Source organism: Leptolyngbya sp. UWPOB_LEPTO1, assembly GCF_017302695.1.
Taxonomy (GTDB): domain Bacteria; phylum Cyanobacteriota; class Cyanobacteriia; order Leptolyngbyales; family Leptolyngbyaceae; genus Leptolyngbya; species Leptolyngbya boryana.
Genome location: NZ_JAFLCJ010000017.1, coordinates 57,672 through 115,342 on the forward strand (window position 1 = coordinate 57,672; position 57,671 = coordinate 115,342).

Below are 57,671 nucleotides of genomic sequence, written 5' to 3' on the forward strand. Positions count from 1 at the left end.
GCAGTCCTAATTTCTCTACAATCATGAAATTCTCTGTATTCCACACGCCCGAACTGACCCCAACCCAAAACGCTGCGGATTGTGCGATCGCGATTGATGTTCTTCGAGCCACAAGTACGATCGCAACGGCGCTATCCTCAGGTGCGGATGCTGTGCATGTCTTCAGCGATATGGACAAACTCATGCACCAAAGTGAAGCCCTTCCGCCCGAAAAACGGCTTCGGGCAGGAGAACGGGGCGGCAGTAAAGTCGAGGGCTGTGATTTAGGAAATTCTCCACTTGACTGTACTCCTGAATTAATGACGGGTCGTCATCTGTTCATCAGTACGACGAATGGCACTCGTGCTCTGCAAAAGATTCAAGCTTCGCCAACAGTACTGGCGGCAGCATTAATTAACCGCAAAGCCGTTGTTGATTATTTGGTTGAACATCAGCCGGAAACTGTTTGGATTGTCGGTGCAGGATGGGAAGGGTCTTTTGCGCTAGAAGATACGGTGTGTGCTGGCGCGATCGTCCAAAGTGTGGCTGAGCGACTGGGTTGTTCTCTAGAAGAATTGATTGGCAATGACGAAATGGTTGGTGCAATTTCGCTGTATCAACAGTGGAAAAGTAATCTGCTCGGTTTGATGTACCATGCCAGCCACGGCAAGCGGTTGCTCCGATTGGATTGCCTCGAAGATCTGAAATATTGCGCTTCGTTGGATACGCTCAATGTTCTGCCGATTCAGCGTGAGATTGGCACATTGGTCAAACATGCCGTGGTCGCTCATGCTGCGTAGTATCTCATGAAGATTAGAAAAGATTAAAAATTCTGCTAACCTCCGGTTTGTCGCGCTGGAGGCTTTTTTTTGGAAGCGGGTAGCGAGAATCGAACTCGCAACTAAACCTTGGGAAGGTCTCGTTTTGCCACTAAACTATACCCGCGCTGAATTTCTAAATCATAGCAAAATCAGCACTATCTCAATCTTACAAGAATTGGAAAAATTGAATCGATTGCAATTAAGGACTGATATCGGACTCAATTCCTTGTTTTCAAAAATTCTTAAGATTTGAATCGATTAAGAAGAACGATCGCGAACTCTAAACTCAAGGATTGATGATTCTTAGCACATCGATCGCGAACTCTGGAAATGCCAAAGGATTGAGAGTGCCGCCTTTTGCTCGGAATTCAGTTTCATATTCTCCACCTTCAGGATTTCTCATGACGATCAACTCGTGGGTTTGAATACTGACAATCCAGTACTCCTGAATTCCTGCTTCAGCATAAATCTTTGACTTGATCTCTAAATCTTTCTTTAACGTGGAGTCTGAGTATTCGATTAGCCAGAAGATGTTCTCAGGATAAGGATAATGAGATCTATATTCTCGACGCTCACAGACTGAAATATCTGGCTCAGGCTCACTTCCATTGGGTAAGGTGATCGGCTTGGCATTTCTGACTTTCGCCCGATCGCCCAAAAGCAGGAGGAGATATTCATGTGCCTCGCTGTTAGAATCCGCATGATCAGGGCTTTCTGGAGCCATCTCGATAATCTCTCCACGTAAAAGCTCAACCTTTTTATCGGCTAGGAATCCTTGCTCGATTAACCTGTGGTATTCCTCGATCGTCCATTTCAAGTGGGGGAGAACTATCATAAGGTTCTTTATCAGAGAGACGATGAACTCAGTTACCTAAAATTTTGACACACTCGCAAAGCTTGGATTCGATAGTCTCTTTCATCAACTTTCTTTTCAGTCTCTTTGCCTAATTACGAAATGGCTCAATGCCCAACCGCTAAAGGCTCAGGAAAGCTTGATGCCATATGCTTTTCTAAGGTGCTTTGCGGTAATGCTCCTTGTAAATGGCTCCAAGGCAGAACCCGATCGACTGTCCAACGATCGAAGACATAATCATTCAAATCCGGCAATTGCCCTTTCAATTCCTTAAACGCTCGCCGATAGCTGCCCAAGCTATCCCCGTAATGGCGCGTCAATTCTAAAAGCTTCGACAATCGACGATCGCCGCGCGACAATAGCGCCTGAATCACAGACCAGTTATAGCTTTCAGGTCGAAAATCAATTCCATTCGATCGCAGTTGTTTCTGCAAACTTTGCAAGCGTTTCTCAGCTTGCGGATTCACGCCAAACCACTGAAATGGAGTATGAGACTTGGGCACGAACGTACTGCATCCCAAGGTTAATCGCAATCCAGGCGCAGCTTTTTTCAGCGATCGCATCATTGCGACTGTCTGTTCCACATCCGCAGATTCTTCTCCTGGAATTCCTACCATTCCGTAGAGTTTCAGCGAATTTAGCCCGCCTGCTTTCGCATTCACAGCCGCTTGGACAATCTCATCGGTTTCGAGTTTTTTATTGACAATTTTCCGAACGCGATCGCTCCCACTTTCGACTGCGATCGTGATCGATTTCGCATCATGTTTTACTAACGTTCGTGTTAGCTTTTCTGTCACCGTATTGGTGCGAACAGAAGACAGACTAATTCTCACATCATCAAATTGAGGTTGATTTAGATGATCTAATAAGCTTTCAAATTCGGGATGCTGAGTCACAGATGCGCCGAGTAACCCTAGGCGATTTGTAACTGTTAGCCCTTGCTCGATCGCGGGAATCAATGAATCCTCAACATCTGCAACTCGAAACGGCAAGGTTAAATAACTGGCTAAACAGAAGCGGCACATTTCTGGACAACTGCGCACTACTTCCACCATGAAAATATTTTCCCAAGCGGCTTTCTCAGTCACAACACTCGACGCAGAAAGAGTATTGCCTCGATAAGTCTGTTTCTGAACTTGCGCCGGAATTGTGGCATCGATCGGGGTAATTGATGCGATCGCACCATCAGGACTCTGATAGGTCACTTGGTACATACTCGGCACATAGATGCCTGGAACCCTTGCCAAGTGCTTTAACTGCGTGTCTCGATCGGCATGTCTGACTTCTTGATAAGCATGGACAAATGCATCGAGAAGAATTTCTCCATCGCCTAGCAAAAAGACATCAAAAAATTCTGCATAAGGTTCGGGGTTCGCCGTCAGCACGGGGCCGCCTCCGAATACGATCGGATGAGAATGACTCCGCTCTCGGCTCCAGATCGGAATCTCCAATGATTCCAAAACGCCCAGAATATTTACATAATCTAATTCCCAGGACATTGAGAATCCAAGCAATTCCGGATTCGCAGGCAAAGGCTCATGAATATCCGTAAACAGACGCGCAACATCGAGATCCGATCGCGCTGCAAGGGTTGCCCAAACAACTTGATATCCGAGTGAGGTAATGCCAACACTGTATTCGTTAGGAAAAGCAAAAATAAGCGGAATTGCGTCTGCTTGAGGAGTTGCAGGCGTGAATAAAAGGCGTTCGGATGAGAAAGGAGAAGTCACAGGCTGGGAGCTACGCGAAGAAAATTAGAATGATTACTGACTTCAGCCTAGCACCCAGTCTTTGAATATCGGGTCTAGGATTTATTGATGCGGATGGCAACAACAGTCGTACCAAAGGTATAGGTCGGACCATCTAGCTCGATCGTCGTTCCAACCTTGACCTTTTCACCTCCTAATACAGGAGTGCCATCTACGATTGGGACTTCATTCGTCAACGTCATCAGCATGTCATTCGTTAATGCCAATTCTGGACGCGGATCGGGAAATACCTTCAACGTTCCATCAGGCTGAGGCGTTGCCACTGTCCGAGGCAAAAATCTCAGTTCTTTGAGCTTGACACTGCCAGACGGCTGCTTTCGCACCAGAATGTTCGTCGTATCGCCAACTTTAATAAAGCTTTTAGGATTTGACGCGCTCAGTCCACGTACCACAACATCGACTTCTACAGGCTGTCTTGCGCCTTGTGCTCCTGCCCCTGTGGGTCCGGGATAGACAAAGATTCCAACCACCACCAGTAAAATTACTAGTGCTGCACCCACATCTAGGATGCTGATTTTCCCGAATAATCGACCTTGAGAATCCACAATAGCCATAGTTAAGATGTCTAGATGTCGTGTACGTTGTGTGTTTGCCATGCAACGCCTGTCAAGATTAGCATGACTCGACTCAGCCGTATCAGCAAATTTGTCGAAAATTTGCCTAAACGATGCAACTAAATCGAGTCGCGTTGCGTCCTACTGTTTAGCGCCTCACGCATTTTTCACGCTCTCCTATGATTACAAAAATACTGCGTCGCCGTTGGCTATATCCCGTTTTATCGATCGCGATCGCGGCTGGCATCTGTTTCGGTCAGCCCATGCTCGCACAAGCTATTTCTTGGACTGATCTGCTTCGAGGTGGGATTCAAATCATCCAAGCGAATCAACTGTCTCGATTGTCGGATAGTCAAGAAGTCGATTATGGTCGGCAAATTAATAATCAGTTAACGACTCAAGAAGTCCGACTGGTTAATGATCCGAAACTCACCGCTTATGTCAATGAAATTGGTCAAAGACTCGCAGCCAATAGCGATCGACCGAATATTCCCTATACGTTCCAAGTCGTCGATCAAAAGAGTATTAACGCATTTGCAACGATGGGCGGTTTTGTCTATGTGCATCGCGGTTTGTTGGATGCAGCGGATAATGAAGCTCAAGTCGCCAGCGTCATTGGACACGAAATCGGACATATTGCTGGAAAACATGCGCTCAACCAAATGCGCCAAACAGCAGTGCAGCGAGGGTTATTGGCAGCAGGGGGACTTGATCGTAGTACGATCGCAAATCTAGGGGTACAAGTCGCGCTGCGCTTGCCGAATAGTCGCCGCGATGAGTACGATGCGGATGCGCGAGGAGTTCGCATGATGGGACGGGCAGGATATGCTCAATCTGAAGCAGTCACCTTTATGCGCAAGCTGTTGAATTCTGCTTCACCTCCAACGTTCTTGGCAAATCATCCAGCCACGTCTGATCGCATCACTCGAATGCAACAACTGATTCGCCAAAATCCCGGTTCGGGAACGGCAGGACTTGATCCCGCAAGTTATCGGGCGCGGCTTCGATAGAAGTTTGAAAGTCTGAAAACGCGAGAGTAGCCGTTATACAGTCAATCTGATAAGGGGATAGAGATAGGAGGAAGATCCGAAATAGGATTGCTACTCCCCTCTCTCCATCTCCCTACTTCCCCATTTCCCAGCTTCGCAAAACAAATCCGCTGAACGATTACCGTTTTAAAACCTGCCGCCCTCTAGGCTGAGGTTCGATCTTGGTTGTGACCTCATCAAGCCCCAGTGTCCGCACCTGATTGGTATACATATTTGCCTGATGCACGATCGCATTATCGATATCTAAGGCAGTCAGCCAGCCGCTTTTAGGATGATATGCGCCTGTGTCAATGCCAAGCCATCCTTGCCCCTGAGCGATCGCTCCCGGTACAACGCCTTGAAAAGTAAAAGTGATCGTATGTCCAGTAATAATCACCTTGTCTGAGAAATAAGGTTGAGTCGAGCGATGAAACTCATCGCGAATCCAACAGAATTCAGCATATCCTTGCTGTTCGAGCGGCATTTCAGGATGGACTCCAGCATGAACTAGCCAGACATCCCCCAAATCTAAATAAGTCGGTAATGTGCGAATCCACTGCACATGCTCGACAAGCACGTCCATATCGGTATAACTTGCAACTGTTGCTCGTCCGCCACTTTGAAGCCAAGCCTGCAAAGCAGGTGCATACACTTGCCCATTGGGAAACGCTTCGAGGAGTAAATGCTCGTGATTTCCAAGTAAAGATTGGTAAGGACTGTTTTTAACAAACTCAATGACTTGATAACTTTGTGGACCTCGATCGATTAAATCCCCTAGAAAATAGACCTGATCCGACGCTTCCGGCGCGATGGTATCCAGCAAATTCATCAAGCCATCGTAGTGACCATGAACATCACCGATCACGATTCGACGGGTGGGTTGCTGACTCATGCGATCGTCCTTAGGAAACAGTAAGACTAGAAATTACACAGCAGAAACTGAGCATACGGATCTGAGCGTATGCCACAATTATGCCCTGTCCACTTCTAAAGTTGACTGAAATTTGACTGAAACGCGGATTTTCTATGGGAACTTTATCTTCCTAACGCCTTGATGAATTGTTGCAATCCGGCGAATAAACTTGGTTTTGCCGATTGACCTAATGCTTTGGCAAAAATTTCATCGAGTTTCTCAGAGTCAGGGCGATCGCGCTCCTCAGCAATCAGTTCATAAGTGCCATCAGGCGCATACCAGACTTGCCAAGGGGACGGATAGCAGCGAAAAATTGCGGATTGATCATCCAGCGGACGCAAATAATAACAAGGCTCGATCGTGTCTAAAAATCGCTGTCTCAGTTGCCGTCCTGCATAGCCAATGCCGATTGTTGCGACGTCTTCTAATCTTGGATTGAGCAGAATCACTGGGCGTTCTCCGGCGGCATTGCAAATTTGCTCGACTGGGGGAACTTCCACGGCACTCGGAGAAACAAAGACGTAAAGTTCGTCTTCGGGATCAACTTGTTCTGTAACGGGGGTCGTCTGCCGGGAGCCTGCAACATCTAAGCTGCGGATTTGGTGGGGTAAGTCGCCCCAATCTCGTTTTGCGAGTGCAGCAATCCCGGAGTCTGTGAAAAAGAGTTTCAGCCCTGCACCGCGATCGCGAAACATCGTAATGAATTGCTCTGCGATCGGCATTGGTTTCAACTCTGGAAACACGAGTTCGACTTGTAACCGGGTATAACCCGCTTCTAGAGCCGCTTGGGTAGCAATTTGGGCTTGCGCGATCGCATCTTCTAAGGTATCTGGCAATTCAGGCATAACGATTTTTTTAAACTGCAAAGTCTTATCGTACAATTCGGTCTAGTCTTAATTCTATCGGGAGCCGCAACGGATGCTGACTTCGACACGGGAACTCTTGGAAACGGCTCGCCGAAATATTTTTGCGATCGGAGCGTTCAATGTTTACAATCTCGAAGGCGTAAAAGCAGTGATCAACGCCGCAGAGATCAGCCGCAGTCCTGCCATGCTGCAATTACATCCAAGCGCTTTGAAATACGGCAGTTCTCCTCTAGTTGCTCTGTGCTTAGAAGCCGCAGAAGCTGCAACTGTGCCCATTTCAGTACATCTCGATCACAGTACTTCCGTGAAAGATATCGATCGGGTTTTGCAAGACGGTGTGCGCTCAATTATGGCGGATGGCTCGCCGCTTCCCTATGAGCAAAATCTAGAATTTACGCGCCATATGACGCGATTGGCTCATTCTTATCATGCGATCGTCGAAGCGGAGATTGGACGAATCAGCGGCACAGAAGACGGATTAACGATCGCTGAAAAAGAAGCAAAAATGACGGATCCTCAGCAAGCTGTCGAATTTGTCAAAGCGACGAATGTCGATGCTTTGGCAGTGACGATCGGGAATGTTCACGGGGAATATAAAAGTCCTCCCCGTTTAGATTTTCCGCGCTTAGAACAGATTCGGATGTTACTCGACATTCCTCTTGTTTTGCATGGTGCATCTGGGTTGCCTGCCGAGATGATCGCGCGCTCGATTCAGCTTGGGGTGTGTAAGTTTAATGTCAATACCGAAGTCCGGCAGGCGTATATGCAGGCACTCAAAGATGAGATTTGTGGGCAGCAGGAGAAGGACTTACTAGAAGTGACCGGGGAAGCGATCGCAGCTATGCAAGATGTGATTCTTGAGAAACTAGAATTATTTGGCTCTGTCGGTAAAGCTCATCTCCACGAGACTCCCTATGCTACGGTTTTGGCAGCAGCAGCCCACAGAAATTAATATTAATTGCCGTACAGACCGGATAAAGATTGACGCAATGGAGTCATCGAATCGACCGATCTCGCTTGCGAGTCAAAATTTGGTAGAGGCAAAAGAGCGGCAATGGTTCCCGTGATTGAGAGGAGCGCGAATAGCCGGATCAGCATCCGCCGATCAAAACGATGATGCATCATGAGCTTGCTGCGTAAACAACTTACAGGTTTTGCCTGTAAGTGTACCGTGCGATCTCGATCGTGAAAATTCGCTAAAAAAGGACAAATTATCAGCTTCGATCAACATTTGGAGCTAATGTGGTAGTCCTAAATCAGGTGGGGAGTGGGGAGTAGTTCTTTTGGTAGTTCCCTACTCCCTACCCCCTACTCCCCACTCTCTTGAGCAGTTACAACTCAACAAGATCGACATCGTTTGTCGTCGAAACCAGATCGCGATTACTAAGCAACCAATGATTGGCAAATTTGCCCTTCGAGTTCTTTTTCTCGCAGTTGCATCGCTTGAATCGATTGCACCAGGATTTCTCGATTGTTCAAGCCTTGTTCGCTCAGTTTGATCCAGCGTTGTGCCTCATTGCCTTCGCGGAGAATCTTCTTCACAGGCAGCAAGAAACAACTAAAGCCTGCTTTTTTCGCGATCGCAAACGTCTCAGCATACAGTTGCTCAATCCATTCACGCGCCAAAATCGGCTGTCCGTCTTGCCAATGTCTCAACTCTGCATCCAAACTGGATTTAGCTGCTGCTGCCTCATTCTCATTGGCAATTTCAACTAAATCTTCTGCATTCAACTTGCTCTGCTGCAACGGATCAAGACTGGGATCTGCAATCAATTGCTGCAGCCGAGCTTCTAACAATGCAGTCACTGCCAGCAACGCGATCGGATCAGAGACTAAATCACAAATTCTCAATTCTAAGCGATTCAAATTGTAAGGACGGCGATCACCGTTCGGACGCACCGCAGACCAGAGATGACGCACATTTTGCATCGTGCCGATCGCAATTTGCTCCTCTGTCCACCGAATAAAGTGAGCATGGCTTTCAAAGATTGGCACATGAGCAGGCGTTTTCGGAAACAGTCCCCAGCGCGTGGAATGATACCCCGTCATTTCGCCATTAAACCAAGGCGATGCAGCACTCAAGGCTAAATACAACGGCGCTTCCATTCTCACTAAGCGACACGCTCGCATCAATACTTCAGGATCACTGATGCCAATATTAATATGTACACTTGCAGTAACAACTTTTGTACCGTAAGTCTTCTCAATATAATCATGATAAGGATTGGCTGGATCAGATCGCCAAAACCGATCGCCCTGTCCTGCTAAGGGCAATGTACTTCCTGGAATTAAGGTGTAATCACCTTTTGACTTTAAAAATTGACGTAACCGCAGCCGAGGCGTGACCAAATCACACAGCGATCGCTCATATCGAAAACAAGGCGGGGTCGTGTATTCAACATTGCGGCTATCGGGTTCTCGGACAAACCCATCTAACGCCGCAACAATCTCATCAGACATCCCGACGACATCTCCTTGAGGTGTGCCGGTATAGACCTCAATTTCAAACCCTTTTGATAACATCACTGACTCCCAACTGGCTGTCGTCTCTTCTAGTATCCGAGAAAACCGATCATCTGCCACCGTCTGAAGAAATGCGATCGCACTCTTCTTACAAAAATCGATCAATCCTTCATATTTCTGGTGCATCGCTTTCCGAAATCTTGCGGTATATTTCAGTAGCCAATCCTGGGGAACTTGCATCTATCCAGGCTGGTCATTTTCGATTAGATACAAGGTCAATCCTGGCATTCACCCCCTTCCCTGTATAGAGAACATATGACACGTCTAGGCACTTCTAAAATTCTTGCGATCGCGCCCTTGGGCTTGATTTCCTTACTCTGGCTCGGTGGACAAACGGCGCTGAAAGCCCAAGTTACCCCACCTCCAGAAACGCTAACCGTTCCGCTCAACACTGTGGGGACGACAATCTTATACGTTAACCCTGCCAGAGGAACGGATCAAACCACTGCCGGGCGGACAGAGGCAGTTCCCTTCAAAACGCTGAAATTTGCCCTCGATCAAGCGACCGCAGGCACGATCGTTCAATTGGCTCCTGGAACTTACAATCTTCAATCTGGCGAAGTCTTTCCCTTGATTGTTAAAGCAGGGGTAACGGTTCGAGGAGATGAAGCAACCAAAGGTCAATCCACGATCATTCAAGGAGGGGGCGATATTATCAGTCGCTCTTTCGCAAAACAAAATGTATCGATGTGGTTGGCACAAGGGAGCCAGGTTCGCGGGGTGACGGTAACAAATGAAAACTCGCGTGGAACCGGAATTTGGGTAGAGGAAGGTAGCCCCACGATCTCAAACAACACGTTTGCCAATAGCGTTCGTGAAGGGGTCTTTATTACTGGGAATGCCAGCCCAACTGTAACGGACAATGTTTTTGTTAAAAACCAAGGCAATGGAATCTCGATTACGAGAGCTGCGAGCGGTCAAGTGAAGAACAATTCCTTTACTGAAACGGGATTTGGGCTTGCGATTAATGGAACAGCAACGGCGCTGATTGAAGGCAATCAGATCGTCAAAAACCGGGGTGGATTTGTGATTGGTGATTCTGCAAAACCCGTGCTCCGAGGCAATATGATTGCGGATAGTAGCGAAGATGGCATTGTAGTTCTTAGTAGTGCTCAGCCTGATTTAGGTACACCGGAAAGCCTTGGCAATAATACGATCCGCAATAGTAAAGGGCGCGATATTAACAATACGACTCAGAATGTTCTCACTGCGATCGGGAATCAGCTGGATCAGAAAAAGATTGCAGGTCTGATTAATTTTGCTCCTGGTGGCGCAATCGCTTTTTCTGATGTACAAGGACATTGGGCGCAGCAGTATGTCCAAGCTTTAGCATCAAGGGGGATTATTACGGGCTTTCCAGATGGCACATTCAAACCGAATGATCCGGTCACGCGTGCTCAGTTTGCCGCGATCGTGCTGAAAGCGTTTGCCCCTGCTCCCAAGAATGCCGCAGTCAACTTCTCAGATGTTTCTAGCAGATATTGGGGCTTTGCTGCGATTCAGTCGGCTGCGCGCGGTGGGTTTATGGCAGGATTTCCGGGTGGGACGTTCCGACCTGAACAACGGATTCCGAAGGTTCAGTCCTTAGTGGCTTTGTCGAATGGATTAGAGTTTGGAGCGGGTGATCCGTCGCTCCTGTCTCGCTTCCAAGATGCAGCTTCGATTCCAACTTGGGCAAGAAGTCCGATCGCGGCGGCAACTCAACGTCAAATCGTGGTGAACTATCCGACGGTCGGACAATTTAATCCCAATCGGGATGCAACTCGCGCAGAAGTTGCTGCATTTATCTATCAGGCGTTAGTGAGCGCAGGTAAGGCTGAAGCGATTTCTTCTCCCTACGTGGTGGGTGTTGCCCGTTAGATTTGAGTTCTGGCTATTTTGATGAACGATTCTCGAATCGAAAGAGCCAGACCATCAATGCAATTACGCCCAGTTGCAGGGCAAGATTTGGAAGTGCCGTTTCCAGATCTCGTCCTGCCAGCGTTTGGGCGAGAAAGACGAAAGCTCCAATCGCGCCTGAGCCACCAAATGCAATGTAGATAAATTTCCGCAATCCTCGATAAGGTGCAGCGGCTTCGGCTTTGAGCCGCGCATATTTTTCGGGATCGGATTGTCTCAGACGTTCGGATTGCTGGCTCATACAATAAGGGAGGATTTTTGTCGATCGTGACATGAGATGGAATTTTCTGCAATTTCTGTTTCAGAAACGAACGATTATCTGTTATACTGCATGAGGCCTTTTGCCGATGTAGCACAGTGGTAGTGCATTCGATTCGTAATCGAAAGGTCATGGGTTCAAATCCCATCATCGGCTTCCTAAGTAGATTGTTGAGCGACACATTATTTGACTGTGGCGACACATTATTTGTCAAAATAAAGATTGGACATTTAATTTGTCGTCTCAGTCCAGCACTTTATTCAGTTATTCAGCATTGCGCGATGTATTACGAATCGAATGCACCTTTCAACCCTCTCTGAAAGTTAGTTATTGAATAAGTTCAATAATTTCTGGAAGTCTTGGCGGAAACTCTGCAACCTACCCACATCTAAAATTTAAGAGGGCGATTGCGACGCAGACGAGCTAGTGATATTCAGTTGGATGCGGTTCTTCAACCCACCCATGTCTGGAGGGCGATTGCGACCACGAGCATGGATGCGACCGATTGCTGGAGCGGAACTTTCAACCCACCCATGTCTAGGAGGGCGATTGCGACGAGTTGGGCACGCTGAAATATCAGAAATTGATTGATCTTTCAACCCACCCATGTTCTAGGAGGGCGATTGCGACCTTCCTCAAGCGGAATTTGCTGATTAGGTTCAAGAATCCTTTCAACCCACCCATGTTCTAGGAGGGCGATTGCGACTCATCATGAGACTCATGAGACACAAAGCCCCCCTTGAATTTCAACCCACCCATGTTCTAGGAGGGCGATTGCGACTCCAGTGATTTGCACTAACCCGCGCCCTTTGTAGCGAACTTGAATTTCAACCCACCCATGTTCTAGGAGGGCGATTGCGACTCCCGCCGCCAAGAATTTCATTCGCGGCGATAAGTGGCAATTTCAACCCACCCATGTTCTAGGAGGGCGATTGCGACTCCTAGCGCCTAGAATCCTTTTGTTTAACAGCTTCTAAACTCTACTTTGGCGAACCTCTTATCCAAGTTCGATAAAGTAGTTCCTTGAAGCGTTGTCTAAATAGCACAGATTCGTACAACTCAATCGGGAAGAGGATTCAGCAATTTGGCGAACCTCCTAGGGATTTTGTCCTCGCTTTGGTTTGCCAAAAAATTGGAGAGGGTTCCTCCTTGCTCGGAGGCGATTCGGTAGCCGCCACAAGTGCATATCTGTACCACACTGTTGCCAGGGGTAGAGCGTTGCCTATCGTAATCGGGAGCGCACCTATGCTATACCTGAAGAACAGATATTCGTCAGATATGACTTCCCACCTACATACAGCTTTAACTGTGAGATGGCGACTCGAAGGCAGACAGCTACCAGGGTCGGAAAGCACGATCGTTTGACAACGATCAAACTGACCCACATTGTTCACAGTTCAGCGACTCAAAGAGCTTGAACTGCGGCGCTGTTAGTTTACATATTAACTTGTCTAGGTTCGGACGTACTAAAAACTTGGGTTAAGTTTTGGTGAGAGCACGGGAGTGATAAAGCCTAAAAATCTCATCTTATAAGAGCTTTAGCGAATCGATAGTTGTGACAAATAATGTGTCGAAGTAGTCAATTAATTTGCCGCTCAACAGATCACCTCAGCCAAAAGTATCGTGTCGAAATCGAGAAACGGACTTATTTCAGTGATGACGATGAAAGTTTGCTGGTCGGCATTCCTGATGTGGCAGTCGTGACAAGCAAAGTGGAGCCTATTTCCTCAACGGTTCAGTCTTCGCTATCTGTCTTGCCCGAAAGAGTGACCGTTCCCATTCTTGAAGAAGTGAACGAGCGGTATCTAGAGATTCGTGAGGTAGCAACGGGAACCGTCGTCACCGTTTTGGAGATTCTATCTCCAAAAAACAAGCGGATTGGGGAGGGAAGAATTGCCTATGAACGCAAACGAAATCAGGTGTTGGCGAGTGCGACGAATCTCGTTGAGATTGATTTACTCCGAGGAGGCAAAGCGTTTCCGATCGCGAGTCAACATCTTGGAGACTATCGAATTCTGATCTGTCGAGGTCATGAGCGTCCAAGAGGTGATTTGTACGCTTTCGGATTGCGTCAACCGATTCCAATCATTCCGATTCCGATCGTACCAGGTGAAGCGGAGCCAATGCTCAACCTACAAGCTTTACTGCATCGGGTGTATGACAAGGGACGGTATCAGTTAGCTATCGACTATACTCGTCAACTTCAGCCCAAACTGTCTGAATCAGACTGTCAGTGGGTAGAGACATTACTAAGATGCTAATGTGCTCACGATCGCATGAACTCTGTATGGACGAGTGAACTAAGAACAGTGCCAGAGGAGCAATTTGTTGTTTTACGAATATCAGCGAATCGGCAGGATTGGTTTCAGATTGGCAATCTACTGCAACTGACATTTGGTAAACTTTTACTTCTTGAAGTCAGTTGTTTAGTCTTTCAGGTTCGCATCATGAAGTTGTACGATCGCTTGATTCAAACCCAACGTCAACGCATTAGCGATGGTGCGATCGTGCCCATTTTAGACGGCTGTAACGCGCCTCGGCAACTGGTTTTGATTTGGTCGCAGTTGGGCGATTTCGATAACCTCGAATATGCTTGGTGGTTGAAGCGAGAGGCGGAAGTGCTGAGATCGACAGAAGTTGCAGTTCGAGCAGTGGGCATTGGAGATCGTGCTTCCGGCGAGAAATTCTGCGAATACACAGGTTTTCCTCCCGATTGTCTGTTTGTAGACCCTACTGCTGAACTCCACCAACAGCTTGAATTGTATTCGGGACTCTCGCTCAAGTTGCCATTGCTTTCGACAGAACAGAATGCCTGGTTCAATCTCCTGCTTATGTGTGCAGGCATTGGGAGTCCTGGAACTTTAACAGAAGTATTTCGGGGATATCGCGGAGATCGTACTGCACCACAGTTGATTGGCGATGATGAGACTGTAAAAGCTGCACCACTTCCGCCACTCAAAGGTTCTACTTTCCGGTGGGCAGGGGGTAGCGGTTTTCAACGTCCGTTTGAACTAGCAACCTTGCGACTTCGTAATATGACGGAAGTGCTGAGTCATTGGAAGACCTATGTGCCAAATTCTGCTTATCTGACTCAACGCGGGGCAACGTTCTTGTTTAATGCTCAAGGTGAGTTGTTGTATGAGCACCGCGATCGCGCAATTCTGGGTTTTGCGGCTCAGATGAATCAACCGCTCGCTTTTTTGGAGGAACTCAGTGAGTAAAGAAGAGGCACTTGCCAGGGTAGAAGCTGTATTTAATGCTGCATCAGATTACTTTGATGCGCCAGCGTTGTCGTTTTGGAATCGTTTTGGACAACAGACGATTAATCACCTTGCATTGCGACCAGGCGATCGTGTTTTGGATGTATGTTGTGGGTCTGGTGCTTCTGCGATTCCTGCGGCAGTTCGTGTGGGTTCGACAGGGCAAGTTTTGGGCATTGATATTGCAGAATCGCTCTTGCAATTAGCGCGTGACAAAGCCCAACAACAAGGATTGGAAAATATCAAATTTCAGGCTGGAGATTTTGAGACGTTGGGATTCCCGGATGAAAGTTTTGATGCGATCGTGTGTGTATTCGGAATCTTCTTTGTTCCAGATATGCAGGCGGCTGTTCGAGAGCTTTGGCGGATGCTGCGTCCAGGTGGAAAACTTGCGATTACTTCTTGGGGAGAGCGAGTGTTTGAGCCTGCGAATCGAGTGTTTTGGGATGCGATTGCAGTGGAACGCCCGGAATTAGTCAAGTCCTTCACGCCGTGGGATCGAATTCGTTGCCCTGATTTGCTCAGAGGTCTACTAGAAGAAAGTGGTGTAACTCAGATTGAGGTGTTCACTGAAATGGGAACCCACAATTTAACGACACTTGAAGATTGGTGGACGATGTGTTTGGGTGGGGGCTACCGAGGGACGATCGATCAACTCGATCCAGCTGCTAAGGAACGAGTGCGACAAGCCAATCTGAATTTTTTACAAACTTATCAGGTTCATGCATTAGAAGTTGATGTTCTGTATGCGATCGCGCAGAAATAAGAAGTTTAATTGATTCGACTCATTTCGGAACTGGTTCATTTCCATTGATTGCATACATCACGCATTGCATCGATCATGCCTCGGACGGCTTCTTTTCCGCCGAGATGTACGATCACTGGGTACAGTGTGGCGAGGTCTTGCATGAGGTCAGCGCGGGTTCGATGGGCGAGGGGATGGAGATGAGATTGCCAGTTGCTGAGTGAGAGGATGGCAAGGGGAAGACGGGGAAGATAGATACTAAGAAGTTCAGCACAGGAAGGCTTGTGAGCAATGCTATAGATAATAGTGTAAGTTTGGGGCAGGAATGATTCAGGTAGTTGTTGAGCTAACTCAGTCAATATCTTCACTTGATCGGATTCATCTTCCATCAACTGTATGAGCAAAAGTATCTCTAAAAAGTATGTAGAGTCGATCTGGGCGAGATTCATCAATGCGAGTATCTGCTCATACAAACTCCAAACATCTGAGCAAAACGATGCCATCAGCGGATTTTGTGCTAGTAGATCTGGTTCAGAGGTTTCCTGAATCATCCGCAACGCTGACAAAGCTTCTGAAAAGTAAGAAGAGTCAATTTTCGCTAACTCGATCAATAGCTTTGTTCGACTAGATTTATCCTGAATTGACCGTGCAACTGACAAAGCTTCTGAAAAGTAAGAAGAGTCAATTTTGGCTAATGTAACTAATACTGCTGCCCATTCAGGCGTATTTGTAATGAGTAATTTCTCTACTTGACTGGATTTATTTTGAATCGACTGCAAGAATGACAACAGGTGAGCACGGAACGCTGAATTAATTTTAGCTAAATGAAACCACATCCCCGGACGACTGTACTCATACTGGATTAACTCTATTGATTCTACGGCTGCCAATAATTTAGGAGAATCTACAGCCTCATTTTCTGCTAACGCAATTAACACCCTTGCCCGACTAATCTCGTCCTGAAACGACCCTGTGACTGCCAGCAACTGAGCAAAATTCACAGCGTCATTTGTCGCTAACTTTATTAGTACTCTTGCTCGATCAGATTCATCGTGAATCAACTCTGCGGCTGACAATGCTTCTGAAGAATACGTAGAGTCGAGTTGTGCCAAGTCACAAAGCATCGCAGCACGTCTGTAATCATCCTGAATTAAGCGTGCAGCATTTAATGCCTCTAAAAAGTACGCACTATTATTTTTTACTAATTCTAAAAAAACTCTGCCTTTCTCTCAACATTACGAATAGTCCTAGCAACCCTGCTCCTTACAGTGAAGACTTGCGCCGCAAAGCCGTTGCTGCGGTCAAGCGCGGAGAACAGAAAACCGATGTCAGTAAGATGTTCCATATCAGTCGCAATACGCTCGACCTCTGGGTCAAACGCGAACAGGAGACCGGAGACTGCCAAGCGATTACGAACTTCCAGCAAGGCTGTCGGCATAACATCACGGATTGGGAACGCTTTGAAGCCTTTGTTGTCCAGCATAACGGCAAGACACAAGCAGAAATGGCAAAGTTATGGGGCGACGGGGTGACGCAGCAAAATATGAGTGCAGCGATCAACAAGCTGGGCATGAGTCGAAAAAAAAGACGTACGGCTATCGCGAACGGGATGAACTCAAGCGGGTTGAGTTCGAGGAACGATTAAAGACCAAAATGGATACTGAACTTGTTTACGTTGATGAAGCAGGCATCGACAATCGGGACGAGTATCCCTATGGCTAAAGCAAGCTTGGGCAACGCTGTGATGCCCTCAAGTCTGGTAAGCGCACTGAGCACATCAGTTGGATTGCCGCGCTCAAGCAAGGCAAGTTATTTGCGCCAATGACGTTTTCTGGCTCATGCAACCGAGACTTGTTTGAGGTGTGGCTAGAGACCTGTCTACTACCAAAACTGCAACCGGGCAGTGTGATTATCATTGACAATGCCAGTTTCCATCGCTCCCAAGCCATGGATGAAATTGTGGCGCAAGCTGAGTGTGAACTCTGGTATCTACCGCCCTATTCACCAGACTTGAACAAAATCGAGCGATGGTGGTTTGTGCTGAAGAATTGGATGCGGCAACGCTGGGATGAATTTGAGACCTTTCGCGACTGTGTCGATGTCGCTTTTAGAGATAGTCCTAACGTACTTAGGTCGGGCTATACTGTCCAACCTCAGCGGAACTTGCGGGGAGACATCCCAGGATCTTAATCTACACACCAGACTGATTCGTCTTCGCCGCGAACAGATTCTCTGGGATGTTTGAACTGTATTCGACTTCTCTCTCAACATACAAGCCGATAATTCCATTCGCCCGGGCAAAACAATGATTCACCTGAGTATGCCGTAATGATTCGGGACGCAATGCAACGATTTGCCTAGGCAACATGCAACACAACGATTGACACACATCCGATCGCAAATCAATGTTTATTTTGATCGCTAAACATTCCCCCGCTTCCACTCACTAAAGCCTTTTCCTAAAATCACAAACAGTACTAGAGTTCCTTGAATCACTCCCGCAAGAGACGATTCTAAATTCAAATCGAGCGGCAACTGCAAGCTGCCAATGTTCAGCGCACTGAAAAAGAACGCGATCGGCAAAAGTAACCAAGCATTCATTCCCGCCAACATTGCGACTAATAACGCTAAATATCCCAATCCGCTTGAAATGTTGGGAATCAAGCGATGAAAGACAGCCACAACTTGCAACGCTCCCGCAACGCCTGCAAACGCACCACAGATTGCAAATGAACTGAGTAATTGTCGAATCGATGGAATGCCGAGAACATAAGCTGCTCTGAGATTTTGCCCAACGGCTCGAAGCTTTAAACCGAAATGTGTACCGCTGAGAACGACGATCGTTAATGCGATCGCAATCAGCGCGATCAAAACCGAAATTGGGCTTGCATCTGTATTACCAAACGTCGGCAACCACAGCGATTCTGGAAATTGTTCTGTGCCGCTCATCGATGCAACACCCGGACGTTTCCAAGGTCCAAACACCAAATACAAAGCAATCCCATCGGCAAGAAAGTTCAAGCCTAAGCCTGCAAAAATTTCATTGATGCGTCCATAAATATTGAGAACGCCTGCGAGTAATCCCCACAACATTCCACCCATTCCGCCAGCCACAATCGCAAGAAAAAGTGTCAGAGCAGGAGGCAAAGAATCTTGCCCTAATCGCAGTATCAAGGTTGCAGCAATCCCACCGAAAGCAATTTGTCCTTCAATGCCTAAGTTGTATAAGCCAGTTGTGAAAGTGAATAGTAATCCACAAGAAGCGATGAGCAATGGACAAAGTGTAGAAATCACACGGGCGAACTGTCCAGGCGTACCAAATGCCCCGGATGCAATTTCAGAAATGACCGCGATCGGGGAAGCCCCTGCTAACACGATAATGATTGCAACAAAGATCAAAGCAAGCACGATCGCACCAGCTTGATAGTAAAGTGTTTTACTCAAAGCGTCCCCCAATCATCTGTCCAAGCTTTTCGACTGTGAGTTCTGATGCTGCAATCGGCTCTGAAACTTCTCCACCACTGAAGACTAAAACGCGATCGCTATACTGCATGATTTCATCCAAATCTGAAGACATAAATAAAATCGTGGTGCCAGTTTGACATCGAGCAATTAACTGCTGCCAAACCCACAAGGTTGATTCAATATCTAATCCGCGCGTCGGATGCTCCATTAACAATAAATTTAATGGAACAGGTAACAATGCAAGCTGTGTCCGTTGTTGATTTCCGCCAGACAGTCGTTCAACATGAGAATGGGGCTTGCCTCGAATGTTGAACATTGCGATCGCTTCGAGTGCTGTCTGATGCGTTGCTTTCCAATCAATGAATGGCGACTGATTCGGCTGACGTAAAATCACATGCTCATGGATCGACAAGCCTCGAATTAAGCCATCTTTCAGCCGATCCGCAGGCGAATAGCCAATTCCATGTTTGAGATACGCTGGATACGGTTTTTGAGTCATATCAAGCGCATCAATCTCGATCCTGCCTGCTGAAGCTCGCATTAATCCAACACAGAGTAAGAGTAGTAATTGCTGTCCGCTGCCTTCGAGTCCTGCAAGCCCGATCACTTCACCTTTATAGGCGGTCAAAGTATCGACTTTCAAAGTTAAGCGATCGTCTTTGACCACAATGCCGTCGAGTTCCAACATTGGTTCAGATTGCTGAGTACTCGGCTTGATCGGTAAAGCAAGTTCTTTCCCAAAGATCAGATCAATCAGCACTGAATCTGGACAAGGAATTTCCACATGACCAACGACCTGCCCTGCCCGCATTACAGTAACGCGATCGCATAACTCCTCTACATCCTCAAGCTTGTGCGACACGAAGATCACAGATTTTCCTTCAGCCGCTAATCGTCGTGCTGCTTCAAACAATGCCGTCTTTTGAGACGCAGAAATTCCGGTCGTCGGTTCATCGAGAATTAGGGTCTTCACACCGAGAGACAACAATCGAATGATTTCCAACTGTTGGCGTTCTCCAACGGTTAGATCAGCAACACGAACATCCGGATTGAGTGAGAAATTAAAAGTTTCGCTCAGACGAAGAAATTCTTGCCGAGCACGATCGAGATTCACGAACTTCAAACCCGAGAATAATCCTTTCGCCAGCACTTCGCCTCGACCGACCACAAAGTTATCCAGCACCGAAAGGGGTGGAAAGTCGAGCGGATCTTGATGCAGCATCCCAACGCCAGAGCGAATCGCATCAGCAGGCGTTTTAATGTTAGCTGCTTCACCATCGAAGAGGACTGAGCCAGAATCGCGCGAGATGAAACCACTGAGAACTTTGACGATCGTGCTTTTTCCCGCACCATTCTCTCCGAGCAAGCCATGAATACTTCCTGCTTGAACAGTCATCGAAACCTGATCATTTGCCAGGACTTGCCCAAAGCGCTTTGTAATCTGTTGGAGTTCGATTTGCATAGTTCAACCCACTCTGTAACGCGAGAACTCCAAGTTTCTAAAAAACTCGGAGTTCTGAAGAATTTAGCTATTTACTGGGTCCATCCATTCCAGCTAACAACTGTGGCATGTACCAAATTTGTTGTTCTGTTGCAGTCTCTCCGGCTTTGACAAAGTCTGTTCCATCTTGAAACTTGATCGGTCCTTTGTAGAGATTAATGCTGCCACTGCTCATTCCTTTGACAAACTCATCCAGGAATTTTTGATTCTCACCTAACGCCTGACCTGGATTAAACCCGATCATTCCAGCAGTGGGATTGGTGAGGTTTTGCCAGTCAGGACCAGACCAGACAAATTCGCTCGTGTACTTGCCATCTTTTGCTTTCTGCAAAGCATCTGCATAAGGAATTGACCAATTGTAAAACGGTACACCCAAACAAATGCTAGGAGCTAGCGAACAGCCCGTTGGTAAGTCATAGTGAACGTATTTTACTTTCTTCCCAGCTTCTGCTGCTTTTTTTCCTTGTACTGCTGCTTCTGGCGTATCAATGCCACTCATCACGACATCAAAGCCCCCATTGTAGTAGTCATCAGCAACCTTGGTCGGATCAAGCGTTTTACCTGGAATATTGAACCAGAATCCAATCCAAGTCACTTTGAACGTCAACTCTGATGCCGGACGCTTTCGATAGGTCTCCCAGCAGTATTTTGCGCCGAGAAAAGCAGCAGAACTATATCGCCGAGTTTCATCATTGATCAAGGGACCTAAATACCCAATTTTTCCCGTTTCAGTTCCCAAGGCGGCAGTACATCCGGCAATCATCTTCCCGTACTCCATCCGTCCCATGATATTGCCGAGATTGGCTTGGTTTTTGAAATTCTTGCCGTCTTTCCAAGCATAATCCCCAGAGGCATGAATCACAGTCACATTGGTATGTTTCTTGGCAGTCTCCAAGGCATCATCTTTAAAGTCATCCGAGTTAAAGATAATGAATTTTGCGCCTTTGGCAATCAAGTCATCTGCGACTTGAGAACCTTTAACGTTGGGACGATCGCCAGGGTTCACCTTGTCTACGTACTCTAATTTTGTACCCGCAACTTTTTGAATTGCACTTTGAATGCCCTCAAAGTGTACCTGGTTCCAGCCTGCATCGTTTTTTGGACCCACTAAAACCATGCCAACGACGTAATCTCCACTGCCAGCAGCAGGGGAGCCTGCAGAGTTAGGAGTGCTCCCACCTCCGCAGGCTCCCACGATCGAGCCAAGAACAACGGTCAGTCCGATCTGACCGAGAAATTTCGATACCTTCGATATCTTTGTCATATTTTGCAGAACGCCAAGTAGGTGAGGTGTGGGAGCGAATTCAAGATCGAATTATCACGAATCCAGAACGCAGCAAAATGTATTGCAAGCCACATCAAACTATCAAGAATTGTTAGGATTCGTAGAAAATTCTGATTTTTTTAATTCCTCGATTGCGTTCTGACATCTCGAAGGGGAATCAACAGAAAATCTCAGCAGGACTTCTCCGCTCAGAAATCTTCTAATAGCCATTCTGAAGCGCGATCGCCCAAATCGATCGGAATACTGACTGCCTTGCCCTGCCTTGGACGTTCACGAGTTTTTGCAATATAAGACTGCACCTGTTCGATCGCGCCCCATCCTGCCAAATACGTCGCCACCTGATCCAAATGCTCCAAATATTCCGCCTCAGACAGCGGGAACGACAACTGCTCCAAATATTTCCACATAATCTGAACAAAGAACTTCCCTTGGGTACGGCGCACCTGGATATCGTAGGAGCGCCCCCACTTCTGGAGCAGAATTTGTTGAAGATCTCGTCCTGTCATCATGGCGATCGCAAAATTTGTAACATTTCGTAAATCAATTCCACAGTCTCGTATCGATAATCTGAATGTCAAGAAATGTATAATAAATCTTAGAAAAGCTACAGACAGCCGACTCTAAGGGATTTCTGGACATCCGATTGGACAAACTTGAAGTGCCCTAGATCGTCATTCGCTCGTCATTGTGTAGCCCTCTCCATGTAAATTGATTTAAACACAGAGCTTTCAAATCAGTTCTGCGCGAAATCTTTTGTCATCCATCTCATTTCCGCAATCCCTAGAGAAGAAGTCATGGCTCAATTATCCGAATCTTCTGATGTCCCAAGCATGGGTCGTCGCCAATTTATGAACGCCTTGATGTTTGGCTCTGAAGCGTTGGTCGCGCTCGGTGCTTTATATCCAGTCGTGAAATACTTTATTCCGCCGTCGGCTGGTGGCGCTTCGGGAGGTGTCACGGCAAAAGACGCGCTTGGCAACGATATTCTTGTCAGCGAATATACAAAATCCCATCCCGCCGGCGATCGTTCTCTCGCTCAAGGCTTGAAAGGTGATCCGACTTACGTTGTGGTCACAAATGATGGCATTGAGAGCTATGGCATTAACGCGGTGTGTACTCACCTCGGTTGTGTCGTGCCTTGGAACGCAAATGAAAACAAATTTATGTGTCCGTGCCACGGTTCGCAGTATGACAGCACTGGCAAGGTCGTTCGTGGCCCCGCTCCTCTGTCTTTGGCATTGGTTCATGCCAGCGTTGAGAACGACAAGATCTCCTTTACGCCTTGGACTGAAACCGATTTCCGTACAGGCGACGATCCTTGGTGGGCTTAAGCCGCTGACTTTGAACCATTGCACAACATAGTGAACAGAGATGAGAAGTAGTTTTCTAAGAAAAGCGATCGTGACGATCGCGGCGATCGCAACGTTACTCGCAGGCAGCTTTGCTTTGCCTCAAGCAGCTTCTGCATACCCGATTTTTGCTCAAAGCCAATACGAAAATCCCCGTGAGGCTACGGGTCGGATTGTCTGTGCAAACTGCCATTTAGGTGCAAAGCCGACCGAAGTAGAAGTTCCTCAGTCCGTTTTGCCGGATACCGTGTTTGAAGCAGTGGTGAAAATCCCTTACGACACCAGCGTGCAGCAAGTGCAAGGCGATGGCTCGAAAGGTCCGTTGAATGTCGGTGCAGTCTTGATGTTGCCAGACGGATTCAAGCTTGCTCCAGAAGATCGGATGACTGACGAGCAGAAAGAAAAGGCTGCGGAACTCTACATTCAGCCTTACAGTGATGCTCATCCGAACTGGTTGGTCGTTGGTCCTGTTCCGGGTGAGCAGTATCAAGAAATCGAGTTCCCGATTCTTTCGCCTGATCCGAAGACTGATAAGTCTTTGCGTTTTGGTAAGTATCCGGTGCATGTCGGCGGAAACCGCGGTCGTGGACAGGTTTATCCGACTGGACAAAAGAGCAATAACGCGGTCTATAACGCTTCTGCGGCAGGTCAGATTTCTGCGATCGCGAAAACCGAAGAAGGCGGCTATACCGTTACGATTACGGGCGAAAATGGCGCAACTGCAACTGATGAGATTCCAGCAGGACCCGAGTTGATCGTGGCTCAAGGTGACACGGTGAAAGCAGGTGATGCGTTGACCAGCAACCCGAACGTCGGTGGATTTGGTCAAGTCGATAAGGAGATCGTGTTACAGAACCCAGACCGGATTAAAGGTCTGCTGGCTTTCTTTGCGATCGTTTCCTTGACTCAAATCATGTTGGTTCTGAAGAAGAAACAGGTCGAGCGCGTTCAAGCCGCTGAAATGAATTTCTAATTCTAGAATTCAACCGAATTGAATGGAGCAAGCCTAACCGCTCGCTCCATTTTTTGTGTTAAAACACCCCACTCCCCACTCCCCACTGCTTCCAATATTGATGTCATGATCCGAGCTTTTCAGCGTAGCGCTTCAATTCCCATGCCATCCGCTGAATCCCTTTTCGTTCCTCTTGACGAATAAAAGGCAGCAAAAAACGGGCAAACGTTCCAGAAAAATTTTGCTGATACGAAAATCGTGTTTGATTCACTCCGATGTCTTGTAGCTCAAACACATGCTCATTGTGCAAACCGGGAATCGAAGAAAGCCACTTCAAACAGTAATTAGGTTGAACTAAAGTGACGATCGGGCGAAATTGAATTTCATCTTCTCCGGGCGATCGTAAAACTGACAATGAAACATCTCGTCCTTGGACAAATGGGCGATTTGGGTCACAATCAAATAGAAAGGTATTCCAATATTTCCAGCGTTCTTTGGCGATCAGGATTTGCCAGATCTGCGATCGAGCGGCATTAATTTCAACTTCGGTGTATAAACTCGGCATAAATCATGTCCTCAGACGATCGCAATTAACAATTCGTGACCCTTTATTGCGGTAAGATTTGCCGAGTCGCAAATCACGCACACAATCCATGTCAGATCTTCTTACCCCTAATTCCAGTTTTAGCTTGACTATCCGCTTTGAGGTTCCGAATCGTCCGGGAATGCTTGCCAGTGTCACCCAAGCAATCTCCACACTGGGTGGCAGTATGGGACAGATTGATTTGATTGATCAGACTCGCGCCATTTCGATGCGGGATATCACCATCGATGCGGCGAGTGCTGAACATGCAGAAACGATCGTGCAAGCCGTTAAAGATCTCCCTCACATTAAAGTGCTCGATGTGTACGATCGTACGTTCACTCTTCATCGAGGCGGCAAAATTAGTGTTGTCAGTAAGATACCCCTCCGAGGTCAAGCAGATCTCGCGATGGCTTATACTCCTGGGGTCGGACGGATTTGTAATGCGATCGCAGAAGAACCGCAGCGCGTGTACGAATTGACGGTGAAAGGAAACATGGTGGCGATCGTCACCGATGGCAGCGCAGTGTTAGGCTTAGGAAATCTTGGGGCTGAAGCATCGATGCCCGTGATGGAAGGCAAAGCGATGCTATTTAAAGAATTTGGGGGATTGGATGCCTTCCCGATTTGTCTTGCGACTCAAGATACGGATGAAATTGTAGAAACCGTCAAGCGGATTGCGCCTGTATTTGGCGGCGTGAATTTAGAAGATATTGCTGCCCCTCGATGTTTTGAGATCGAAGCACGATTGCAGCGAGAGTTGAATATTCCTGTCTTTCATGATGATCAGCATGGAACGGCGATCGTCACGCTTGCTGCACTGACAAATGCTCTAAAACTTGTCAACAAGAACATGTCTGACGTGCGGATCGTGATCAATGGCGCAGGCGCAGCGGGAGTTGCGATCGCAACGTTACTTCAGAAAGACGGAGCGAATGAAATCATCATGTGTGACTCGAAAGGAATTTTGTCGATCGATCGCACGGATTTGAATCCTCAAAAACGCAGCTTTGCAGTTGATCAATCGGGTAACTTAGTCGATGCGATGAAAGGTGCAGATGTCTTTCTGGGCGTGAGTGCGCCTGGAGTCGTGACACCGGAGATGGTGAAATCGATGGCAACTGATCCGATCGTCTTTGCGATGGCAAATCCGATCCCTGAAATTCAGCCGGAACTGGTCAAAAATGATGTTGCAGTCATGGCAACCGGGCGCAGTGATTACCCGAATCAGATCAACAATGTGTTGGCATTTCCGGGGGTGTTTCGTGGGGCATTAGATTGTCGTGCTTCGACCTTTACGACAAATATGTATTTGCAGGCAGCTTTAGCGATCGCGTCTTTGATCAAAACCGATGAACTCGATCGAGAACATATTGTGCCCTCTGTCTTTGATGAGCGGGTGGCGAAGGTGGTTGCTGCGGCAGTTCAGCGGGCTGCGAGAGAAGATGGAGTCGCACAGGGATAAATGATTTCTTAGGACTTTAGGAGTTAAAACTTTCCGAACATTTTCTATCCTTAGTGGAAGAGTCAGTACAATAACAGCGGATTGCGGGGACTGAGCAACAACTGAATTCATTCAGATTGTCAATGTTCTAGAGATTACATGTCCACTATTCGCAATAAGTTATGAAGATTCTCACTCACAAGTCTGAGTTGAAAGTGCTTGGACTGCCTGCTGACCAGGGAAGATGGCTACTTCTTCCATTAGGGATGAGTGTTCTGCTATGTCTGGGCAGTATTTATGCTTGGAGCGTCTTTAGAAAGCCTTTAGAAAGTGAACTGAACATTAGCGCAACAGAAAGCTTATTACCTTTTACTGTGGCGCTTGTTTTTTATGCTGCGCTGATGCCGATCGCAGGGTTCTACATTTCTAAGCTTGGAACTCGCACCATGACGGCAATTGGAGGAATCATTGTCGGCTGCGGCTATCTTCTTTCGAGCTTTGTCCATCAAATTGAAATGATGGTGCTGACCTATGGAGTGATCGCTGGTACGGGAGTTGGGATCGCTTACGGTGTCCCGATGGTTGTCGTTTCTCGGTGGTTCCCAGATCAGAAAGGGTTAGCCGTTGGACTCACGATCGTTGGATTTGGGCTTTCTCCTCTGATTACGGCTCCCCTAGCAAATCAACTCATTGACATTTACACCGTTCGACCGACTTTACGGATACTTGGGATCATTTTTACGATCTTGATTCTAGCAATCGCTTGCACCTTGAAATTACCGCCTAAAGATTGGCACCCTCAGAGAGATTTAGCTGCTTCAACGACGATCTCTGCCCGAACTTATCCAGCGAACTTATTCAAAAGTCGATCGTTCTATGGACTTTGGATTTGCTATGCGATCGCAACGTTGATTGGCTTAAGTGCCATTGGAATTTCTAGTCCAGTCGGTGAAGAGATGATCAACATTGATCCAAAATTCGCAGCGAGTAGTGTTGCGCTGTTTGCGGTGTTTAATGGCATGAGTCGTCCTTTGTTTGGATGGTTAAGCGATCGCCTTCAGCCTCATCGTGTCGCGATCTCATCTTATACCCTCATTCTGATTGCCTGTATTCTCATGGCAAATGCTCAGCCGGGGCAAGTTGTACGGTATCTGATTGCTTTTTGTCTCTTTTGGTTTTGTCTAGGCGGATGGTTAGCAATGGCTCCAACGATCACTTTGCGATTTTTCCATCCTGACCAATACGCTCAGAACTATGGGGTTGTCTTTACTGCCTATGGAGTCGGTGCTTTAGTCGGAACTTTGGCAACTGGAAGAATTCGAGATTGGTTGGGAACCTATACATATGCGTTTTATCCGATGGCGCTGCTTGCGATCGTGGGCATCATTGTTGCTAGCTCAATGCTGAAGTGCGATTCGATTCGCCCAATAGTGCAAGAGAACGTTTAACAGAACTATAGCAATCCGATTTGAGTTGTGAAATCCGGGAACGTCCCCTAAATTCCCCATTCTGGGGGACTTTGAAGCCTCAAAATTTCCCAGTTTCAAAGTCCCCCAAGTTTGGGGGATTTAGTTAGGGGGCACAACAGACTGTGCATTTCACGATCAATTTGGACTGCTATATTTCGCCAATCTTCCTTGAGAATGCAGAACAATTCATAAAAAAATGATGTCGTTTCTTAATCGGTAACGACATCATTTTTTGCTTTAGAGAGTCTGATAATAGGCGCTATCCAACCTGACGCGGAAGGGTCGCCTCATGTTCCAAGATGCTCGAATTTATCAAATTCTCTTTCTTTCACTGTTTTTGCTCGTTGGCATTGTCACGAGAGATTGGTCATTACATCTGAGTATGGTTGGAACTGCGATCGTGACCTGTCTCGGATCACAATGGCTGATGACTCGAATCTCAGAGCAATCCTTTACTCAATCTTTCCCCAGCGCATTGGTTACAGCCTTGGGGATGAGCGTGCTATTGAGAGCAGATCATTACCTAACGATCGTACTTGCTTGTTCTGCTGCAATTGCTAGTAAATTTATCCTGCGGATTGGAGAGAAGCATCTCTTTAATCCGGGAAATTTTGGCATCATTACAGCCTTATTGCTTACTTCGGATGCTTGGGTTTCGCCAGGGCAGTGGGGTGAAGAGGGCTGGTATGCAGCGCTGTTTTTGGCAACGGGGGGATTAGTCCTCAAGCGAGTTGGCAGATGGGATACGACGATCGCGTTTCTTGCAATGTATGGCGGATTAGAAGCGATTCGGAATTATTACTTAGCTTGGACTTGGGATGTCTGGGGGCATCGATTGATGAGTGGATCGCTCCTGATGTTTTCCTTGTTTATGATTACTGATCCTCGAACCATTCCGAATTCTCAGATTGGGCGAGTCATTTGGGCAAGTGCGATCGCAGTCCTGACGTTCATTTTGCGAAATCAGTTTTTTGTCTCGACAGCAGTGTTTTGGGCATTGTTTGCACTGGCTCCGCTTAGCATTGTCATCGATAAAATCTTTCCTGATTCTCGCTTCTCGTGGGAACAGAGTGCAGCTACGACTGAGTCTTTATCAATCTAAGGAATATGCTATGAAATCATTTCGCATTTTATGTGCATTGCTCATTATTGGTCTGAGTTGCTTTTTCTTTGTTCCAAAAGCTTGGGCGTTTTGTGGATTCTATGTTGCGAAAGCAGATGCAAAACTCTATAACCAAGCTTCTCAAGTCGCGATCGCTCGAAGTGGCGATCACACTGTTTTGACGATGGCAAATGACTATCAGGGTGAGGTGAAAGATTTTGCGATCGTGGTTCCCGTTCCAACGGTTCTACAGAAAGAACAAGTTAAAGTAAGCGATCCTAAAATCATCGAGAGATTAGATGCTTTTAGCGCGCCTCGATTAGTTGAGTATTTTGATCCAGATCCGTGTGAAACGATCGACGATCGCGTGTTACGGATGCCCATGCCATCTGCACCAATGAGTGAAGCAAATGAAGCTGTTCGGAGTCGTCAAGGCTCGCTAGGAGTCACTGTAGAAGCAAAATTCACCGTTGGGGAATATGACATTCTGATTTTAAGCGCAAAAGAATCGGGGGGATTAGAAACTTGGTTAGTTGAAAATGGCTATAAGATTCCGCGTGGGGCAAAGCAGCTCTTAAAGCCTTACATTCGCCAAAAGCTCAAATTCTTTGTTGCAAAAGTCAATCTCAATGAGTTTGATAAAGCTGGATTTCAATCTCTTCGTCCCTTGCAGATTACTTACGATTCGCCCCGGTTTATGCTCCCGATTCGATTAGGGATGATCAATGCTCAGGCGGCTCAAGACTTGATTGTTTATATCCTGTCTCCCAAAGGTCAGGCTGAGGTAACTAATTACAGAACGGTCAAGGTTCCCTCGGATTCTGAAGTTCCATTGTTTGTCAAAGATGAGTTTAGCCACTTCTACAAATCAATGTTTGATAAAAGCTACGATCGCGAAGATCGCAAAGTTGCTTTTCTAGAATATGCCTGGAATATGGGCAATTGTGATCCCTGTTCGGCTGAGCCTCTCAATCCTGAAGAGTTGAAGCAAGCCGGGGTGTTCTGGCTAGAAGGTTCTGAACCTGTTGTGATGCCTCGTGGTCGTCGTCGCCCAGTTGTAAGCTCTGATGTGTTTATCACACGGCTGCATGTTCGCTACACGCGCGATAAGTTCCCCGAAGATCTAATGTTCCAAGAAACGAATCAGCAAGAAACCTTCCAAGGACGCTATGTTTTGCGGCATCCTTTCAACGGTAAAACAGATTGTCCTGCTGGAAGACGCTATCAGCGATCGCTGCGCCAACGGTTTGAAGAACAAGCCCAAACGCTAGCACGTCTCACAGGCTGGAACATTGATGAGATTCGCAAAAAACAACCGCGAGTTCAGAGCCAACTCCCTTGGTGGCAAGATGCATTGATGTCGATCGCGGGTATGTAGGAACGTTATATGGAGAGATAGGGGAGTGGGGGAATAGGAAGATAGGAAGCCGTCTAGGTCTTAGTTCTCCCTATCTCTCCATTCCCCATTCTGCGAGATTAATATGGTCAACTACTAGCCCTCCTGCAATGAATGATTGGAACTACTACTAAGGAGTTAGCTTCCGGATTGTAGGACAACTAATGAGCGACCCATCACTGGAACATTTTTCGTTCCTGTAAACAGAATCTTCTCAGTGGTAAAGCTTGGCTCTTTTGTATTAATCAGCGCAGACCATTTCCGCTGGCGTAATCGAGTCGGTAGGACAAAATTTAGCATTTCCCAATGCGCATTAAACAGTAATAGGAAACTACTATCTCGAACTCGTCCACCTTTGGGACCGCGATCGGGCAATTCACTTCCATTCAAAAACACAGCGATCGCTTTTGCATATCCATTGCACCATTGTTCCTCGGTCATGTCATGCCCATCGGGATTAAACCAAGCAATATCATTCACACTCGATCCATGAATCGCCTGCCCTTGAAACCACCGCTGCCGCCGGAAAATGGGATGTGCTTGACGGAAATGAATCAACTCTCGCGTGAAATTGAGCAGATCAGACTGAGAAGTGCATAACTCCCAATCCAGCCAAGACAGTTCATTATCTTGACAGTAAGCATTATTATTCCCGAACTGAGATCGACCCATCTCGTCGCCCATCACAATCATCGGAATGCCTTGAGATAACATCAGCGTTGTGAGCATATTGCGCTGTTGTCGCTCTCTTAGACGCATTACTTCCACATCATCTGTCTCACCTTCTACACCACAATTCCAAGAGCGATTGTGGCTTTCACCGTCTCGATTGTCCTCGCCGTTGGCTTCATTGTGTTTCTCGTTGTAGCTCACAAGATCGCGGAGCGTGAAACCATCATGAGCCGTCATGAAATTAATGCTGGCATGAGGTCGTCTGCCATTCGATTGATAAAGGTCAGGACTGCCCGTAAATCGATAACCAAACTCACCAAGCTTACCATCCTGCCCCCGCCAGAAATCGCGCATCTCATCTCGATAGCGCCCGTTCCACTCTGACCAAAGCACCGGAAAATTGCCAACTTGATATCCGCCATCGCCTAGATCCCAAGGTTCTGCAATCAGTTTGACTCCAGCTAGAATCGGATCTTGGTGAATAATGTCAAAGAACGATGCCAAATTATCCACTGCATAAAGCTCTCGGGCAAGCGCAGATGCTAAATCAAAGCGAAAGCCATCTACATGCATTTCTGTAACCCAGTAACGCAAGCTATCCATAATCAGCTTCAGCACTTGTGGACTTTGAACATTCAGCGAGTTTCCGCATCCTGTAAAATCCATGTAGTACCGCTCGTTGCCTTCAACTAAACGGTAGTAGTTTTTATTATCGATCCCCCGTAGAGATAGCGTTGGACCACAATGATTGCCTTCGCCTGTGTGATTGTAAACAACATCTAGAATGACTTCGATCCCAGCTTGGTGCAGAGCTTGCACCATCTGTTTAAATTCCCGCACTTGTCCGCCGAGAGTTTGATCTGCACTATACCCAGAGTAAGGTGCAAAGAAATTAATCGAATCATATCCCCAATAGTTACTTAATCCTGTGCCAGCAAGATGCCCAGGCTGGGATAGAAAATGATGCACAGGCATGAGTTCAACCGCGGTCACACCCAGAGATTTGAGATGTGCGATCGCTGCTGGATGTGCAAGTCCTGCATAAGTTCCTCTTAATGTCTCTGGCACTTCAGGATGCTGCTTTGTAAATCCCTTAACGTGCATTTCGTAGATAACAGTTTGGTTCCAAGGCGTTTGTAATAACTGATCTCCTTGCCAATCAAAAGTTTGATCAACAACAATACACTTCGGAACGAGATGGGCATCATCCAAATCAGAAAAACCTAAATCCGCATCTGGATCGTCCCAGCGATAGCTAAAAATTGCTTCACCATGTTGAACATCGCCCTCGATCGCTTTTGCATAAGGGTCGATGAGCAGTTTATTGGGGTTAAATCGATGCCCAGCTTGAGGATTCCAAGCCCCATAAACGCGAAAGCCGTATCGCTGCCCAGGCGCAACTCCAGGGACATATCCATGCCAGATAAAATTTTCACCCGTATAGAGAGGTAAACGCTGTTCTAAACCCTGTTGATCAAATAAACAAAGATCCACAGATGTCGCATGTTCAGAAAATAGTGAAAAGTTAGTTCCTTTACCATCCCAGGTCGCGCCAAGCGGATAGACTTTTCCTGTCCAAATGGGTGCATTCATAGTCGTTCAACTATCATGATTAAAAGCAGTTTAGGATATTCACACAATGATGTAGTCATCCAAGAATTGATATCTAATATCTTGCAAGCGTCCTTAACACTCGCTTCAGTGTAAGAGGTAGACTGCTGACTTCTCATCTACCAGGAGGACAAGCTAATTTCTATCTCAAGGAGTGGCTCATTTTATAGCATTCAAAAATATTTGATTTTTTCTTACATGTAAGATTTTGCCTCGTAGAGCGCGTCTGAGTAGGACATCTAAAATAGTGCCCAAATTGTGAACAGCACCCAAACAAGTCACGTTACATTGGTGAAATCAGGTCAAGCTTTGCTCAATCGAGAAGCACTTCACACACTTGAGACAATGCATGTTCAATTTTGATGTCAAGCAATTTCTCCAAGCTTTTCTAGAATTTCTCAAGCACTTGCTAGCTGCTCGCCGTGGCGCGTTACTCATGCTACTCATTGGCGTGTTACTGCCCCTATTGATTTTTGGAGAGCTAGCAGAGGATGTGTGGGAAAATCAGGGTGGCTTTCCGTGGGACGTGCCGATTCTGCTGGCAGTCCATTCAGTAAACAATCCCTGGCTTGATGCGATCGCAACTTTTCTGACAAAGCTAGGAGTCTTTTGGGGAGTGTTTCCGGTTGCGACCGGAGTCGGGGTGTTTTTGCTGTTTCGACGATGGTGGTATGCACTTGCATATCTGATCACAACTTTAACAGGCAGTATTGTGATCAACCGAACTGCAAAATTGCTTTTACATCGTGTCCGTCCGCATTTGTGGCAGTCGCCTGCACCAGAATTTGACTACGGATTTCCCAGTGGACACGCTATGTCAAGTATGACGTTTGTGACAGTACTGATCATTCTAACTTGGCAAACAAAATGGCGCTGGTGGGTATTGCTGCTAGGAGGCTTATTTGTCCTGATGATCGCGTGGACTCGTCTCTATCTTGGTGTTCATTATCCGAGCGATATCCTAGCAGGTTGGCTTATCTCGATCGCTTGGGCAATCGGCGTGAGCTTACTGATTAATCCACAACGGCGGAATGTTTCTCTACAATCTCGCTGAACCACCCTGCCTTAGAATTCACCTCTTAAAAATGCGTTCCCTTGAAAGTTGATATCAATGCTGGGGGAATCGCTGCTGAACCGATACGATCAAGCTAAAAATCCAAGTTGCGGTGCTGAATGAAAGTAGGAACTAGCTTGGTATGCGAACCTACAGTACAACAACAGAAAGCCGATGATGGGATTTGAACCCATGACCTTTCGATTACGAATCGAATCCGATTGATTTCCAAAACTAACGATGGAAAGAACTGTAGCTTATCTCAATCGACATTGCACGCAGTTTTATCTCAATCGCTGCAAAGCAGTAAGTGTAAGGATTTAAGCCACAATTTACGGCTTAGTTTATTCGTCCCCAATTGAACCCTAAAGTAAGAATATTTGAGGTTTACTCGGTTGAGGCACTTAATTTCCAATTCCGAATTTCGTTGATCGCGACTTCTGCCTGTTCTAAAGTGACTTGAGGCAGACGATTCGTGAAATAGTTATCTAGTCCAAGTGGTTTGCTCAACTCTTCTTCTATGCCATCCAGCACCTCTGGATGATTTGAGGTTAATGCCCAGTCGCGATCCCAGAAGATGCGATCGACCAATTCATCTACAACCGTATGCCAAAGACTCAAATTATCTGAGTGTGAATGGAAGGTATCTAATTCTTCATCAAACCCAAATTCTTCTTGCCCCGCTTGCCAATTGCTCAAAAGATATTTTTCAAATCCTCGCCAGACTAAATTCCGATAAAAATATTTCAGGCTTTCCTCTTCGTTGAGTCCCTCCTTCTCCAAGTAAATCTCATCTCCGAGCCGCATTTGGAGAAACGCGAAAGGAAAATAAGCAGCAGCTTCAATGACATTTGTCAGCGTCGACGGCTCGATCGTTGGATCAAGAAATGCGGAGAGACATCGGTAGAGCAGGACAACTTTTTGCTCAAAAGTGGCGATATCAAATATGCGGTCGCCTGTTAGTACTTCTGATTCTTCTAGATCACGGGTGTCTTCAAGGTTCTCGATCGCGTCCTGCATGGCAGTGAGATATACTTCTGCTTCAACGCCTTACTTGGCAGATTGCACAGGGCGGCATCCGACAAGTTTCAATCGGTGCGACCCGCACCGAATTCGACTTTGCCAATCACATCGCACATACGATTGAGACTGACCCAGAAGCGAGTTGGATCTTTGTGCTGGATCAACTCAACACTCATCAATCTGCTTCCTTAGTTCGACTCGTGGCAACCTGTTGTCAGTTAGACCTGGATTTGGGTATCAAGGGTAAGTTGGGCATCCTACACTCGATGGCTTCACGTTCTGCTTTCCTGAGTGATCCAACCCATCGCATTCGCTTCGTCTACGTGCCCAAACATACCTCTTGGCTCAATCAAATTGAATGTTGGTTTAGTATTCTGACCAGACGACTGATTCGGCGCAGCAACTTCACTTTCACTGAGGATCTCAAGCAGCAGATTCGAGCCTTCATCCGGTACTTCAATTGCACGATGGCAAAGCCGTTCAACTGGAAGTTTCAGGGCTTTGAGCCGAAGCCCCACTAAGCTGCTGCTTTATTTTCGCCCAGATGCACTAGTCAACAACCCGTAATTCAAATCACGATTTAGCCCATAATTTAAATCACAACTGCATCGTATTTCTCAAACATTGCAGATTTCTTTCAAGCTGAAGATTCGATCGGCGATCGAGTATCCTAACAGTAGACGAATCAAGGTTTTCAATCATGCAAGCACTTGAAAAACCGATTAGCTTTGATGAGTTCATCGCTTGGTATCCAGAGAATACCGGAATTTGCTACGAACTACACAATGGAGTGATTGTCGAGATGCCAAAGCCAAGAGGAAGGCATTCACGAGCCTCTGGTGATTTGGCGTTTGACTTGGGATCTGCAATTCGACAAGCAAAACTCCCCTACTTCATTCCCAAAGAGTGCATCGTCAAAGTTCTCGATCAATCTGGATATGAGCCAGACATTATCGTACTAGACGAAATCGCGATCGTAGATGAACCCCGATGGGAACGAGAATCCGTCATCGAAAGAGCCGCCTCAATTCGTTTAATCGTCGAAGTAGTCAGCACCAATTGGCGAGATGATTATTTAACCAAACTTGCAGGGTATGAAGCGTTCGGAATTCCTGAGTATTGGATTGTAGACTATGCTGCACTCGGCGGAAAACGGTTCATTGGCGATCCGAAAACTCCAACACTTAGCATTTATACCTTGGATGAAAGCGGAGAATATCAATTCAAGCAATTTCGCGGCAATGATTTGATCGAATCTCCAACGTTTCCAAATTTGCGATTAACGGCTGGCGAAGTTCTCGATCGCTAAAACTCCACCTTCTTATAGATTGCCGATAGCGACATCTGAAACGGAATCGAAGTAAATGCTAACGTATCATTTTCATCTTCGTATTCTTCCAAACTCCATTTTCGCGTTCCGGTTTTTGAGAATTGCTCAACATGGATTTTGTACTGATCGATCAGAATGTACTCCTGAAAACTTTCTACCGTTCTGTAAAACTCAAACTTCTCACCTCGATCGTAGTTTTTTGTCGAGTCTGACAGCACTTCCACAATCACCAAAGGATTTGTAATCGTATCCTTACGTTTTTCCAAATACTCTAACGATCCTTTCACAACCATCACATCTGGATACGTAAAAATCTTCCTCTGCGGCAACCATAATCTAATATCCGTGAAAAAAGCTTCGTAGGGTTGCTCAAGCCCAAAATTTAGGGCTGCATAGACATTCCCTGCAATTCGATTATGATTTGGGGTTCCGCCTGTCATCGGGATAATCTTACCGTCTAGATATTCACTTCTCGCCTCAGCTTCGGTTTCTAGCTCTAAATACTCTTCCGGCGAGTATCGTCGCTCTTGTGCTTGCACCATAGAACCTCCGGATTCTGACTTTAGTTTAATCAAACGCGAAAAAAATTCTGCGGAACGAGGCGATTTTCTCCTGAAGTTTTTAGACTAGAAGAGGCTGTGTAATTTGCATACTCGGCAGGTTTCGATCCTACAAGAAATTAAGTTGGGTCACTCCGCAGTGCAAACCATACGGAAGTGCTGCAAAATCAATGGTGTGGGCTACCGTATAAATAACGGCAATTGAACTCTAAGAAACGCCAGAAGGAAAGAACTATGGGATTATTTGACCGCATTAGCCGAGTTGTCCGCTCCAATGTCAACGACATGGTGAGCAAGGCAGAAGATCCAGAAAAAATTCTGGAGCAAGCCGTCATCGACATGCAGGAAGATTTGATTCAGCTTCGTCAAGCCGTGGCGCAAGCGATCGCTTCTCAAAAACGGACACAACAGCAATACAACCAAGCCCAAACTGAATCCAATAATTGGCAACAGCGGGCACAATTAGCGCTACAAAAAGGGGATGAAGGCTTAGCCCGTGAAGCCTTGACCCGCAAGAAAACCCACACCGAAACCGCAACTGCGCTCAAAACCCAACTCGATACCCAGTCGAGTCAAGTCGATACGCTTAAGCGGAGTCTGATCGCACTCGAAGGCAAAATTTCCGAGGCGAAGACGAAAAAAGACATGCTCAAAGCGCGTGCGAGTGCTGCCAAAGCGCAAGAGCAACTGCAAGGCATGGTCAACAACATGGGCACCAACACAGCGATGGCTGCGTTCGAGCGCATGGAAGACAAAGTATTACAGCTAGAAGCGCGATCACAAGCCGCCGCAGAATTGGCTGGAGCCGACTTAGAATCGCAATTCCGAGCACTCGAATCCGGCGATGTCGATCTCGAACTCGAAGCAATGAAACAACAAATGCTCGCAGGTTCAGCCCAACCCCAGCAATCGCTTCCCGGAACCGCTGCGCCTCAGTCTCAGACAACTCAAGCACCCAATGATGCAGCCGTTGATGCAGAATTGGAAGACTTGAAAAAACAGTTAGATAACCTTTAGTCGAAGCGTAAGGCGGTGGGGAGTGGGGAGTAGGGAGTAGACTCCTCACTCCCTACTTTTTAGCCTTCATCATTCGTTACAATTAGAAAGACAAACGGATGTAACGAAAAGGATTTTCATGGCTGACCAGTTAATACGGGCAACTGCCGCAGACGGCGGAATTCGAGCAGTCGGAGTCATTTCAAACCGTCTCTGTGAAGAAGCGAGGCAGCGTCACAAATTATCTTATGTTGCAACCGCAGCACTAGGTCGAACCATGTCAGCAGGGCTATTGCTGGCATCGAGTATGAAACGAGCAGAATCGCGCGTCAACATTCGCATTCGAGGCAATGGCCCGATGGGTGGGCTGATGGTCGATGCGGGATTAGATGGAACCGTGCGCGGTTATGTCGATAATCCAGAGGTCGAACTGCCAACCAATGCTCAAGGCAAATTAGATGTCGGGGGCGCGATCGGGAAAGATGGCTACGTCTATGTCATTCGAGATGTAGGCTATGGATATCCCTACTCGAGTACTGTTGAACTCATCTCCGGTGAAATTGGAGATGATCTCACTCACTATCTCGCAACGTCTGAACAAACGCCTTCTGCTCTTTTCTTGGGAGTATTTGTAGACGGAAATGGCGTGCAAGCTGCTGGCGGATTATTGATTCAGATCTTGCCCAAAGCAGCAAGCGATCCCGAATTAGTTGCCCTGCTCGAATCTCGACTGTCTTCCCTGCAAGGATTTACACCACTCCTACAAGCGGGTAAAACCCTACCCATGATCTTTGAAGAACTGCTTGGAGATATGGGCTTAGAAATTTTCCCGGAAACGCAGCTTGTAAGATTTCACTGTGGATGCTCTTTCGATCGCGTTTTAGGCGCACTCAAACTGTTAGGAGAAGCCGAACTTCGCGACATGATCGAAAAAGACAACGGTGCAGAAGCCACCTGTCATTTCTGTGGCGAAGTCTACAAAGCAAACATCGACCAACTAGAACAGTTGATCGATGAACTGAAAACAGCAAATTAATTTTGTAGAGGGTGCGAGCGATCTCAATCTAAACGCAATTAACCTCTGCCTTGCTCGGCATACATAGCTCGCAGCACCAGTGCTGGATCAACCCATTGGCTTGAGTATTTCAACCCCCAGTGTAAATGGGGTCCTGTTGTGCGTCCGGTCATACCGACCCGCCCAATTCGTTCACCTGCTGGCAACATCTGACCTTCATAGATACGGACATCACCGGACTGAATATACTTGCCTTGCCCGTCCCGACCGGCTGAGCCTTGCATATGACAGTAAATATGCTCCCAGGAACCCGATTCAATGACTACTGAAGTTCCACAGGCGCTATTGTCTGAAACTTCAACAACCTTGCCCGTCCACCAACTGCGAATATAGCTGCCTTCTGGTGCTGCCATATCTAAACCTCGATGGAATTCACGGCTGTAAGAACCATCGGGAGACATTCGATAGCCAAATGGAGAAGTATACCCTTGAAAATTTTCAAGTGGGAATGACGCGCCTTGCCAGCTATTGCCAGTCGCTTGTAAATTCGCCTCGATCGCGAGTAAGCCATGTTGACCCCAGGACAATGCGATCGCACCTAAAAATCCCAAGACCAGAACGACCCAGAATCGTTTCAATGCGAACCGTGATTGAACAAGTAAAGACCTCCATCCTTGCGCCATTCTTTTCTCCTTGTGTGTGAAGAGTTATCGGCAGATGCGAACTGCACTGATTTTGTTGCGCAACGAAACATAGCGTTAGACAAAAATCAGTCAAGGTCATTTAATCACAAAAAATCTTCACAGCCTTCGTATTTTCCTGCAAAATTGCGCGAATTTTTTCCGTTATATTGCGGTTGCCTCATCAATTCTTTATATTTCTCCAAAAATAATGAGTAGTTAGTCAATGCTGTATGAATTCAGTCGTACCCTCATCATCCGTTAAAGTCACCAAGTGATTTTTGAATCGATAAAGTAGATGGCTGAAGATTTGATCAATCTATCAATCTACGGCGAATTGCAAGACAAGCGAATCTTTACGGGGGCTAGGAAGAGTCAGCGTAAAAAAACCGTGATTTCACTACTGCTTAATGTGATTTCATATACACTTCACACCCGAACTATTAGGTTCAACCCTATGATCAGCCTAGAACTAGCGATAGTTCTGTTCTAATTACGGTAGAAACAATTGCTATGACAACATCTCTTGAAGTGAAGTCTCCACTCAGCGAGGCAGTATCTTTAAGTACGAGTCAATACGGATGTGGGCACAGTGCACCTGATTTTGAAGATCCAGTTGCATCAGGTTCTAAATCTTCATTACTTCAAAGTCGAGCTACCGCTTTCATCTGGCGGAATGATGCACTTGATGAGACTGGGGCGTGGGGCATTCAAGGCACAACCTTTCAAATTGGTGCAGCATTTAGAAACATGCCACCGCTCGGCAGTAACTCTGACTGGAAACTGGTTGATGCAGGTGGGTTTACAGGCGGTGAGAACACGTTACTGTGGCGCAATGCTGTTACCGATCAAACCGCCATCTGGACGGTAGATGGAATAGACTTTGAAGACGGATTTTTGCTCACAGGTGCCCCATCTTTGGGCAGCAATTCTCCTTGGAGACTCGTAGGCGGCGTAACGATCTCCGATAGCCCAACTCTCGTTTGGCGTAACCAGGTTACGGATCAAACGGCTATCTGGAAGTTCAATGAAACAGGCGTATTTCAGTCTGGAGCTTTCTTGGAAAATGCTCCTGGACTTGGCGCAAATTCTGCTTGGCAGCTCATTGATGCACTCGGGAATGGCAATCAATTAGAATTGCTCTGGCGCAACCAGACGACCGATGAAACTGCGATTTGGAAGTTTGATGGCTCAAACTTTAGTAGTAGCGCTTTTGTGGCAAATCTTCCCCAATTGGGCAGTAATTCGCCCTGGGAACTCGCAAAATTTGTCGATGTAGATGGCAACAAGAGCGCGGACTTGATCTGGCAAAATCGCACGAGCGGCGAGCAAGCTGTTTGGTTTTTGAATGGGTCAGACTTCACGTCGAGTGAATTCATCAAAAATGCACCTCGTCCAGATGCAAATTGGCAAATTGTAGGGGTTGTTTCGATCGATTTAGAAGAACTTCCAACGGTCATCCCGCAGTCTGCTGCAAGCACTCAAGCGCCCTCGACCAATACTCTAGTTTGGGCAAATGACAGTGATGATACTAGTGGCACTTGGGACATTGAGAGCAATCCGCTCGGTGCAACCTTTATTAATGGTCGTGGCATCGAGGGCGCACCCGCAATTCCGCCGAATTCTCCTTGGACGCTGATTGATGCGATCGCCAAACCGGGTGGTGGTATTCAATATCTCTGGCGCAATCAAGTGACTGACGAAACTGGAGTCTGGACGATACAAAACAATCAGTTTGTGTCCAGTGCGTTCTTAGGAGGCGCACCGAAACTGGGCAGTAATTCTAGCTGGGAGCTAATCTCGCACGTTTTCTTAGGGGATTGTGATCAAACAACTTTAGTTTGGCGAAATCAAGCAACGGATGAAACTGCTCTTTGGACATTCGACGCGAACTATCAGTTTGTTGGGAGTGAATTTGTGTCAGGTGCACCTGTGTTAGGCAGCAATTCACAATGGAAGCTGATTGATGCGGTGGATAGCTATGGCTATTTGGATTTGCTATGGCGGAACGAGGTGATAGATGAAACCGGATTCTGGATTCTAGATGGCAAGGATTTTAGCTATAGTGGCATGGTTGAGAATGCGCCAAAGCTCGGCAGTAATTCACCTTGGAAGCTCGTCAAGACTGAGAATCTCAATGATGATGGTCATGCTGATTTGATTTGGCAAAACTTTGAGACGGGTGAGCAAGGAATTTGGTATCTCGATGATCTAGATTTTGCATCGGGAGTCGTCGTGAACAATGCTCCTCGCCCCGCTCAAAATTGGCGAGTAGTCGGGGCAGTGTAAGCACGATCGTTTCAGGGTGCTTGTGTGCAGAAGATCTGATTTCTATCAATTGTGAATTCATAAAGAGTGCCTGCAAAGGGTCTAGGTCGATCGCAGTCACTCTTTTTACAACCAAGCGATTGTTTGCATTAAAACTATTCCTATGTTATCTTGGACTAACAAAGTACGAATTCAAACAGTTCTGACTTAGACATTAGGAGGGTTTATGCTGACACTTCGTAAAGCCAACGATCGCGGACATGCAAATCACGGTTGGTTAGATTCGTATCACACCTTTTCGTTTGCGAGCTATTACGATCCGGCTCATATGGGGTTTCGGAATCTGCGCGTCATTAATGAAGATCGAGTCGCGGGTGGGGGTGGATTTGCGCCGCATTCGCACCGGGATATGGAGATCATTACTTATGTGTTGGAGGGCGCATTAGAGCACAAAGACAGCATGGGGAATCAGTCTGTGATTCGTCCCGGCGAAGTGCAGCGGATGAGCGCTGGAACAGGTGTGACGCATAGTGAGTACAACGCCTCGAAGACTGAGACGGTTCATCTTTTGCAAATTTGGGTACTGCCAGAGCGAGCAGGTTTAGAGCCGGGATACGAGCAAAAGTTTTTCCCGTTGGAAGAGAGACGAGGACAATTGCGGTTAATTGCGTCTCAAGATGGGCGAGATGGTTCTGTGACCGCTCATCAAGATCTCAATCTCTATGCCACGATTTTAGGTGCAGGTGAAGCGGTGAAGCATGAGGTCGATCGCGATCGTCATCTGTGGGTACAAGTCGCACGGGGTTCTGCGATCGTCAATGGTGTTTCTCTAACAGCGGGGGATGCGGTTGCGATCGAGGACGTATCGCACGTGGAATTTGTTGGGCAAGATCTCGCTGAAATTTTAGTGTTTGATTTGGCTTAATCGCTTGGAGAGTAAAGATCTTGTGCGCTCTCCCAAAGATCTAAATCTGAGCATCAAGACGGTGCGTTTATTGATCCCATCCTGGGGTTCAATAAAGCGCACCGTTTTGAATTCATATTGGCAGAACTGTGATCGCGCATCAATCCATGTTGTTTTCGATAATCCATCGCGACAGTTCTGTGCGATTGCTCAAGAGCGTCTTCTTCAACATATGGCTAATATGACTCTCGATCGTCCGCTTACTTGCACTCAATCGCTGAGCAATCTCTAGATTCGACATGCCTTGCGCTACCAATCGCGCCACCGTTAACTCTGTATTCGTCAACTTCACTCCAGGCGGGACAGAAATTTTCGCTTCTGTCCGCTTCGCGCGATTTTCCCGCATCAACTGCGACGATCGTAAAGCCGACTCAATCTGAGCAATCAACTCCTCCAACTCAAACGGCTTCACCATATAAACCGTCGCTCCTGCACTCAATCCTCGTACCCGATCCTGGCTCTGATCACGTGCCGACAAAAAAATAATCGGAATCCAATTGATCTCCGGCGACTGCCGCACCGCCTCTGCAAAGACATAGCCATTCATTTCAGGCATCACAATATCCGAGATAATCAAATCCGGTTTGACATCGCCCAAAAGCGCGATCGCTTCTGTTCCTGTCTCGGCAGTGGTTACCTGATATCCCTGGAACGCCAGATATCCAGTCATCAGCGTTACAAAATTTACATCATCATCAACGAGCAGGATCGAACCTTTTGTCTCTATCTCCAAAGCCATATTCGCCGGTTCTTCTTAGAAGTGAATCAGATTTCAAGCCAGTATTTCTACTTAAATTTATAGTCAGAGAAATGCGCTGTGTTGTCATCAGCACAAACGTCTTTCCTCGCTTTCTCCGTATTCCACAATTGTACGGAGGCTCTCTTGCGAGAGTTGCGTAATTTTGCTGAAACAAATCAATCTTCGGTTCCTGATTGATCTGCCTGAATTGCTGTCGCTTTTCGGCTAAATTTGCCTTTATCAAGTTTTTACGATCGCAATTTCTCTCCTGATAAATACGGAGACAACGGATTAGCCGATTCTCTAAAGCTCCGTGAAGACCGAAGCAGCACTATCTCCGTGCAGATGAGGGTTACGGCGATCAGTATTTTCTCTCACCAGCATACTTAGGCACGTAGAGGCTGGAATAGCAGTAATTCGATGTTTGTAGCTATCAATGGCAGTATTTTTACATAAAAAAATCAAAGATTAAGTTTATACTCTCTGTTCTAGATTCTTCCTGATTTCCGCATTTTCTCGCGAAATGCTATCTAGCTTGGATAAAAAACTTAACTATTGCTTCATGGAGTGGGCTTCGATGGTCAGTTGATCTCAGTCTCTCCAACCGTAACCTTCACCAGTCTTGTCTATGACAGAGGAGGTCGAATTGCAGAGAAGGTGTGCTCGAAATCGGAAACGTTCTAAACGGCGAAGTATCTATTGCCCTAAACACGACTGCTATTTGCACAGTGTTAGTCAAAAGCACCCAATTTACGCCGATCGAGCAGAACAATTACAAGAGCGGGGGCTATCTCGTCGATATGCACTACTTGCCGTTTCCACCCGAACGACGGTAATGCTCAGTGGTGAATGGTTAGAAGCCTTTTGGTGCGATGAATGTCAAAGTCGCGAGTGGTATCATGTCCGCCGATTCGAGAACAATCAGTATGAAGTCTCGATCGCGCCGACTGAACTCTGGCAGCAAGCAACGGGTGTGATTCATCCTCATGGCAATCCTTCCGTTGGGGAATTCACGCGGAAGTTTGCTCAGAAAACCACCTATCCTGCTATTCGAGAGTTTCACTTTATGAGGTAGTCATGGGAATCGATATCAATACTGCCAAGTTTCTGATTTCAGCGTATGAAGATGGAGTGCGGTTCGATCGCACGATTACGCTAGGTCGGCTCACGTTGTTTGTTGATGAGCAAAACTGTGAAGTGTTGCAAAAGCAACTTGATCGTACTGTTGCTCAATCGAAAAAACTCACAGCGAAAGGACTTGCAGAGCCATTATTTGAAGCATTAGGCGCGACTCAGTTAGACTCGATGGATCGGTCTGACTTTGAAGGCGCAACCGTCTTACATGACTTGAATTTTCCGATCAACGCCCAGCAGCATCAGCAATTCGATGTTGTCTGTGATGGTGGTACGTTAGAGCATATTTTTAACTTTCCAACCGCGATTCAAAATGCGATGGAAATGGTCAAGGTTGGTGGACATCTTTTAATTCACACTCCCACAAATAACTGGTCTGGGCATGGCTTTTACCAATTCAGTCCAGAGCTTTACTACCGAGTGCTCTCTGAAGAGAATGGATTTCGGGTCAAGCGGATGGTGGTGTACGAGGTGGGAACGAATCAATGGTACGAAGTTGCTGATCCAGCTAATGTGCGATCGCGGGTTTATGTTGTAAATGGTTGCCGTACCTCTTTGTTAATCTTGGCAGAGCGCATCAAAGCGGTTCCGATTAATCAAACTCCACCCCAGCAAAGCGACTATGCTTTGATCAAGTGGAACTATGCGAACACAGAAGCTGCAAAACCTTCAGCAGCGATCAGCCTGAAACAGCGCATCAAAGCGATTGTTCTCCCGATCCTTCAGCAAGTCAAGGCGATTCGGCAGTCGCTATCGGGTCGAAAGCCGAGCTATTTCAGTCAGAATCAGCAATTTTTTACCCCAGTCGATCGCTAAAGCTACATGAGAAAAATTCCTCGTTCTTCGCGGATTGTTGTGCATCGCCCAGAGAGCCAGATGCGCCGACCGCTTCAACTGTTGCGTGAAATGTGGCACGATTTGCTAGCATCGCGTGAACTCGCTCGACAGCTTATGGTGCGCGATATTCGTGCAAAATATCGTCAGTCTATTTTAGGATTAGGATGGGCAGTGATTCCACCAGTCATTACCGCGATCGGGTTTTCGTTTGCTAAAAGTGGTGGGGTGATTAACATAGGCGAGACTCCGTTGCCTTATCCCGCCTATGTCATGTTTAGTATGACGCTTTGGCAAACCTTTATCGAAGCATTAACGGGACCTGTTCAAGCTGTCTCAACTGCTTCTACAATGATGTCGCGAGTGAACTTTCCAAGAGAAGCTCTAATTCTGGCAAAGCTGGGAGAAGTTACTTTTAACTTTGGAATTAAACTGGTGTTGATTATCGGATTGTTTCTTTGGTTTCAAATTCCGGTAGGGTTAAGCGTGCTGATTGCACCCGTCGCCCTGATTCATCTCGTCGTACTAGGAACTTTTCTGGGATTGTTGCTGGCTCCAATGAGTGTCCTGTATCGCGATATCACAATGGCACTGACATTAGTCACGGGATTGTGGTTGTTTATCACGCCTGTGGTGTATCCGGTTCCGACAGGCGGCATCTTCGGGCTGATTGTCAAGCTCAATCCCGTGACCCCTCTCTTGGTCACGACTAGAGAATTAGCCACGACGGGAATCATTTCTGATCCACAAGGGTTTTGGATTGCGAGTGTGATTGGGTTTGTGGGTTTATTCATTGCTTGGATTGTGTATCGCCTAGGAATGCCTTTTGTAGTTGAGCGGATTAGTTCGTAATGGTTAATGTTGTCAGTCCAGAAACGCCGATAGAACCAGCTTTAGATAAAGATGAAGTGGTGCTATCGGTGAATGGAGTTTCTAAACGATTCTGTCGGGACTTGAAGCGATCGCTGCTCTATGGTGTCCAAGACATCGCATTAGAACTCAGCGGATTACGTCAGCAAGCGAGTACACTCCGTCCTAGAGAATTCTGGGCGCTTGATCGCGTGAGCTTTCAAGTTCGACGCGGCGAATCGATTGGACTCATCGGTAAGAATGGGAGCGGCAAATCGACCTTGCTGCGCATCATTGCCGGGTTGATTAAACCGGATATGGGCGAAGTTGAGGTGCGCGGGCGGGTTGCGCCGCTGATTGCATTAGGAGCAGGCTTTAATCCAGTGCTCACTGGGCGTGAGAATATCTTTGCGAACATGTCGATTTTAGGTCTGACGCGGCGGGAAATTCTCGATCGCTTAGATGAAGTTATCGATTTCGCGGAGATTGGGGATGCGCTCGATTCTCCGGTTCAGACTTATAGTTCTGGGATGGCGGCTCGTTTGGGGTTTGCTTGTGCCATTTATACAAAACCCGACATTTTGCTCATTGATGAAGTATTAGCAGTTGGAGATGTTCGATTTCGCTGTAAGTGCTATCGAATGTTGAATGAACTTCAGCGCCAGGGTACTTCTTTTGTCTTAGTGTCTCACAATGCCAATTCGATTTTGGGCGTTTGTGAGTCTGGTGTGTATATCAATCAAGGCAAGTTAATTGCAACGGGTGCAGTCGAGAGAGTGATCACTCAGTATGAGTCGGATTTGTTTCTGGGTGAAGTTGAGAAAACAGTTGGCGCGATCGCGCTTCCTAAACGGTCTCCGGACGAAAGTTTAGGACTGGATATCACGGCACTCTCGTTTCAAGATGCTGAAGGTCATCCGCTTACCGTGGTGCGAACCGGGGAGCTTACACGTTTTTGTATTGACTGTGTAGCGCATGATGCGATCAACGATCTCACAATTGATGTGTTGCTGAAAGAGCAATTCGGTGAGGGGGAATGGGTACAACTCCTGAGTAACTTAAAGACCCAACAAACGATTAATGTTTTGCCAGGTCACAATCAAATTCAGATGGTGCTTCCTTACTGCGGCTTAAAGCCCGGGGTATACATCATGAAGCTGAGTATTCGACGCGATCGGCTATATATGTTGGATGCGGTGGAGTCATTCCGATTCATGGTTGAAACCGAGCAAAACATGAGCAATTGTGCGTTTTATCAGCCTGTGGAATGGAAAGTCAGCCAAGAGGGATAAAAGAGTGATTACTTTCTTAACGTTTCATCTTGATCCCACGAAAGAAGCTTCTGAGCTGATTGCGAATCAGAACATTCTTTTAGATCGCAAGCGCGATTATATGCGAATGATTGAACTGCTTGCACGATCGGCAAAAATCTTTCATCCAAGCTGTGAATTTGTCTTGCTGACCGATCAAAAAACGAACTTACTGGATCTCGATCCGAATATTCGAGTTTGTCGATATGAGCTTGAATCGGATAAGGTCACCCTGAGTAAAGTTCGAGCTTTACGCGAATTTATTGCTCAAGAGAGTGAGCCAAATTCTCATTGTGTTTTGGCAGATTCAGATGTGCTCATTAATGCAAATCTTGATCCGTTATTCGAGCAAGCCTTTGATGTTGGCTTGACCTATCGCGACAATTTAGAGATGCCGTTTAACTCTGGATTGATTTATGTGAAAAATAACGGCGATCGACAAAAGCTAGTTCAATTCTTTGACCAACTGATCGATCTCTATTGCCGCGAGTATCTAAGCGAATTGTGGTACGGGGATCAATATATTCTGATCGATACGGTTGGGCGAGATCGGTTTTGGCAGAGAGCTTCAGATCTGATTTCAGTTGGAGAATATGATTTTTTGATGCTGCCTTGCGAGCGATATAACTTCTCGCCAGAAAACATGTTTAAGTCAATTTTATTGCCGCTTTCACATGTGAAAGCTCTCCACTTTAAAGGCGCGCGCAAACGCTTGATCCTACCGTTCTGGACAGCGCATTTAGCATATCGTGAGCAATCAGGATTAACCGCATTTCTCCTCTTGATTCAAGGCAAATTAAAAATTCTGCTGCAATCGCTGAAAGAATTCGTACAAGAGCAACCTGCCTTAAGACAACGATTCAAGCAGAAGTTATTTTCGCAACCTGAGTAATACCGATGAAGACATTATCTCAAACATTCATTGACCGAGCACGACTGGAATCGTTTGATCGACAAGCGTTTCTCGATCGCAAACCTTATCCATGGCAAAATGTTGAGGACTTTCTCACACCCGAAGGATTTGCAGCCCTTGATCGAGATTTTCCGTCGCTTGAACTCTTCGAGAAACATTCGGATATCGAACGAGCGTATGGGCAACGTCCCCACAATCGCTACTATCTGGCGTATGAAAGCTCAATCTATCACGGCAAATACATTGAAAAGAGTGATAAGGGAATTGTTAGACACAACGAGCTTCCGCTAGTGTGGCAGCAGTTCATTACCGACTTAGAGACGAACGAAGACTATCATACTTTGATCAAATCTTTGTTCGGAGTGTCTCAATACACTGTTCGATATGCGTGGCACGTCGGCTTTAATGGCTGTGAAGTGTCACCTCATATGGACTCTCCCGATAAAATCGGGACACACATTCTCTACTTCAATACGAGCGAAACCTGGAAGCCTGAATGGGGTGGAGCAACGTTAGTGCTCAGCGATAAACGGACAGAGAGCTTGAATCCAGATGTGTCTGATTTTGGCAAGGTAGAAGCATCGAGCATCCTGGATAATCGCAGTTTCTTATTTAAGAATGATCCGAATGGCTGGCATGGAGTTGAGCCTCTGAACTGTCCTGAAGGAGTCTACCGACGATTGTTCAACATTATTTTCGAATTTCCCGAAGTCAAACCCTCCCCGAGTGCAAAACTGCGATCGCTGGTGAAAAAAATTGTTCATCGATAACTAAAGCTATGCAAACGAATTCTGTCGAACCTATTCGGATTTTCATCGGATCTAGCCTGAAAAATTCGGTTGAAGAAGCGGTCATGCGTTACACACTGCAAAAGTACACGCGTGCTCCACTTGATATTCATGTGATCAATGGCATCACAGGCAGCGTGAAGAATCTGAAAACGGGTGAAGTTAGAGCACTTCCTGATGGTCTTGCCGATCGCATTCCAGAAGCGACCGCATTTTCGTATGCCCGCTGGGCGATTCCAGAGTGGTGTGATCACAAAGGGCGTGCTTTGTACTTTGATTCGGATCAGCTTGCTATCTCTGATGTTTCTGAACTATGGAACTATGATTTAGCAGGTAAAGCACTTGCAGCGGTTAAGATTAAAGACGTCAAATGTCATCAGTACTATATTGACTATTTCTTGAAGCCGTTGATCGAGACTCCTGAGATTCTCTATCTATCAAGCGTAATGGTCATCGATTGTGAAAAGACCCCTTGGAAGCTCCATCAACTTGTCGATCTGATGGATCAAAATGCGTTCTCATCCGTCAGCTTAATGAACTTAGGTGAGGATTTTCGACGCTACTTTAACTGTGAAGTTGTTGCTCTTCCCTGCGAATGGAATCATCTCAATCGTATTGATCGAGATTCTAAGCTGGTGCATTTCACTGATTTGACCGACCAGCCTTGGCGCTTTGATCACAATGATATTAGCGATTTGTGGGAGCGATTTTACTTAGAAGCGTTGGATGCGGGATTTGTGCCGAAAGAAACGCTTGAAATTGCCTTGGAGCGCAAAGGAATTTTACCCAGAATCAAAGCGTTAGGAGAAATGCCAAAACTGATTCGCCGTCCGGTTAACTGGGTTTGGCGAACTTGGGATGGCACAAAATTCGATTTCCTGCGGTGGTTAACTCATCAGATCGATCGCGTGAAATTCTATCGTTCTCGGCTTGTTCAGAAAACCAGCATTCATACCTGATGAACTTCTCTTTACTCGATTCAACCGTTGCAGATCGCGATCGCTTTTTCTGGGAGGCAGTCTGCAACTGGTCGAACGATACTTCGGTCAATCCAGTGATCGCTGGCATCGATTATAGTGAATTAACGCGCTGTTTTCTATGGGATAAAGTAGCTCGATCGATTCGCGCTCAGCATCCCGAACGGTTCGCATTCGAGCAAGTCCGATTAAAACCCGTTGCTGATCTAATTCAGCCCCATCCGAATCGACTCAAATTTGGTTGCAAACAAGCGCTGAGTCGATTTGCAGCGTGGCAAGATATTCGATCGCTGCCGACAAAAAACAGTCTGTATGTACCTTGTTGGCATCCGACCTTACACACAGTTGTCCAATCGCTGGCTGAGTCTTTTACAGTCGTTACGCCTCAAGGGAGTCACTTTAGCCAGCTTCCAACCATTCATCCTATTCGGTTGCCACTCAGTGCAGACTCACCGAATCCGTCGCAGGTGGAATCGCTGCATCACGGCATCATCACCGGATTAAAACAACAAGGCATCGAATTGATCCAGCATGATGTGATCGAACTGCGATCGCAAATTGCTCAACTCTTGCTCCGAACCGAGCAGATTGAAGCTGAACTCTCACTGCTTCGCCCCAAAGCGATTCTCCTGTTTGCCGACAATCATTTTCCAGTCCAGAGCTATGTTCTGGTTGGGCGCAAACTCGGTATTCCCACAATCATGACGCAGCATGGATTGGACTGTGAGCAGTACTGTTTGGAAGAGGCTTACGCGGACTATATCAGCGTTTGGGGAGTATCCCGATTACACCGTTATCAAACGAGATCGTCAGGGCAACCAATTCAACTTCAGGTGAATGGCAATCCAGACTATGATGGGCTGACACCACCCACTCAGATGGATCGCTCTGGCTCCTATTGGCTTTGGGCAACTCGTCCCCATGCGCCCGAAAAATGCTATCTTCCTTCACGCCATCCTCAAGAAGGCATTGAGATTCTCAATGCTTTACTGATGGCGCTCTCACGATTGCCGAATGCACGCTTAGTAATTAAGCCGCATCCCTTGGATGATGTGACACTCTATCAATCTACAATCGACCAACATTCCGCTCGTCATCGAGTTTTGATGTCCAGTGATAGTGTGCGCTCGCTGCTTCCTGAGGCAAGTGTTGTGATTTCAGAAGATTCAACTGTGGGACTAGAAGCAATGTTCTTTGGCAAGATTGTGGTTCACGCCCATTTTGCAGCTTCAGAACCTGTGATGCCCTTTGTGAAATATCAGGCTGCACTACCCGGTTATACCGCTGAAATGCTGCGCACGACTTTGGAAAACCTGGAGCAAGTGACGGAGGCACAAGCAAAACAGCTGTTTGCAGGACAATGCCGATTGATTCAAGATTTTGCGGGTGATTGTGACGGGCAAGCACTGAAACGAGTTACTGCAATGATCCAGAGAATTTTGGAGCAATGACATGGTTCCAAAATATTGTTCAAAATCAGGAACTTATTCAACGGACTTTCTTCAGAGCGAAAAACAGTAGCACACATTAGACGATGAGCCTTCAAGCTGGCTGGGTGCATACAGGCATTGCACAATTCACTGAAGGACAATCATCACATGAAAGGAAATCGTTCAGCCGTTCTAAGCTACATGCCCCAACTCGACAGCTTACGATCGTTTGCAATGTTTGGGGTGATGATCACGCACTTTTTAAGCCCTGAAGATCCGATTCGGTTGCAAATTCCTTGGGGATGGTTAGGCGTTCGACTGTTCTTTGTTCTGAGTGGATTCCTAGTAACAGGTGTCCTGATCGCCTCTCGACAGAAAATCGAACAACAACAGGCTTCTCCCTGGAAGATTCTACAAAACTTCTTTATCCGGCGATGCTTCCGATTGTTCCCGCTCTACTATTTATATCTTGCATTTGCCTTTATCATTCACCCTGACATTCGGGGCAATATTCTCGCTTTTATCCTGTACGCCCAAAACATTCTATTTGCCTTTCAGCCTGAGACGTTTGGGCTACTTTCACATCTTTGGACTTTAGCGATCGAAGCTCAGTTTTATTTGATTTTGCCGTGGCTGGTCATCTGTCTGCCCAAAAAGATGCTCATTCCTCTGTTAGTGGCAATGACTCTGTTTTCTCCGATGTTGCGATTGGTATTACATGTCTACGGTTTGACTCCGCATCAAGCCAATATGATGGTTCCAACGCACTTTGATACGCTCTGCTTAGGGGGCTTGCTCAGTGCGTTGATGGCAGCGGGACAGTCTGGACAAGTGCTAGCAAGAAAGCTCTGTTCGATCGGGCTGTGGCTGGGTGCGCCGATGCTCATGGCATTTATGTTTGGAAGACTGGTTTGGGGAGATGCTGCAATTTTCGTCACCCTCGATGAAACTGGAGCAGGATTGTTTTTTACCTGGCTCATTGGGCGAGCTTCTGTTGGGTTTAACGGATTGGCTGGAGCCATCTTGAACCAAAACTGGCTTGTGTATGGCGGCAAAATTAGCTATGCCGTATATCTATTTCACTTTGAGATTCCGCCGTTCTTTCAAAACCAACTCTTAGGGGGGTTAAATGTGAGGGCGATCGACAATACGCGCATTCTTTTCCCGGTCTATGTTGCAGTCTCGATCGTCATTGCAATCCTGGCTTGGAAATGGATCGAAGAACCGATGAATCAGCAGAAAAAGTACTTTGTCTTAAAATGAGCCTGACCCATGAAGAAAATTGCATTTATTGGCATCAACGATACTGCACCTTGGGGAGGCAGCGAAGCACTTTGGACACAGACAGCGATGCGGCTGGCTCAGTCTGGTTATCAAGTCGGAGTGAATGTGAAAGGATGGGCAACCAAACCCAAGCAGATTCAGGCACTTGAGTCGATGTGTTCGGTTACGTATCGCTATTACGATCGCAATTTGCTCGAAAAGTTGACCTTCATTGCTCAGCGCGGCAAGCAGTTTTATCGCTGGCTCGAGCGCTTTCAGCCCGATTTAGCAGTCATCAGTCAAGCCTGTAACAATGATGGACTGTACTGGATGGAAGCTTGTGCTGCTCGAAACATTCCCTATGTCACGATCGCACAATCGGGTTCTGAGCAGTATTGGTATCCCGATGCGCTAAATCAACGACTCGCGATCGCGTATCGCCAAACTCAGCGCTGTTATTTCGTCTCGCAACGGACACTCGATCTCACGATCAAACAGATTGCGATTGAATTACCGCAAGCGGAAGTGGTGCGAAACCCATTTAATGTAGCATACGATGCGGCTCCACCTTGGACTTCGACCGATGCGGGCTTTAAGCTCGCCTGTGTGGGACGAATTAATCCTGTGAGCAAAGGACAAGATGTACTATTTGAAGTGCTGCGATTGCCAAAATGGAAAAATCGTCCACTCACAGTTACGTTGATCGGAGCTGGCGATCATGTCGAAACGCTGAAGCGCCTGAAAACTCTCTGGGATCTGCCCAATATCGAATTTGGTTCATTCACTCCGAATATCGAAGAGGTCTGGGCAACGCATCATGGCTTGATTTTGCCATCTAGGTACGAAGGATTACCGCTGGTCATTGTTGAAGCGATGTTGTGTGGGCGAACTTGTATCGTGACAGATGTTGCCGGAAATACAGAGTTAGTCGAAGACGAGGTGAATGGATTTGTTGCAAAAGCGCCTACACCTGAACTATTGGATGAGGCGCTCGAAAGAGCCTGGGACGCGCGTGAATCTTGGTATGAACTGGGCAAAGCCGCCTCTGAAAAGGTGCGTCGCGTCATTCCTCCAGACCCGATCGAAGTATTTGCTCGAACGCTTGAGCAAGTGCTGGCATCGATCTAATCAAATCGCCCTTTTACATCAATTGTGCTCTCTTTTCCGGAAAAGCCTGCGCATAGTCACGGAGTCTTGACGCAGGTAAACAATTGTTAAACCTCTATCATTTCTCCCTGACTGCATGATTGATACCAGAATACGAGGGTAATTACAGATCGTAGAATTGCTGAGAGTTGAGCTTTGAGGGTCGCCTTTGATCTCAGTTCCTCTCCTTCTTCGCCTGCTGCTCATTGTGGCAGAAAAGAAGATTTGATACGAAACTTGTGTCTATTTTCTCCCTGTTGTTTGGAGGCTTTTATTTAATGCCATTGACTCAACCAGAGCTTCACGGGTCACTTTACGGATCGCAAGTCCGATCACTGCTCCAGCTCGAAGCCGACGCGATCGCGAGAACTGCTCAACAGATCGATCCGCATGCGATCGAACAAGCCGTTACACTCTTGCTCAACTGTCGCGGCAAAGTGGTGCTGTCTGGAGTCGGTAAGTCTGGCATTGTTGCTCAGAAAATCGCTGCCACGCTCAACAGTATCGGCGCAATGGCGGTCTATCTCCATCCTTGCGATGCCCTACATGGTGATTTAGGAATTGTCCATGCTGCTGATGTCGGCGTGATTCTCAGCAATAGTGGCGAAACGGATGAACTCTTACAGATGATGCCGCACCTCAAACATCGTCATGTGCCGACAATCGCGATCCTAGGGAATCTCAACTCGTCGCTGGCACAACAAGCGACCGTCACACTCGATGCGTCTGTCGATCGAGAAGCCTGTCCGTTGAATCTCGCACCGACAACTAGCACGACCGTGGCATTAGCAATCGGAGATGCGTTAGCAATGAGCTTGATGCAGATTAAGCAAATTACACCAGAAGAATTTGCCTTCAATCATCCAGCAGGTCGGCTCGGTAAGCGTCTGACTCTGACAGTAAAAGATCTCCTGCATCCAGATAGTCCCAAACTGGCTCCCGATGCCTCTTGGTTAGAAGTGCTGGCTGCCATCACGCAGGGAGGCTTAGGAGCCGTCAGCATTATCAACGATCAAGGACAGTTGCTGGGATTGATTACTGATGGGGACTTGCGGCGCTGGATACAGAAACTAGAGTTTACAGAATTAGCACATACGATCGCTGTACGATTAATGACTCCGAAGCCGATCGTCGTCACTCCAGAAACGCTCGCTTACGATGCCCTGCAATTAATGGAAAATCGCACGTCTCAGATTGCAGTCTTGCCTGTGGTTGATGATGAGCAACGCTGTTTAGGACTGATTCGACTACATGACATTGTACGGAGTGGCTTGTAATGGTAAGGATTTTGGCAGTTATTCCAGCGCGGTATGCGTCAGTGCGATTTCCTGGTAAGCCGTTGGTGCAAATCGACGATCGACCAATGGTGCAATGGGTATATGAAGCTGCAAAACAGTGTTCTGCATTCTCGCACGTGGTCGTCGCGACGGATAGTGCTGAGATCGCGGATTGTGTTCAAAGCTTTGGGGGAGCAGTGGAGATCACTTCGAGCGATCATGCGACTGGAACGGATCGAGTCGCAGAAGTAGCAGAACGCTATCCAGACATTGAGGTTGTGGTGAACGTTCAAGGAGATCAGCCGTTTGTCACGGCAGCAATGCTGCTGCAACTCATTCAGCCTTATCTGGATGGAGAAAGACCAGAAATGACGACGCTGGCTTGTCCTTTAGATCAAGAGACCGGATATCGCGATCCGAATGTGGTGAAAGTGATCTGCGATCAATATCAAAACGCGCTGTATTTCTCGCGAGCGTCGATTCCGTACTATCGCAATACGACTTCTGCTCCAGTGTTTCATCATTTAGGACTGTATGCGTTTCGACGAGACTTCCTCGCCCAATATGCGACACTCACTCCAACACCGCTCGAATACTGTGAAGCATTAGAGCAACTGCGGGTATTAGAGCATGGATATCGCATTCGGGTCTGTCGCACCGAAGCTGCGGTTCCAGAAATCAATACTCCTGAAGATTTGATCGCAGCACAACACTGGATCGCCTCGTCAGTTGCTTTATAAGTTAGTTTTGCGATCGTCTTGCAAAGTTGTTCCACTCAGATTGTCGTTGTCCTTGATTTCGGTTGCGATCGCGTCTGATTCGCACCGCAAACCTTCTGGTGCATCCCAGTATTTCTATTCACCTGCACCTTTTAAACCGAAATGTACAACGCTTTCTCTGGCGAGAGTAGTACGCGCAACGCTGTCTCTACAGTCGAGTTATCGATCGTCATGCCTTGTTTGAACGAAGCAGAAACCCTTGAAACCTGTATTAAAAAAGCACAATGGTATTTAGAACAGCATCAAGTCTCGGGCGAAGTTATTATTGCGGATAATGGCAGTACTGATGGATCTCAAGAAATAGCTCGTAGTTTGGGTGCGCGAGTGATTGATATTCCACAGCGAGGATATGGAAGTGCACTTCGAGGCGGTATTGAAGCAGCACGTGGCGAATATGTGATTATGGGTGATGCGGATGATAGCTATGATTTCACGCGGCTGACACCGTTTCTCGCAAAGTTGCGAGAAGGGTACGACTTGGTGATGGGAAATCGGTTTCGCGGCGGGATCAAACCGGGCGCGATGCCGCGACTGCATCGATTTCTGGGCAATCCAGTTTTAACTTGGGTCGGACGAGTGTTGTTTGCGAGTCCTTGTGGAGATTTTCACTGTGGATTGCGCGGATTCAGAACTCGGAGCATTCAAGAACTGGCGCTTCAGACCACGGGGATGGAGTTTGCCAGCGAAATGGTGGTGAAAGCGACATTGTATCGGCTCCGCATGACTGAAGTGCCTACAACTTTATCGCCTGATGGTCGAAGTCGTCCCCCGCATCTTAGAAGTTGGCGCGATGGTTGGAGGCATCTCCGATTTCTGTTGCTTTACAGTCCTCGTTGGCTCTTTCTGTATCCTGGAATTTTGCTGATGCTGATGGGTGTGTTGCTGTCTGCATGGCTACTGCCTGAAACGCGCGGCATTTTTGATGTTCATACGCTCTTGTACGCGGCGACTGCTGTGATTGTTGGATTTCAAGTCACTGCCTTCGCGGTCTTTTCCAAGCTGTTTGCAATTCGAGAAGGATTGTTGCCGCCCGATCAACGATTGCTGCGCGTGCTGCGTCACATCTCACTAGAGTCTGGGCTGATGCTAGGTAGTGTGCTTTTGACAGTAGGCGTTGGGGGCACGATTTATGCCTTGAATGTCTGGAGCGGAACTTCTTTCGGTGAGCTGAATCCTTCGATCGTGATGCGATTAGTCATTCCATCTGTGACAGCGCTGGCGTTAGGTGTGCAAGTAATTTTTTCTAGCTTCTTTCTGAGCATTCTAGAACTCTAGTGAGATTGAGACTTATGATTTCGACACAGCATGATAGCCCTTATATCGGTCCAAAGCTGGGCGGATTTGCAACTCAGCTTTCCTGGTATGCTCGGCAGCAAATGTTTAAGACGCTGATGCAAGTTGCTCCAATTTCTAGTAAGACGCGGGTGCTTGATGTAGGGGTGACTTCGGATCAGCGGCTTGACTGTAACTTTTTTGAGAAGCTTTATCCCTATCCAGAAAACATCACAGCTGTGGGAACTGAGGATGCGTCTTTTTTAGAGCAAGAACATCCTGGACTAACGTTTGTGCGAACGGATGGATCAGGGTTGCCGTTTCCCGATCGCAGTTTTGATGTGGTCGTCACGTTCGCAGTGGTAGAGCATGTCGGCAACGCTCAACAGCAAAAAGCCTTCATTCGGGAACTCTGCCGCGTTGGGAAGACTTGTTTTATTACGACTCCGAATCGCTGGTTTCCGATCGAGTTTCACACGAGCTTACCGCTGCTTCACTGGTTGCCTCCGAGTTGGTTTCGAGCGATTCTCAAACTGATGGGTAAGTCTTTTTGGGCATCAGAAGCCAATCTAAATCTATTAACCGAGCGAGACGTGCTCAAACTATTTCCAGCCGATTCTAAAGTACAGACGAAGCACTTTAAGCTGTGGGGAATGCGATCGAACTTAGTGTTCTATTCAGAGAATTAGCACACCATGAAATCAATTCGAGTGGACAATTGGATCGCGGTTCTATTTGTCGGAGTAGCTTGTGCGATCGTAGGACTACGCTC

At 46.9% G+C, this 57,671-nt stretch carries 55 protein-coding genes, 2 tRNA genes, 1 pseudogene and 1 CRISPR repeat array (1 of these 59 only partly in view); of the genes and pseudogenes, 37 read left to right on the top strand and 21 right to left on the bottom strand.

The window, feature by feature from the left end:
- Window positions 1-23 precede the first annotated feature (23 nt).
- Window positions 24-779, top strand: a complete 756-nt coding sequence (locus J0L70_RS22720) for a 2-phosphosulfolactate phosphatase family protein (protein WP_017285728.1) — start codon at window positions 24-26, stop codon at window positions 777-779.
- Window positions 780-853: 74 nt separating this feature from the next.
- On the opposite strand, the gene J0L70_RS22725 is transcribed toward J0L70_RS22720, so the two are convergent.
- The 4 genes from J0L70_RS22725 to J0L70_RS22740 form a co-directional block, all read right to left on the bottom strand.
- Window positions 854-924 (bottom strand) — tRNA-Gly (locus J0L70_RS22725).
- 162 nt (window positions 925-1,086) lie between these two features.
- A complete protein-coding gene (locus J0L70_RS22730; RefSeq protein WP_287455948.1) occupies window positions 1,087-1,635 on the bottom strand; it encodes a Uma2 family endonuclease in 549 nt (182 codons plus the stop codon).
- A gap of 125 nt (window positions 1,636-1,760) precedes the next feature.
- A complete protein-coding gene (locus tag J0L70_RS22735) occupies window positions 1,761-3,383 on the bottom strand; it encodes a B12-binding domain-containing radical SAM protein (RefSeq protein ID WP_287455949.1) in 1,623 nt (540 codons plus the stop codon).
- A gap of 74 nt (window positions 3,384-3,457) precedes the next feature.
- Window positions 3,458-3,976, bottom strand: coding sequence for a DUF4330 domain-containing protein (locus J0L70_RS22740; protein ID WP_017285725.1), 519 nt, complete (start codon window positions 3,974-3,976; stop codon window positions 3,458-3,460).
- Window positions 3,977-4,155: 179 nt separating this feature from the next.
- Between J0L70_RS22740 and J0L70_RS22745 the strand changes: the two genes are divergently transcribed.
- On the top strand, window positions 4,156-4,986 hold the full coding sequence (locus J0L70_RS22745; RefSeq protein WP_036044316.1) for a M48 family metallopeptidase: 831 nt from the start codon (window positions 4,156-4,158) through the stop codon (window positions 4,984-4,986).
- A 157-nt stretch (window positions 4,987-5,143) separates the two neighbouring features.
- Here J0L70_RS22745 and J0L70_RS22750 read toward each other — a convergent pair whose 3' ends face one another.
- Both J0L70_RS22750 and J0L70_RS22755 read right to left on the bottom strand, forming a co-directional pair.
- The gene (locus J0L70_RS22750; RefSeq protein ID WP_287455950.1) at window positions 5,144-5,896 is read right to left on the bottom strand and encodes a metallophosphoesterase family protein; all 753 of its coding nucleotides are present in this window, start codon (window positions 5,894-5,896) and stop codon (window positions 5,144-5,146) included.
- 143 nt (window positions 5,897-6,039) lie between these two features.
- Window positions 6,040-6,762 (bottom strand): DUF1995 family protein, encoded by a 723-nt coding sequence (locus J0L70_RS22755; RefSeq protein WP_017285722.1) that lies wholly within the window; start codon window positions 6,760-6,762, stop codon window positions 6,040-6,042.
- 73 nt (window positions 6,763-6,835) lie between these two features.
- Between J0L70_RS22755 and J0L70_RS22760 the strand changes: the two genes are divergently transcribed.
- The gene (locus J0L70_RS22760; RefSeq protein ID WP_190650924.1) at window positions 6,836-7,735 is read left to right on the top strand and encodes a class II fructose-bisphosphate aldolase; all 900 of its coding nucleotides are present in this window, start codon (window positions 6,836-6,838) and stop codon (window positions 7,733-7,735) included.
- 2 nt (window positions 7,736-7,737) lie between these two features.
- Here the strand turns inward: J0L70_RS22760 and J0L70_RS22765 are convergent, their stop codons facing one another.
- Window positions 7,738-7,908 (bottom strand): hypothetical protein, encoded by a 171-nt coding sequence (locus tag J0L70_RS22765; protein WP_154660817.1) that lies wholly within the window; start codon window positions 7,906-7,908, stop codon window positions 7,738-7,740.
- A gap of 258 nt (window positions 7,909-8,166) precedes the next feature.
- On the bottom strand, window positions 8,167-9,486 hold the full coding sequence (gene gshA, locus J0L70_RS22770) for a glutamate--cysteine ligase (protein WP_017285719.1): 1,320 nt from the start codon (window positions 9,484-9,486) through the stop codon (window positions 8,167-8,169).
- 75 nt (window positions 9,487-9,561) lie between these two features.
- On the opposite strand from gshA, the gene J0L70_RS22775 reads away from it, so the two are divergent.
- Complete coding sequence (locus tag J0L70_RS22775) at window positions 9,562-11,166, top strand: DUF1565 domain-containing protein (protein ID WP_017285718.1); 1,605 nt, start codon at window positions 9,562-9,564, stop codon at window positions 11,164-11,166.
- 13 nt (window positions 11,167-11,179) lie between these two features.
- Here J0L70_RS22775 and J0L70_RS22780 read toward each other — a convergent pair whose 3' ends face one another.
- Entirely contained in the window at window positions 11,180-11,479 is a 300-nt protein-coding gene (locus J0L70_RS22780; RefSeq protein ID WP_353736657.1) for a DUF3493 domain-containing protein, read from the bottom strand.
- Between the two features lie 69 nt (window positions 11,480-11,548).
- On the opposite strand from J0L70_RS22780, the gene J0L70_RS22785 reads away from it, so the two are divergent.
- From J0L70_RS22785 to J0L70_RS22800, 4 genes are all read left to right on the top strand, one after another.
- A tRNA-Thr gene (locus tag J0L70_RS22785) sits at window positions 11,549-11,620 on the top strand.
- Between the two features lie 437 nt (window positions 11,621-12,057).
- Window positions 12,058-12,405: a CRISPR direct-repeat array (repeat unit 39 nt; unit sequence TTTCAACCCACCCATGTTCTAGGAGGGCGATTGCGACTC).
- A gap of 624 nt (window positions 12,406-13,029) precedes the next feature.
- Window positions 13,030-13,725, top strand: a complete 696-nt coding sequence (locus J0L70_RS22790) for a DUF4058 family protein (RefSeq protein WP_287455951.1) — start codon at window positions 13,030-13,032, stop codon at window positions 13,723-13,725.
- Between the two features lie 15 nt (window positions 13,726-13,740).
- A complete protein-coding gene (locus J0L70_RS22795; protein ID WP_287455952.1) occupies window positions 13,741-14,685 on the top strand; it encodes a peroxiredoxin-like family protein in 945 nt (314 codons plus the stop codon).
- Complete coding sequence (locus J0L70_RS22800; protein WP_287455953.1) at window positions 14,678-15,490, top strand: class I SAM-dependent methyltransferase; 813 nt, start codon at window positions 14,678-14,680, stop codon at window positions 15,488-15,490. Before J0L70_RS22795 ends, J0L70_RS22800 begins: the two co-directional genes overlap by 8 nt.
- 35 nt (window positions 15,491-15,525) lie before the next feature.
- Here the strand turns inward: J0L70_RS22800 and J0L70_RS22805 are convergent, their stop codons facing one another.
- The gene (locus tag J0L70_RS22805; RefSeq protein ID WP_287455954.1) at window positions 15,526-16,593 is read right to left on the bottom strand and encodes a hypothetical protein; all 1,068 of its coding nucleotides are present in this window, start codon (window positions 16,591-16,593) and stop codon (window positions 15,526-15,528) included.
- Window positions 16,594-16,703: 110 nt separating this feature from the next.
- Here J0L70_RS22805 and J0L70_RS22810 point away from each other — a divergent pair.
- Window positions 16,704-17,659, top strand: a pseudogene (locus J0L70_RS22810) (IS630 family transposase).
- A 1-nt stretch (window position 17,660) separates the two neighbouring features.
- Here J0L70_RS22810 and J0L70_RS22815 read toward each other — a convergent pair.
- The 5 genes from J0L70_RS22815 to J0L70_RS22835 all read right to left on the bottom strand — a co-directional run bounded on the left by J0L70_RS22815 (window position 17,661) and on the right by J0L70_RS22835 (window position 22,298).
- Window positions 17,661-17,837, bottom strand: a complete 177-nt coding sequence (locus J0L70_RS22815; protein WP_017285674.1) for a hypothetical protein — start codon at window positions 17,835-17,837, stop codon at window positions 17,661-17,663.
- Between the two features lie 53 nt (window positions 17,838-17,890).
- Entirely contained in the window at window positions 17,891-18,913 is a 1,023-nt protein-coding gene (locus J0L70_RS22820; RefSeq protein WP_287455955.1) for an ABC transporter permease, read from the bottom strand.
- Window positions 18,906-20,396 carry an ABC transporter ATP-binding protein gene (locus J0L70_RS22825; RefSeq protein WP_287455956.1) on the bottom strand — a complete coding sequence of 497 codons (1,491 nt, stop codon included), beginning with the start codon at window positions 20,394-20,396 and terminating at the stop codon, window positions 18,906-18,908. Before J0L70_RS22825 ends, J0L70_RS22820 begins: the two co-directional genes overlap by 8 nt.
- A 67-nt stretch (window positions 20,397-20,463) precedes the next feature.
- Window positions 20,464-21,699 carry a BMP family lipoprotein gene (locus J0L70_RS22830; RefSeq protein WP_287455957.1) on the bottom strand — a complete coding sequence of 412 codons (1,236 nt, stop codon included), beginning with the start codon at window positions 21,697-21,699 and terminating at the stop codon, window positions 20,464-20,466.
- Window positions 21,700-21,908: 209 nt separating this feature from the next.
- Entirely contained in the window at window positions 21,909-22,298 is a 390-nt protein-coding gene (locus tag J0L70_RS22835; protein WP_317135177.1) for a DUF3067 family protein, read from the bottom strand.
- Between the two features lie 216 nt (window positions 22,299-22,514).
- Between J0L70_RS22835 and petC the strand changes: the two genes are divergently transcribed.
- Both petC and petA read left to right on the top strand, forming a co-directional pair.
- Window positions 22,515-23,051 carry a cytochrome b6-f complex iron-sulfur subunit gene (gene petC, locus J0L70_RS22840; RefSeq protein ID WP_017285669.1) on the top strand — a complete coding sequence of 179 codons (537 nt, stop codon included), beginning with the start codon at window positions 22,515-22,517 and terminating at the stop codon, window positions 23,049-23,051.
- A 40-nt stretch (window positions 23,052-23,091) separates the two neighbouring features.
- On the top strand, window positions 23,092-24,042 hold the full coding sequence (gene petA, locus J0L70_RS22845; RefSeq protein ID WP_287455958.1) for a cytochrome f: 951 nt from the start codon (window positions 23,092-23,094) through the stop codon (window positions 24,040-24,042).
- Window positions 24,043-24,145: 103 nt separating this feature from the next.
- Here petA and J0L70_RS22850 read toward each other — a convergent pair whose 3' ends face one another.
- Window positions 24,146-24,586, bottom strand: coding sequence for an SRPBCC domain-containing protein (locus tag J0L70_RS22850; protein ID WP_287455959.1), 441 nt, complete (start codon window positions 24,584-24,586; stop codon window positions 24,146-24,148).
- A gap of 88 nt (window positions 24,587-24,674) precedes the next feature.
- Between J0L70_RS22850 and J0L70_RS22855 the strand changes: the two genes are divergently transcribed.
- The 4 genes from J0L70_RS22855 (at window position 24,675) to J0L70_RS22870 (ending at window position 29,997) form a co-directional block, all read left to right on the top strand.
- The gene (locus J0L70_RS22855) at window positions 24,675-26,069 is read left to right on the top strand and encodes a malic enzyme-like NAD(P)-binding protein (protein ID WP_287455960.1); all 1,395 of its coding nucleotides are present in this window, start codon (window positions 24,675-24,677) and stop codon (window positions 26,067-26,069) included.
- A 161-nt stretch (window positions 26,070-26,230) separates the two neighbouring features.
- Window positions 26,231-27,496 carry an L-lactate MFS transporter gene (locus J0L70_RS22860; RefSeq protein ID WP_287455961.1) on the top strand — a complete coding sequence of 422 codons (1,266 nt, stop codon included), beginning with the start codon at window positions 26,231-26,233 and terminating at the stop codon, window positions 27,494-27,496.
- A 310-nt stretch (window positions 27,497-27,806) separates the two neighbouring features.
- On the top strand, window positions 27,807-28,619 hold the full coding sequence (locus J0L70_RS22865; protein ID WP_017285664.1) for an RnfABCDGE type electron transport complex subunit D: 813 nt from the start codon (window positions 27,807-27,809) through the stop codon (window positions 28,617-28,619).
- 10 nt (window positions 28,620-28,629) lie between these two features.
- Window positions 28,630-29,997: a DUF2330 domain-containing protein gene (locus J0L70_RS22870; RefSeq protein ID WP_287455962.1), complete on the top strand. Its 1,368-nt coding sequence runs from the start codon at window positions 28,630-28,632 to the stop codon at window positions 29,995-29,997.
- A 156-nt stretch (window positions 29,998-30,153) separates the two neighbouring features.
- Here the strand turns inward: J0L70_RS22870 and glgX are convergent, their stop codons facing one another.
- Entirely contained in the window at window positions 30,154-32,280 is a 2,127-nt protein-coding gene (glgX, locus tag J0L70_RS22875; RefSeq protein ID WP_287455963.1) for a glycogen debranching protein GlgX, read from the bottom strand.
- Between the two features lie 367 nt (window positions 32,281-32,647).
- Here glgX and J0L70_RS22880 point away from each other — a divergent pair, with 367 nt between their 5' ends.
- Window positions 32,648-33,352, top strand: a complete 705-nt coding sequence (locus J0L70_RS22880; protein WP_287455964.1) for a phosphatase PAP2 family protein — start codon at window positions 32,648-32,650, stop codon at window positions 33,350-33,352.
- 387 nt (window positions 33,353-33,739) lie between these two features.
- On the opposite strand, the gene J0L70_RS22885 is transcribed toward J0L70_RS22880, so the two are convergent.
- A complete protein-coding gene (locus J0L70_RS22885) occupies window positions 33,740-34,372 on the bottom strand; it encodes a hypothetical protein (RefSeq protein WP_287455965.1) in 633 nt (210 codons plus the stop codon).
- A gap of 122 nt (window positions 34,373-34,494) precedes the next feature.
- On the opposite strand from J0L70_RS22885, the gene J0L70_RS22890 reads away from it, so the two are divergent.
- Together J0L70_RS22890 and J0L70_RS22895 are read left to right on the top strand one after the other, a co-directional pair.
- Window positions 34,495-34,896 carry a transposase gene (locus J0L70_RS22890; protein WP_287456011.1) on the top strand — a complete coding sequence of 134 codons (402 nt, stop codon included), beginning with the start codon at window positions 34,495-34,497 and terminating at the stop codon, window positions 34,894-34,896.
- A gap of 179 nt (window positions 34,897-35,075) precedes the next feature.
- Complete coding sequence (locus tag J0L70_RS22895) at window positions 35,076-35,684, top strand: Uma2 family endonuclease (RefSeq protein ID WP_287455966.1); 609 nt, start codon at window positions 35,076-35,078, stop codon at window positions 35,682-35,684.
- On the opposite strand, the gene J0L70_RS22900 is transcribed toward J0L70_RS22895, so the two are convergent.
- Window positions 35,681-36,247, bottom strand: coding sequence for a Uma2 family endonuclease (locus J0L70_RS22900; protein ID WP_190650210.1), 567 nt, complete (start codon window positions 36,245-36,247; stop codon window positions 35,681-35,683). The genes J0L70_RS22895 and J0L70_RS22900 overlap by 4 nt on opposite strands.
- Window positions 36,248-36,499: 252 nt before the next feature.
- Between J0L70_RS22900 and J0L70_RS22905 the strand changes: the two genes are divergently transcribed.
- Window positions 36,500-37,282, top strand: coding sequence for a PspA/IM30 family protein (locus J0L70_RS22905; RefSeq protein ID WP_190650208.1), 783 nt, complete (start codon window positions 36,500-36,502; stop codon window positions 37,280-37,282).
- Window positions 37,283-37,400: 118 nt separating this feature from the next.
- Window positions 37,401-38,297, top strand: coding sequence for an Hsp33 family molecular chaperone HslO (hslO, locus tag J0L70_RS22910; protein WP_287455967.1), 897 nt, complete (start codon window positions 37,401-37,403; stop codon window positions 38,295-38,297).
- 38 nt (window positions 38,298-38,335) lie between these two features.
- Here the strand turns inward: hslO and J0L70_RS22915 are convergent, their stop codons facing one another.
- Entirely contained in the window at window positions 38,336-38,959 is a 624-nt protein-coding gene (locus tag J0L70_RS22915) for a M23 family metallopeptidase (RefSeq protein ID WP_017285649.1), read from the bottom strand.
- A gap of 510 nt (window positions 38,960-39,469) precedes the next feature.
- Between J0L70_RS22915 and J0L70_RS22920 the strand changes: the two genes are divergently transcribed.
- Both J0L70_RS22920 and J0L70_RS22925 read left to right on the top strand, forming a co-directional pair.
- On the top strand, window positions 39,470-41,245 hold the full coding sequence (locus J0L70_RS22920) for a hypothetical protein (RefSeq protein WP_287455968.1): 1,776 nt from the start codon (window positions 39,470-39,472) through the stop codon (window positions 41,243-41,245).
- A 205-nt stretch (window positions 41,246-41,450) separates the two neighbouring features.
- On the top strand, window positions 41,451-42,149 hold the full coding sequence (locus J0L70_RS22925; RefSeq protein WP_190650203.1) for a pirin family protein: 699 nt from the start codon (window positions 41,451-41,453) through the stop codon (window positions 42,147-42,149).
- 139 nt (window positions 42,150-42,288) lie between these two features.
- On the opposite strand, the gene J0L70_RS22930 is transcribed toward J0L70_RS22925, so the two are convergent.
- Window positions 42,289-42,927: a response regulator transcription factor gene (locus J0L70_RS22930; protein ID WP_017285645.1), complete on the bottom strand. Its 639-nt coding sequence runs from the start codon at window positions 42,925-42,927 to the stop codon at window positions 42,289-42,291.
- A 721-nt stretch (window positions 42,928-43,648) separates the two neighbouring features.
- Here J0L70_RS22930 and J0L70_RS22935 point away from each other — a divergent pair.
- The 15 genes from J0L70_RS22935 to J0L70_RS23005 form a co-directional block, all read left to right on the top strand.
- Window positions 43,649-44,002, top strand: a complete 354-nt coding sequence (locus tag J0L70_RS22935) for a hypothetical protein (RefSeq protein ID WP_242044331.1) — start codon at window positions 43,649-43,651, stop codon at window positions 44,000-44,002.
- 2 nt (window positions 44,003-44,004) lie between these two features.
- Window positions 44,005-44,877 (top strand): class I SAM-dependent methyltransferase, encoded by an 873-nt coding sequence (locus tag J0L70_RS22940; RefSeq protein WP_190650199.1) that lies wholly within the window; start codon window positions 44,005-44,007, stop codon window positions 44,875-44,877.
- Window positions 44,878-44,883: 6 nt separating this feature from the next.
- The gene (locus tag J0L70_RS22945) at window positions 44,884-45,747 is read left to right on the top strand and encodes an ABC transporter permease (protein WP_199329417.1); all 864 of its coding nucleotides are present in this window, start codon (window positions 44,884-44,886) and stop codon (window positions 45,745-45,747) included.
- Window positions 45,747-47,036 carry an ABC transporter ATP-binding protein gene (locus J0L70_RS22950; protein WP_190650197.1) on the top strand — a complete coding sequence of 430 codons (1,290 nt, stop codon included), beginning with the start codon at window positions 45,747-45,749 and terminating at the stop codon, window positions 47,034-47,036. Before J0L70_RS22945 ends, J0L70_RS22950 begins: the two co-directional genes overlap by 1 nt.
- A 4-nt stretch (window positions 47,037-47,040) precedes the next feature.
- Window positions 47,041-47,946: a glycosyltransferase family protein gene (locus J0L70_RS22955; protein WP_190650194.1), complete on the top strand. Its 906-nt coding sequence runs from the start codon at window positions 47,041-47,043 to the stop codon at window positions 47,944-47,946.
- A 5-nt stretch (window positions 47,947-47,951) separates the two neighbouring features.
- Window positions 47,952-48,737 (top strand): 2OG-Fe(II) oxygenase family protein, encoded by a 786-nt coding sequence (locus J0L70_RS22960; protein WP_287455969.1) that lies wholly within the window; start codon window positions 47,952-47,954, stop codon window positions 48,735-48,737.
- A gap of 8 nt (window positions 48,738-48,745) precedes the next feature.
- A complete protein-coding gene (locus J0L70_RS22965; RefSeq protein ID WP_287455970.1) occupies window positions 48,746-49,714 on the top strand; it encodes a glycosyltransferase in 969 nt (322 codons plus the stop codon).
- Complete coding sequence (locus J0L70_RS22970) at window positions 49,714-51,183, top strand: capsular polysaccharide export protein, LipB/KpsS family (protein ID WP_287455972.1); 1,470 nt, start codon at window positions 49,714-49,716, stop codon at window positions 51,181-51,183. The genes J0L70_RS22965 and J0L70_RS22970 overlap by 1 nt, the downstream gene beginning before the upstream one ends.
- A 147-nt stretch (window positions 51,184-51,330) precedes the next feature.
- The gene (locus J0L70_RS22975; protein ID WP_190650187.1) at window positions 51,331-52,425 is read left to right on the top strand and encodes an acyltransferase family protein; all 1,095 of its coding nucleotides are present in this window, start codon (window positions 51,331-51,333) and stop codon (window positions 52,423-52,425) included.
- A gap of 9 nt (window positions 52,426-52,434) precedes the next feature.
- The gene (locus J0L70_RS22980) at window positions 52,435-53,553 is read left to right on the top strand and encodes a glycosyltransferase family 4 protein (protein WP_287455974.1); all 1,119 of its coding nucleotides are present in this window, start codon (window positions 52,435-52,437) and stop codon (window positions 53,551-53,553) included.
- A 257-nt stretch (window positions 53,554-53,810) separates the two neighbouring features.
- Complete coding sequence (locus tag J0L70_RS22985) at window positions 53,811-54,848, top strand: KpsF/GutQ family sugar-phosphate isomerase (RefSeq protein ID WP_287455975.1); 1,038 nt, start codon at window positions 53,811-53,813, stop codon at window positions 54,846-54,848.
- Entirely contained in the window at window positions 54,848-55,588 is a 741-nt protein-coding gene (gene kdsB, locus J0L70_RS22990) for a 3-deoxy-manno-octulosonate cytidylyltransferase (RefSeq protein WP_268242545.1), read from the top strand. Before J0L70_RS22985 ends, kdsB begins: the two co-directional genes overlap by 1 nt.
- A 141-nt stretch (window positions 55,589-55,729) precedes the next feature.
- Window positions 55,730-56,902, top strand: a complete 1,173-nt coding sequence (locus tag J0L70_RS22995; RefSeq protein ID WP_199329415.1) for a glycosyltransferase family 2 protein — start codon at window positions 55,730-55,732, stop codon at window positions 56,900-56,902.
- A gap of 14 nt (window positions 56,903-56,916) precedes the next feature.
- Window positions 56,917-57,588: a class I SAM-dependent methyltransferase gene (locus tag J0L70_RS23000; protein ID WP_268242544.1), complete on the top strand. Its 672-nt coding sequence runs from the start codon at window positions 56,917-56,919 to the stop codon at window positions 57,586-57,588.
- 6 nt (window positions 57,589-57,594) lie between these two features.
- On the top strand, window positions 57,595-57,671 hold the 5' end (the start) of the coding sequence (locus tag J0L70_RS23005; RefSeq protein WP_287455976.1) for a hypothetical protein. Its footprint extends 1,576 nt past the window's final position; the window shows 77 of its 1,653 coding nt (coding positions 1-77); the start codon lies at window positions 57,595-57,597; its stop codon lies off the right edge, out of view.

Excerpts from the sequence above, each read along its gene's own strand:
- J0L70_RS22720 (WP_017285728.1), top strand. The coding sequence starts at position 24 with ATGAAATTCTCTGTATTCCACACGCCCGAACTGACCCCAACCCAAAAC.
- J0L70_RS22730 (WP_287455948.1), bottom strand. The coding sequence starts at position 1,635 with ATGATAGTTCTCCCCCACTTGAAATGGACGATCGAGGAATACCACAGG.
- J0L70_RS22740 (WP_017285725.1), bottom strand. The coding sequence starts at position 3,976 with ATGGCTATTGTGGATTCTCAAGGTCGATTATTCGGGAAAATCAGCATC.
- J0L70_RS22745 (WP_036044316.1), top strand. The coding sequence starts at position 4,156 with ATGATTACAAAAATACTGCGTCGCCGTTGGCTATATCCCGTTTTATCG.
- J0L70_RS22750 (WP_287455950.1), bottom strand. The coding sequence starts at position 5,896 with ATGAGTCAGCAACCCACCCGTCGAATCGTGATCGGTGATGTTCATGGT.
- J0L70_RS22755 (WP_017285722.1), bottom strand. The coding sequence starts at position 6,762 with ATGCCTGAATTGCCAGATACCTTAGAAGATGCGATCGCGCAAGCCCAA.
- J0L70_RS22760 (WP_190650924.1), top strand. The coding sequence starts at position 6,836 with ATGCTGACTTCGACACGGGAACTCTTGGAAACGGCTCGCCGAAATATT.
- J0L70_RS22765 (WP_154660817.1), bottom strand. The coding sequence starts at position 7,908 with ATGATGCATCATCGTTTTGATCGGCGGATGCTGATCCGGCTATTCGCG.
- gshA (WP_017285719.1), bottom strand. The coding sequence starts at position 9,486 with ATGCAAGTTCCCCAGGATTGGCTACTGAAATATACCGCAAGATTTCGG.
- J0L70_RS22775 (WP_017285718.1), top strand. The coding sequence starts at position 9,562 with ATGACACGTCTAGGCACTTCTAAAATTCTTGCGATCGCGCCCTTGGGC.
- J0L70_RS22780 (WP_353736657.1), bottom strand. The coding sequence starts at position 11,479 with ATGTCACGATCGACAAAAATCCTCCCTTATTGTATGAGCCAGCAATCC.
- J0L70_RS22790 (WP_287455951.1), top strand. The coding sequence starts at position 13,030 with ATGTGTCGAAGTAGTCAATTAATTTGCCGCTCAACAGATCACCTCAGC.
- J0L70_RS22795 (WP_287455952.1), top strand. The coding sequence starts at position 13,741 with ATGAACTCTGTATGGACGAGTGAACTAAGAACAGTGCCAGAGGAGCAA.
- J0L70_RS22805 (WP_287455954.1), bottom strand. The coding sequence starts at position 16,593 with ATGCTTTGTGACTTGGCACAACTCGACTCTACGTATTCTTCAGAAGCA.
- J0L70_RS22815 (WP_017285674.1), bottom strand. The coding sequence starts at position 17,837 with ATGTTGCCTAGGCAAATCGTTGCATTGCGTCCCGAATCATTACGGCAT.
- J0L70_RS22825 (WP_287455956.1), bottom strand. The coding sequence starts at position 20,396 with ATGCAAATCGAACTCCAACAGATTACAAAGCGCTTTGGGCAAGTCCTG.
- J0L70_RS22830 (WP_287455957.1), bottom strand. The coding sequence starts at position 21,699 with ATGACAAAGATATCGAAGGTATCGAAATTTCTCGGTCAGATCGGACTG.
- petC (WP_017285669.1), top strand. The coding sequence starts at position 22,515 with ATGGCTCAATTATCCGAATCTTCTGATGTCCCAAGCATGGGTCGTCGC.
- petA (WP_287455958.1), top strand. The coding sequence starts at position 23,092 with ATGAGAAGTAGTTTTCTAAGAAAAGCGATCGTGACGATCGCGGCGATC.
- J0L70_RS22850 (WP_287455959.1), bottom strand. The coding sequence starts at position 24,586 with ATGCCGAGTTTATACACCGAAGTTGAAATTAATGCCGCTCGATCGCAG.
- J0L70_RS22855 (WP_287455960.1), top strand. The coding sequence starts at position 24,675 with ATGTCAGATCTTCTTACCCCTAATTCCAGTTTTAGCTTGACTATCCGC.
- J0L70_RS22860 (WP_287455961.1), top strand. The coding sequence starts at position 26,231 with ATGAAGATTCTCACTCACAAGTCTGAGTTGAAAGTGCTTGGACTGCCT.
- J0L70_RS22865 (WP_017285664.1), top strand. The coding sequence starts at position 27,807 with ATGTTCCAAGATGCTCGAATTTATCAAATTCTCTTTCTTTCACTGTTT.
- J0L70_RS22870 (WP_287455962.1), top strand. The coding sequence starts at position 28,630 with ATGAAATCATTTCGCATTTTATGTGCATTGCTCATTATTGGTCTGAGT.
- glgX (WP_287455963.1), bottom strand. The coding sequence starts at position 32,280 with ATGAATGCACCCATTTGGACAGGAAAAGTCTATCCGCTTGGCGCGACC.
- J0L70_RS22880 (WP_287455964.1), top strand. The coding sequence starts at position 32,648 with ATGTTCAATTTTGATGTCAAGCAATTTCTCCAAGCTTTTCTAGAATTT.
- J0L70_RS22885 (WP_287455965.1), bottom strand. The coding sequence starts at position 34,372 with ATGCAGGACGCGATCGAGAACCTTGAAGACACCCGTGATCTAGAAGAA.
- J0L70_RS22895 (WP_287455966.1), top strand. The coding sequence starts at position 35,076 with ATGCAAGCACTTGAAAAACCGATTAGCTTTGATGAGTTCATCGCTTGG.
- J0L70_RS22900 (WP_190650210.1), bottom strand. The coding sequence starts at position 36,247 with ATGGTGCAAGCACAAGAGCGACGATACTCGCCGGAAGAGTATTTAGAG.
- J0L70_RS22905 (WP_190650208.1), top strand. The coding sequence starts at position 36,500 with ATGGGATTATTTGACCGCATTAGCCGAGTTGTCCGCTCCAATGTCAAC.
- hslO (WP_287455967.1), top strand. The coding sequence starts at position 37,401 with ATGGCTGACCAGTTAATACGGGCAACTGCCGCAGACGGCGGAATTCGA.
- J0L70_RS22915 (WP_017285649.1), bottom strand. The coding sequence starts at position 38,959 with ATGGCGCAAGGATGGAGGTCTTTACTTGTTCAATCACGGTTCGCATTG.
- J0L70_RS22920 (WP_287455968.1), top strand. The coding sequence starts at position 39,470 with ATGACAACATCTCTTGAAGTGAAGTCTCCACTCAGCGAGGCAGTATCT.
- J0L70_RS22925 (WP_190650203.1), top strand. The coding sequence starts at position 41,451 with ATGCTGACACTTCGTAAAGCCAACGATCGCGGACATGCAAATCACGGT.
- J0L70_RS22930 (WP_017285645.1), bottom strand. The coding sequence starts at position 42,927 with ATGGCTTTGGAGATAGAGACAAAAGGTTCGATCCTGCTCGTTGATGAT.
- J0L70_RS22940 (WP_190650199.1), top strand. The coding sequence starts at position 44,005 with ATGGGAATCGATATCAATACTGCCAAGTTTCTGATTTCAGCGTATGAA.
- J0L70_RS22945 (WP_199329417.1), top strand. The coding sequence starts at position 44,884 with ATGAGAAAAATTCCTCGTTCTTCGCGGATTGTTGTGCATCGCCCAGAG.
- J0L70_RS22950 (WP_190650197.1), top strand. The coding sequence starts at position 45,747 with ATGGTTAATGTTGTCAGTCCAGAAACGCCGATAGAACCAGCTTTAGAT.
- J0L70_RS22960 (WP_287455969.1), top strand. The coding sequence starts at position 47,952 with ATGAAGACATTATCTCAAACATTCATTGACCGAGCACGACTGGAATCG.
- J0L70_RS22965 (WP_287455970.1), top strand. The coding sequence starts at position 48,746 with ATGCAAACGAATTCTGTCGAACCTATTCGGATTTTCATCGGATCTAGC.
- J0L70_RS22970 (WP_287455972.1), top strand. The coding sequence starts at position 49,714 with ATGAACTTCTCTTTACTCGATTCAACCGTTGCAGATCGCGATCGCTTT.
- J0L70_RS22975 (WP_190650187.1), top strand. The coding sequence starts at position 51,331 with ATGAAAGGAAATCGTTCAGCCGTTCTAAGCTACATGCCCCAACTCGAC.
- J0L70_RS22980 (WP_287455974.1), top strand. The coding sequence starts at position 52,435 with ATGAAGAAAATTGCATTTATTGGCATCAACGATACTGCACCTTGGGGA.
- kdsB (WP_268242545.1), top strand. The coding sequence starts at position 54,848 with ATGGTAAGGATTTTGGCAGTTATTCCAGCGCGGTATGCGTCAGTGCGA.
- J0L70_RS22995 (WP_199329415.1), top strand. The coding sequence starts at position 55,730 with ATGTACAACGCTTTCTCTGGCGAGAGTAGTACGCGCAACGCTGTCTCT.
- J0L70_RS23000 (WP_268242544.1), top strand. The coding sequence starts at position 56,917 with ATGATTTCGACACAGCATGATAGCCCTTATATCGGTCCAAAGCTGGGC.